Genomic DNA, 52,141 nt, shown 5'->3' on the forward strand with positions numbered 1-52,141 from the left:
TGGCTTCGATGAACTGAAGCAACCTGCTGCCGAAAACTTCATAACTCATTGTTTACCAAGGAGTTTTCCGTTTCGACTGCGCCGGAAGTGGGGCGAATTATAGACAGATATAAAACGCCGTCAACACTTAATTTAGCTTCTCTATCAATAAGCCAGATTTGATCAAAAAACAACCAAACCAATGCCTCTTGATCAATCTACCTATATAGACGAGCAGCCTCAGATAACACCCGCCGCCTTCAGCGCAGCCACATTCGCCGAATCCAACCCCAACACCCCTTGCAACACCTGCACCGTATGCTCCCCCAATAGAGGAGGCGCATTACGATATTCCACCGGCGTCTTGGACAGCCGTATTGGGCTTGCGACCTGAGGCACCATCCCCGCCAATGCATGCGGCAATGCCATCGCCAACCCACGCGCCTTGACCTGCGGGTCGGCAAACACCTGCGCCAGGTCATTGATCGGCCCACACGGCACGCCTACTTGCTCCAGCAGCGACACCCATTCAGCCGTGGTCTTGAATACTGTGGCCTGACGGATAAGCGGAATCAGATCCGCACGGTTAGCCACCCGCATCTTATTAGTCGCGAAGCGCGGATCATCCGCCCACTGCGGCTGCCCGGCAACTTCAGCAAACTTGCGAAACTGCCCGTCGTTACCCACCGTCAGGATGAAGTCGCCATCAGCCGTGGGAAAGTCCTGATAAGGCACAATATTGGGGTGAGCATTGCCCAGGCGCTTGGGCGCCATACCCGTCGTCAGGTAGTTCATCGCCTGATTGGCCAGGCATGCCACCTGCACGTCCAGCAACGCCATGTCGATATGCTGCCCACCGCCGTCATGATCCCGATGAGCCAGCGCAGCCAGGATCGCCACGGTCGAATACAGCCCCGTCAGGATATCCGTCAACGCCACACCGACCTTTACCGGCCCGGCACCTTCATCACCCTCAGGCCGACCGGTCAGGCTCATCAGCCCGCCCAGCCCCTGGATCATGAAGTCGTAGCCTGCACGCGTCGCATAAGGCCCCGTCTGGCCAAAGCCGGTGATCGAGCAATAGATTAATTCTGGATTGATCTCCTTGAGCGATTCATAGTCCAGCCCATACGCCGCCAGACCACCCACCTTGAAGTTCTCGATCAGGATGTCGGACTTGGCCGCCAAGTCGCGCACCAGCTTCTGCCCCTCCGGGCGCGTGAAGTCGATGGTCACGGACTCCTTGTTACGGTTGGCCGACAGGTAATACGCCGCCTCACTGGTGTTCTCGCCATAGGCGTCTTTAAGGAAAGGCGGCCCCCATGCCCGCGTATCATCGCCACTGCCCGGCCGCTCAACCTTGATCACCTCAGCCCCAAGGTCTGCAAGGATCTGCCCGGACCACGGACCGGCCAGCACTCGTGACAAATCCAATACCCGCAGATGTGAAAGCGCGCCCATGCCGTTCTCCTATTAATAGAACGCTTGAAGACCGGTCTGCGCGCGCCCAAGAATCAAGGCGTGCACGTCATGGGTGCCCTCGTAGGTATTGACCACCTCCAGGTTGACTAAGTGACGCGCCACTCCGAACTCATCCGAGATACCGTTGCCGCCCAACATGTCCCGCGCCATGCGCGCAATATCCAGGGACTTGCCACACGAGTTGCGCTTCATGATCGACGTGATCTCAACCGCCGCCGTCCCTTCATCCTTCATGCGCCCCAAACGCAGACAGCCTTGCAAGGCCAGGGTGATTTCGGTCTGCATGTCCGCCAGCTTCTTCTGGATCAGTTGGGTCGCCGCCAAAGGCCGCCCGAATTGCTGACGGTCCAGGGTGTATTGGCGAGCGGTGTGCCAGCAAAACTCGGCAGCACCCAGCGCCCCCCAGGAAATGCCATAGCGCGCCGAGTTAAGACAGGTGAAAGGCCCCTTCAGGCCGCGCACGTCCGGGAAGATGTTCTCCTCGGGCACAAACACGTTATCCATGACGATCTCACCGGTAATCGAAGCCCGCAGGCCGACCTTGCCATGAATCGCCGGAGCGCTCAGCCCCTTCCAACCCTTCTCCAGGACAAAACCACGGATATCACCCGCATCGTCCTTACCCCACACCACAAACACATCGGCGATCGGGCTGTTGGTGATCCACATTTTGGCGCCGGTCAGGCTGTAGCCGCCATCGACCTTACGTGCACGGGTAATCATCGCACCCGGGTCAGAACCGTGGTTAGGCTCGGTCAGGCCGAAACAGCCGATCCACTCGCCCGATGCCAGCTTTGGCAGGTACTTCTGCTTTTGCGCTTCGGTGCCAAATTCGTTGATCGGCACCATCACCAGTGACGACTGCACACTCATCATCGAGCGATAGCCGGAGTCGACACGCTCCACCTCACGGGCAATCAGCCCGTAGCTGACGTAGTTCAGGCCACTGCCGCCGTACTGCTCAGGGATCATCGCGCCCAGCAGGCCGGTTTCACCCATCTCGCGAAAAATCGCAGGGTCGGTCTTTTCATGGCGAAAGGCTTCGAGCACACGCGGCGCCAGCTTGTCCTGGGCGAATTGCTCAGCGCTGTCACGCACCATGCGCTCTTCTTCGGTGAGCTGTTGATCCAGCAACAGTGGATCGATCCAGTTGAAGCTTGCCTTGCCAGCCATGAATAAGTCCTCGGGGAAGAAAACAGAAGTCGTGGATGCAGCCTAGGCCGGGCAGCCGCAGAGGGCAAACGAGGTTTGCGCATAGGGTTGTGCTAATTTCTCACTTCGTCATGACCAAAAAGCGCGCAGATGCGCTTTATGAGTGAGTACAACGTACATGCGCAGAAAAATTCCCAGCACCACCGCCCTGGTCAGTTTTGAAGCGGCGGCCCGCCACGAGAGCTTTACCAAGGCGGCGCACGAGCTTTCACTCACCCAAGGCGCCATCTGTCGACAGATCGCCAGCCTGGAGGAGTTTTTAAGTGTCGAGCTATTTCGACGCTCACGGCGGGGCGTCAAGCTGACGGAGGCTGGGCTTTCTTATAGCCGTCGCGTTGCCATGCAGCTGGACGCCGTAGAGCGCGATACCTTGTCGGTCATGGGGCAGCAGGGCGCGAATGTCATCGAGCTGGCAGTGGTGCCGACGTTCGGCACCCAATGGCTGATCCCACGGCTCAAGGACTTCCAGCACCAACACCCGGAAGTCACGGTCAACCTCACCAACCGCACGCGCCCTTTTCTGTTTGCCGACACCGAGTTCGACGCTGCCATCTACTTTGGCGATGCCGATTGGTCTGGCACCGAATCCCACCGGCTGATGGGCGAAAACCCCGTTCCCGTGTGCAGCCCGCGTTTACTGGGAAGCCGTGCCCAGTTCAGCCCGCAAGAGGTTGCCCAACTGCCGCTGCTGCAACAAACCACCCGACCATACGCCTGGCGCCAGTGGTTTAACGCGCAACAACTGAACATACCTCGCGACATGACAGGCCCCCGTTACGAGCTATTCTCGATGTTGTCGCAGGCCGCCATGCATGACATGGGCATCGCGCTGATTCCGCCTTTCCTTATCCAGCGCGAGCTGGAGGAGAGGCATCTGGTGATCGCAAGCCCCGAAACATTGAGCAGCACAAAGGCTTACTACTTGATGATTCCCGAGAGAAAAGTCGAATCTGCGTCGTTGCACGCGTTCAGAGACTGGCTGATCGACCAGTCACAGCGCTATAACCCCAGTATTTAAAGGACAAAGCCACTTTATTGACCTTGTAGTCAGGCAAATTAGGATCCTACAGATATAACTATATGTCGTGTTTTGAAAGACTGTACCTCTCAGGGCCAAAATGAGCTTAACGCCATGACTGATAAGGCTTGTAGCGACAATCACCTGCCAATGCCCGACCATTCATGCCAAAGATAGGGAAACCGTCCATAAACGTCTATAACCCTTTAAACACCTGTATTTAAAGAGGTTATTTTGTGCTGTTGCGACAATCAGTCACAGGGTGACTTGTAGTTAATTTTTCGTCACCCGTCATAATCCCTTGAAGGCCGTAAAGTTCGCCTGCAAAATGCCGCGCCCCGCTGTCATTTCAGCGGGATCGTGCTGATCGGCCGCCCCAGCTGCGCCCCTCACGGTGCACTGGCCTTTTTACAAAAAGATCAAAAGCAAAAAGATCATGCAGGAGATTTGACGTGCACATTGGTGTTCCTCTCGAAACCCAGACCGGTGAAACGCGGGTGGCTGCCACCCCGGAAACCATCAAGAAGCTGATCGGCCAGGGCCATAAGGTCACTGTACAAAGCGGCGCAGGCATTACCGCCAGCATCGTCGACAGTGCCTATGAAACGGCAGGCGCAACCATTGGCAGCGCCAGCGAAGCGTTTGGCGCCGAGCTGATTCTCAAGGTGGTTGCCCCCAGCGACAGCGAACTGGCGCTGATCAAAAGCGGCACCGTGTTGGTGGGCATGCTCAACCCGTTCAGCAACGAAACTATCGCCAAGCTGGCAGAGCGAGGCATTACCGCCTTCGCGCTCGAAGCTGCGCCACGCACCTCGCGAGCCCAAAGCCTCGACGTGTTGTCGTCACAGGCCAACATCGCCGGCTATAAAGCAGTGTTGCTGGCAGCCCATCACTACCCACGCTTCATGCCGATGCTGATGACTGCCGCTGGCACCGTCAAAGCCGCGCGCGTGTTGATCCTCGGCGCCGGCGTTGCTGGCCTGCAGGCCATCGCCACGGCGAAACGCCTGGGCGCCGTGATCGAAGCGTCTGACGTGCGCCCTGCCGTAAAAGAGCAGATCGAGTCCCTCGGCGCCAAGTTCGTCGACGTGCCATACGAAACCGACGAAGAGCGTGAATGCGCGGTCGGTGTCGGCGGTTACGCACGGCCGATGCCATCGAGCTGGATGCAGCGTCAGGCCCTGGCCGTACATGAACGCGCCAAACAAGCGGATATCGTCATCACCACGGCGCTGATCCCGGGCCGCAAAGCCCCGACCTTGCTCAGTGCCGAAACCGTTGCACAAATGAAACCGGGCTCGGTGGTCATCGACCTCGCCGCAGCCCAAGGCGGCAACTGCCCGCTGACCGTCGCTGACCAGGTGGTCGTGGAAAACGGCGTGACCATTTGCGGCCCGACCAACCTGGCCGGTGCGGTCGCTGCCGATGCTTCTGCTTTATATGCGCGCAACCTGCTGGACTTCCTGAAGCTGGTCTTCACCAAGGAAGGGCAGTTTGAAATCAACCTCGAAGACGACATCGTCGCCGCGTGCCTGATGTGCCGCGACGGCCAAGTCATCCGCAAAAACGCCTAAGCAGGGATTCAGACGATGGAAGAGCTTATCTCCCCCGGTATCTACAACCTGATCATCTTTGTGCTGGCGATTTATGTCGGTTACCACGTGGTCTGGAACGTCACACCGGCGCTGCATACGCCGCTGATGGCGGTGACCAACGCGATCTCTGCGATCGTAATCGTCGGCGCCATGCTCGCCGCAGCCCTCACCGTGACACCCCTGGGTAAAACCATGGGCACCCTGGCCGTGGCCCTGGCGGCAGTCAACGTGTTCGGCGGCTTCCTGGTCACGCGCAGGATGCTGGAGATGTTCAAGAAGAAAGCCCCGAAAGTAAAAGAAGAGGCGCCAAAGTAATGAGCATGAATTTGGTTACGACGCTCTACTTGATCGCGTCGATCTGCTTTATCCAGGCCCTCAAAGGCCTGTCGCACCCCACTACGTCGCGCCGTGGCAACCTGTTCGGCATGCTCGGCATGGCGCTGGCGGTACTGACCACTGTGGGCCTCATCTATAAGCTCGGCGCTGAGCTTGCAACAGCCGGTATCGGTTACGTCATCGTCGGCCTGCTGATCGGCGGCACCGCCGGTTCGATCATGGCCAAGCGCGTAGAAATGACCAAGATGCCGGAGCTGGTTGCCTTCATGCACAGCATGATCGGCCTGGCGGCGGTATTTATCGCGATTGCCGCCGTGGTCGAACCGCAATCCTTGGGCATCGTCAAACACCTGGGCGACTCGATCCCTGCGGGCAACCGCCTGGAACTGTTCCTCGGCGCAGCCATTGGTGCAATTACCTTCTCCGGGTCGGTGATCGCATTCGGCAAGCTCTCGGGCAAATACAAGTTCCGCCTGTTCCAAGGCGCACCGGTACAGTTCAGCGGCCAACACAAACTGAACCTGGTGCTCGGCCTGGCCACCCTGGGCCTGGGCCTGGCGTTCATGTTCACCGGCAACCTCACTGCGTTTGCGTTGATGCTGGCTCTGGCATTCGTATTGGGCGTGCTGATCATCATCCCGATTGGCGGCGCCGACATGCCAGTGGTTGTCTCGATGCTCAACAGCTACTCCGGCTGGGCAGCGGCGGGCATCGGCTTCTCGCTGAACAACTCTATGTTGATCATCGCCGGCTCCCTGGTGGGCTCCAGCGGCGCGATTCTGTCTTACATCATGTGCAAGGCGATGAACCGCTCCTTCTTTAATGTGCTGCTCGGTGGTTTTGGCAACACAGCAGATGCCAGCGCAGCGGCTGGCTCCAAAGAAGCACGCCCAGTCAAATCCGGTTCGGCTGATGACGCAACCTTCCTGCTGACCAACGCCGACACCGTGATCATCGTTCCAGGCTACGGCCTGGCAGTCGCTCGGGCGCAACACGCGCTTAAAGAGCTCACCGAGAAGCTGACTCACCGTGGCGTGACCGTAAAGTACGCGATCCACCCGGTAGCGGGCCGCATGCCAGGGCACATGAACGTGCTGCTGGCCGAAGCGGAAGTGCCTTACGACCAAGTGTTCGAGATGGAAGACATCAACTCCGAGTTCGGCCAGGCCGACGTGGTACTGGTGTTGGGCGCCAACGACGTGGTCAACCCGGCCGCCAAGAACGACCCGAACTCGCCGATTGCCGGTATGCCGATCCTTGAGGCGTTCAAGGCCAAGACCATCATCGTCAACAAGCGCTCGATGGCCAGCGGCTACGCCGGTCTGGATAACGAGTTGTTCTACCTGGACAAGACCATGATGGTCTTCGGTGATGCCAAGAAGGTCATCGAAGACATGGTCAAAGCCGTCGAATAACACTGCTCCAGCGCAATACAAGAAACCCTGGCCTCCCGTAGGCTGGGGTTTTTTTATCGTTCCCAAGCTCTGCGTGGGAATGCTCTGCGTTCCGCTTTGTACTCACGTGAAACCCGACCAAAGGCTCTAAATCGCTGACTGGCATTCGACCATGGTAGCGGGCCGAAATTTTTTGAAATCACTACACTGCCCACCTTGCTTCCGTAGCCTGAGATAACAATTCATGTACCGTGATCGTATCCGCTTGCCTTCGTTGTTGAACAAGGTCATGAGCGCGGCAGACGCCGCCGCACTGATCGAGGACGGCATGACCGTCGGCATGAGCGGCTTCACCCGTGCCGGTGAAGCCAAGGCCGTCCCCCACGCCCTGGCCGAACGCGCCAAGACTTCGCCGCTGAAAATCACCCTGATGACCGGCGCCAGCCTGGGCAATGACCTGGACAAGCAACTGACCGAAGCCGGTGTGTTGTCGCGCCGCATGCCGTTTCAAGTCGACAGCACCCTGCGCAAGGCGATCAACGCCGGTCAAGTGATGTTTATCGACCAGCACCTGTCGGAAACCGTCGAGCAACTGCGCAACAACCAACTCAAGTTGCCGGACATCGCCGTGATCGAAGCCGTTGCGATTACCGAACAAGGGCATATCGTGCCCACCACCTCCGTGGGCAACTCGGCCAGCTTCGCAATTTTTGCCAAACAAGTGATTGTCGAGATCAACCTCGCGCACAACCCGAACCTGGAAGGGCTGCACGACATCTATATCCCGACCTACCGACCGACCCGCACACCGATCCCATTGGTCAAGGTCGACGACCGCATCGGCAGCACCGCGATTCCGATTCCGCCGGAGAAGATCGTCGCCATCGTGATCACCAATCAGGCCGACTCCGCCTCAACCGTGACACCGCCGGACGCCGACACCCAAGGCATCGCCAACCACCTGATCAACTTCCTCAAGCAGGAAGTCGACGCCGGGCGCATGACCAACAAGCTCGGACCACTGCAGGCCGGGATCGGCAACATCGCCAACGCGGTGATGTGCGGCTTGATCGAGTCGCCGTTCGAAGACCTGACCATGTATTCGGAAGTATTGCAGGACTCGACCTTCGACCTGATCGATGCGGGCAAGCTCAGCTTTGCTTCGGGCAGCTCGATCACCTTGTCAGAGCGGCGCAACGCCGACGTGTTCGGTAACCTGGAACACTACAAAGACAAGTTGGTGCTGCGCCCACAGGAAATCTCCAACCATCCTGAAGTGGTTCGGCGCCTGGGCATTATCGGGATCAACACGGCGCTTGAGTTCGACATCTACGGCAACGTCAACTCCACCCACGTCTGCGGTACGCGGATGATGAACGGGATTGGCGGCTCCGGAGACTTCGCACGCAACGCGCACCTGGCGATTTTCGTCACCAAGTCGATTGCCAAGGGCGGCGCAATTTCCAGCGTGGTGCCGATGGTCAGCCATGTGGACCATACCGAGCATGACGTGGATATCCTGGTGACCGAGGTTGGCCTCGCTGACTTGCGTGGCCTGGCGCCACGTGAGCGGGCGCGGGTGATCATCGACAATTGCGTGCACCCGGCTTACCGCGATGCGCTGAACAGTTACTTCGACGCTGCCTGTGCGATCGGTGGGCATACTCCACACATCCTGCGCGAAGCACTGAGTTGGCACATCAATCTGGAAGAAACCGGGCACATGCTCAAGGCTTGATTGATACAGATCCGAGCTGATGCAAACACAGTTTGCTCAGCTCGATGACCGCAGCCGCGCTTTTTGAAAGAACTGTACTGCTGTACCGGTCATTTCCTACCGAATTCTCCTACGCACCCTATCAGAAACGCCTATTTCGCACCGATTAAGTGCAGACAGGTACAGTTGCCCCATTTCCGTACAGTACAGCCGCTATAAACAGTTAACTGGCCCCTCACAATACAGGTGAACTGTATCTAGAGAGTCTTGCGCCGGAGGAGGATCATTGGCATCAGTTAAACCACTACCTAATCCCGCCACAAGCGGAAGGATGTCATCATGGAACGTACACTCAGTTCCGATCTGTTCTTCGAAGAAAAAGCTGTAAACACCCAGGCTTCCATGCCTTTGCGCGTTCTCGCCAACCTGATGTTGTGGCAGCGCCGCATCTCCAGCCGCCACCAACTGGCTCGTCTGGATTCGCGTCTGCTGGCTGACGCCGGTATCAGCGAAGCTCAACGCTACGAAGAGCTGAGCAAGCCGTTCTGGCGCTAATTGGCGCTCGCTGGCCCTGACCCGCCGGGTCCACCGCCAGCAACCTGATTTAACAAAGCAAAGCCCGCCCCGGGAAACCGGAGGCGGGCTTTGTTGTTTGCGGGATTCAACCTTTGCACGGCTAAAACAGACGCCCGATCTAAACACAAGTACAGTTTAAATAACACTACAGTTAAGCAGTACAATTTAACATTGGTGTATCTGTATTGGTAAAAGCTGGCCGCCCAAGATGGTGCTCCAAGACCTCATGGAAGGCCGTCGTCATGAACATACAAACTTCGCCGTACAAACAATTGATCGTCCGAATGGCTTGCGCGTTGGGCAGATGGGCGCGGCAGGCCCATGAGCGACGCCAACTTGCGCAACTTGACCCACGTGAATTAGCCGATGCGGGCATCAGCCAGGGCGACCGTACTGCCGAGCTGTCCAAGCCTTTCTGGCGTGATTAGGCAGATAGAGGCTTTCCGAACAGATAAACGGCAGCTTAAGATCCCGTTATCACGTGGCGAACCTTGTAGAACGGACGTCTGATGCTCAATCGCAACAATGTCCGTTTCACAGTGGCCGCTTTGCGCCGCTTTATTTGATCTTCTACAGGAGTTATTCCATGTCCCGTCTTCGCCTGCTGAGTGCTGCCACCCTGTTGGCCCTGGCCGCCAACGCCAACGCGAGCAGCCTTATCGTGACCACCGACTCGATCGTCGGCGCCCTCAAAGCCACTTCCGATGCCAGCTCCGATGCTACGTCGTCCCTGCGTGACAACAAAGTCGTGCAAGCCGCCCGTGACGACGCAGCCAGCTTTGTTGCCAGCGAAGGCGCCATTCGTGGTGTGAAACTGGAAAGCGCCCTGGCCCAGATCCGCCAACAAGCCCCACAACTGAACACCGCGACCGACGCACAACTGGCCCAAGCGATTCTGGCCATCTGATAATCCGGTAAACGCCAGGGCACGCCAGCCGCTACCAAATGTGTCAGCGCTGGCTCTCGCCCGGGCGTTGCGCTAGCCTTGACGCTCGCTTTCAGTTGTCGAGTCCCATGGCTTTTTCATACCGCCTGTTTATTGTTTCCGTGTTGTTTTCCGCCTGCTGGTCACCCTTGGCTTCGGCCTTTGATGTGTCCACCCAGAGCACCGTCATCAGTGCCTACGCCACCAGCAAGGTGACGTCAGCGCCCTTTGACAGAAAGTTGGTACTGGCCGCCCAGGATGACGCTGCCGCTTTTATCGCCACTGACGGCCAATGGCGGGGAGCTCGTCTGGAATCTGCGCTGGAGTACCTGCGCCGAACCCAGCCAAAACTTCATGTGAGCGACCTTGAACTGGCGCAGGCAATTCTCGTCCAATAATCATCGTATATTTCTACCTTTGTATTTCGGAGTTATTCCATGCGTAGCCCGCTGATCGCCGCCGCTTTGGGCCTATTGTTGTTGGCCGATGTTGCCCACGCGCAAACCCTGAAGGCCACCAGTAACATCATCGTGCGTGCCTCGGCGCGCACCATTGATTTCACTTCGGACACCACCACCTCCATCCGCGACTCCAAAATCGTGCGCGAAGCCCACGATGACGCTGCCAGCTTCGTCGCCTCCAATGGCGAAATCCGCGGCGCACAATTGGAAGCAGCCTTCGATACCCTGCGCACTCGCGTACCGGAAGCCCGCGACGCCAGTGACCAGACCCTCGCCGAAGCTATCCTCGCTCTGTGAGGCGCCTGTTCGCCTGGCTACTGGCCGGGACTGTGCTGCTCTGTGCAGGCGCAGCCCAGGCCAGCCTGCAACTGCGGCTCAAGACCGATGGCTTGAGCCCGGCTGAACAGCAGGCCAGCCAGGCGTTGCTCGACGAAGCGATGCGCGCTCTGCCGCCGCGCTTTATCGAGCAGCTGGACCGGCGCATTGATGTCGGCTGGACCGACAAGATGCCTGAAAACGCCTATGGCCAAGCTTCTCTGGTGTCCGAACTTGACCTCAACAGCAACCTGCTCGCCAGCCTTACCGACGGCAGCGCCGCTACCCAGAAGACCAATCGCCCCCATGGCACCGTGCGCCGCGAAATGCTCGCCACCGTGCTGCATGAACTCACCCACATCTATGACCGTGCGCGTCTGTGGTCCACAGACGAGCGCCGCCTGATCCAACGCTGCAGCCGCCAGAACAACATCACCGGCCTGATCGGCCTGCCCGATCAATGCCGTGGCCAGAACGACCGTCGTTTCACCCTGAGTGACGACCCGCGCCTGCTGGACATTGCCGGCTGGCCCCAATACGTGGGCCGTCGCGGCGAGCGCGAGCAGCACAACCACCAGGTCGCCCGCAGCCCGGACATCTACGAAACCACCAGCCCGCTGGAGTTCGTGGCGGTCAACATGGAGTATTTCCTCCTCGACCCGAGCTATGCCTGCCGTCGCCCCGCGCTGTTTCGTTATTACAAGGAACACTTCGGCTGGGCACCGCCCGAACAAGACACCTGCGCCAAGACCTACGCGTTCCTGAACGCAGGCAACGACTTCGCCAAAACGCCGCTGGGCCAGATCGACCCGGAGCGCGTGTATGAAATCGACTACCTGCTCGCCGAAGCCAACCAGAACCTGGTGAGCCGCTGGGGCCACAGCATGTTGCGCCTGGTGATCTGCGCACCTGGCCGACCACGCGGCCCGGATTGCCGATTGGACCTGGACCAGCACTTGGTATTGTCCTACCGCGCATTTGTTGGTGACGTACAGCTCTCGAGCTGGGATGGCCTGGTGGGCAAGTACCCGTCACGGCTATTTGTGCTGCCGCTGGCGCAGGTGATCGACGAATACACCAAGACCGAGTTGCGCGGCCTGGCGTCGGTGCCACTCAAGCTCACCCGCCAAGAGATCAACGACACCGTCGAACATGCCGCAGAAATGCACTGGAGCTACGACGGCAACTACTTCTTCATCTCCAACAACTGCGCGGTGGAGAGCCTCAAGCTGCTGCGCAGCGGCAGCGCCAACCCGCAATTGACCGGCCTGGACAACATCACCCCCAACGGCCTGCTCGAAGTGCTCAGTGCCCGCGGCCTGGCTGATACCAGTGTGCTCAATGACAAACGCGAAGCCTTGCGCCTGGGTTATCACTTCGACTCGTTCCGCGAGCGCTACCAGGCAATGTTCGACGTGCTGCGCAAACACCTGCCGATCAAGCAGACTCAAGTTGAAGACTGGTTGTCCCTGAGTGCCGCAGAGCGCCGCCAATGGTTCACCCAGGCCGACCTGCGCACCAGCGCCGCGCTGCTGCTGCTGGAACAAGCCAGCTATCGCAAACAATTGATGCTGGCCCAGGACGAAGTCAAGCAGCGCTACCTCAATGCCCGTGAGCTGAAAAACGGCGGCATGGAAAAAGCCAACAACACCCTGCAACAGATCCTCGCCAACAGCGGCTTCCTCAGCCGCCCGGCGGAATTGCTCGACAGCGGCGGCTACGGCTTGCCGCAACCTTCGGAAGCCAAACGCCTGGAATCGGAAAGTGCCGAGCGCCAGAAACAGCTGCAGTCCTTGACCGGCGATCTGGATAAAGAGGTGAGGGCGCTGCTCGACCCTGCGCGCGCCGACGAGATTGCCGCCTGCGAAGCCAACCTCAAGCAGATGGGCGAGCACCTGCGGGCCTTGCACAAAGCCTCGGGCGGTTTGGAACTGCCCTGAACCTCCTAAAAGAAAATTCCTACAAACCTTCCATCATCTGACTTACACAGCGAAAGCTGGCTGAAAGCTTCCCCGTCTAGGATCGCCACCACTGCCGGCAACAGACCGGCTGTAAACAACAACAATGGTGATTCCTGATGTCCGCTCCTACCCGCCTGTTCGCTCCAACTCCAACCGTACGCCACGTGCCTTTCGTACTGCGCTGACCCCAACCCGGTTCGCCATTCCCTAGCCGCGCTACGCCTGGAGTATTCCTATGCTGACTTTCCTTGGCTTTGCCATGGTCATCACGTTCATGTACCTGATCATGACCAAGCGCCTGTCTGCGCTGATTGCCCTGATCATTGTGCCGATCCTGTTCGCCCTGTTCGGTGGCTTTGCACCCGAGATTGGCCCGATGATGCTTGCGGGCATCACCAAGCTTGCGCCGACCGGCGTGATGCTGATGTTCGCCATTCTCTACTTTGCCCTGATGATCGACTCCGGCCTGTTCGACCCGGCCGTGCGCAAGATCCTCAAGATGGTCAAGGGCGACCCGCTGAAAGTTTCGGTAGGTACTGCCGTGCTGGCGCTGGTGGTGTCCCTGGACGGTGACGGTGCCACCACTTACATGATCTGCGTGGCCGCCATGCTGCCGCTGTACCAGCGCATCGGCATGAGCCCGCGGATCATGGCCGGCCTGATCATCCTCGCCGGTGGCGTGATGAACATGACGCCGTGGGGCGGCCCGACTGCCCGTGCCGCCAGCGCGCTGCATGTAGACCCTTCGGATATTTTTGTACCGATGATCCCGGCCATGGCTGTCGGCGTTGTTGCGATCCTGGTGATTGCCTACATGTACGGCAAACGCGAACGTGCCCGCCTGGGTGAGCTGCACCTGCAGGGCGACGAGATCGATCACAGCGAGATCAGCGTGTCGCAATTCCCGGACGCCCGTCGCCCCAAGCTGATCTGGTTCAACGGCGCACTGACTTTCGCGCTGATGTGCACCCTGATTGCCGGCCTGTTGCCACTGCCGGTGCTGTTCATGGTTGCGTTCAGTATCGCGATGATCGTCAACTATCCATGCCTGCAAATGCAGAAAGACCGCATCGCCGCCCACGCCGGCAGCGTGCTGGCAGTGACGGGTTTGATCTTCGCCGCCGGTATCTTCACCGGTATCCTGTCGGGCACCGGCATGGTCGACGCCATGTCCAAGAGCCTGCTGGCGGTTATCCCGGATGCCCTGGGCCCTTATCTGGCGGTGATCACCGCCTTGGTGAGCATGCCGTTTACGTTCTTCATGTCCAACGATGCGTTTTACTACGGCGTACTGCCGGTGCTCGCCGAAGCGGCCAGCCATTACGGTATCACCGCCGTGGAAATGGCCCGTGCATCCATCGTTGGCCAACCCGTGCATTTGCTCAGCCCGCTGGTACCTTCGACTTACCTGCTGGTGGCCCTGGCCGGTATCGAATTTGGCGATCACCAACGCTTTACCCTCAAGTGGGCAGTGCTGGTGTGCCTGTGCATAATGTTCGCCGCTTTGCTGATGGGGATTTTTCCGCTGTTCAGCACTCTATAATCGTAACGACCTGACCGCGCGGCGCTGCAGCTTGCGCGGTTTCACATTTGCTCAAAGGAATACACATGGAATGGCTGACCAATCCGGAAATCTGGATTGCCTTCTTCACCCTGACGGCGCTCGAGATCGTCCTGGGCATCGATAACATCATCATGATTTCGATCCTGGTCAGCCGCATGCCCAAGCATATGCAGGCGCGCACCCGGATCTTCGGCCTGGCCCTGGCCATGGTCACGCGAATCCTGTTGCTGTTGTCCATCACCTGGGTCATGCAACTCACCGCCGATCTGTTCGTGGTCTTCGGCCAGGGCATCTCCGGTCGCGACCTGATCCTGTTCTTCGGTGGCCTGTTCCTGCTGTGGAAAAGCTCCCAGGAGATGTACCACGCTCTGGAAGGTGAAGACGAAACCCACGACGAGCCGGGCGGCAAGGGTGGCAAGTTCATCTACACCATCATCCAGATCGCGATCATCGACATCGTGTTCTCCCTGGACTCGGTGATCACGGCTGTCGGCATGGTGTCCCATGTGCCGGTCATGGTCGCTGCGATCGTGGTAGCCGTACTGGTGATGATGCTGGCTGCGGGCACCATCAGCGAATTCATCGACAAGCACCCGTCGCTGAAGATGCTGGCGCTGTCGTTCCTGCTGGTGGTGGGTACGGTGCTGATCGCTGAATCCTTCGACGTGCATGTGCCAAAAGGCTACGTCTACTTCGCCATGGCGTTCTCGCTGGCAGTAGAAGCGGTGAACATCAAGATGCGCACCGCCATCGCGAAAAAGAAGAAACAGCAGGATCCTGTGAAACTGCGCAAGGACATTCCGGGTCAATAAACCTGACCCGCTGCTGTTGATCGTTGTTGATCGTTCCCACGCTCCGCGTGGGAATGCCGCCTCTGGACGCTCGGCGTCCGCCCTCAAAGCGACGCAGAGCGTCACGGGATGCATTCCCACGCAGCGCGTGGGAACGATCTTCATGACAGTTTTGTTTCAAAACCCACTTTAGCTATGCGATGCTGGCGCAGAGCCCATTCGCCAACTACAGCTTAAGTACAAGACGTAGAACGGCACGCGGCAATTCTCATTTGCTCTTTCTGGAGCACACCCACACGGGGGGCCGAGCATGCTGACCTTGCTCAATCTGCTTTCCGCCGTGACCCTGCTTATCTGGGGCACGCACATCGTCCGTACCGGCATTTTGCGGGTCTACGGTTCCAACTTGCGCCAAGTCATCGGGCAGAACATGTCCAAGCGCTGGCTGGCGTTTATCGCCGGTATCCTGGTGACGGCCATGGTGCAGAGCAGCAACGCCACGGCGATGCTGGTGACGTCGTTTGTCGGCCAGGGCTTGATGGGCCTTATGCCGGCGCTGGCGACCATGCTCGGCGCCGACGTCGGTACTGCATTGATGGCGCGGGTGCTGACCTTCGACCTGTCCTGGCTATCGCCGCTGCTGATTTTTCTTGGGGTGATTTTCTTCCTGTCGCGCAAACAGACGCGGGCAGGGCAGATGGGCCGCGTCGGTATCGGCCTGGGCCTGATCATTCTGGCGCTGCAACTGATCGTCGAAGCGGCCGGGCCAATTACCCATGCCCAAGGCGTCAAAGTCATCTTTGCCTCACTGACCGGCGATATTTTGCTGGATGCCTTGGTCGGCGCGCTGTTTGCAATGATTTCGTACTCCAGCCTGGCCGCCGTGCTGCTGACCGCCACCCTGGCCGGCGCCGGTGTGATCGGTTTGCACGTGGCCATCGGCCTGGTGATCGGCGCCAACATCGGCAGCGGCGTGCTGGCTTTCCTCAGCACCAACATGCAAAACGCCGCCGGCCGCCAAGTGGCGCTGGGTAGCTTGCTGTACAAGCTGATAGGCCTGTTGCTGATTATTCCGGTGCTCGACCCGCTCGTACGCTGGATGGATGGTTTGGACTACAGCGCCCAAGGCATGGTCATCACCTTCCATGTGCTCTACAACACCACGCGCTGCCTGATCCTGTTGCCCACCATCGGGCCAATGGCGCGCCTGTGTGCCTGGTTGCTACCGGAGCAACAGGAAACCAACGGCAAAGCCAGACCCCGGCACCTGGACCTGGCCTCGCTCGCCACCCCAAGCCTGGCGCTGGCCAACGCGGCCCGCGAAACCCTGCGCCTGGGCGACCTGATCGACAACATGCTCACCGCCATGCTCGAAGTGCTGCGCGGCAAGCAAACCGCGATCACCCAGGAAATGCGCAGCCTCAGCGATGACGTCGAGGCCCTCTACAGCGCGATCAAGCTGTACCTGGCGCAAATGCCCCGCGAAGACCTCAGTGAACAGGACAGCCGCCGCTGGGCCGAGATCATTGAGCTGTCGATCAACCTCAAGCTGGCCGGCGACCTGATCGAGCGCATGCTACGCAAAGTCCAGCAGCAGAAAACCTCACAGCGCCGACAGTTCTCCGAAGTCGGCCTGGAAGAACTCACCGGCCTGCACAGCCAATTGATTGCCAACTTGCGCTTGGGCCTGTCGGTGTTCCTCAGTGCCGACCCCGAAAGCGCCCGCCAACTGCTGCGTGAAAAGCGCCGCTTTCGCGCCCAGGAGCGGCGCCTGGCCCACGCTCACGTCAGCCGTCTGCAGCGTAAAATCGTACAGAGCATGGAGACCAGTTCCCTGCACCTGGAGCTGATTGCCGACATGAAACGCCTGAACTCGTTGTTTTGCAGCAGTGCTTATGTCGTGTTGGAAACCTCAGACACCGGCGCACTCGCCACCGAAGATATTGCCGACATCACTCATTCGCCCTGAACGTACGATGGCCCGTGAAGTCAGTTAACAATGGACCTCACCCGCCAGGAAGCTTGTTATGCGTCGCCTGTTATTTGCCTGCCTGCTCATGGGCTCGGCACACACCTTTGCCTTTGACCGCCTGCAAGTCGAAGGCTACACCTTGCCCAATGGCCTGCAATTGCTGCTTAAGCCGGGCATCGCGCGTGGGCACGTGGCGATCCGCCTGGTGGTGGGCGTAGGCCTGGATGACTTTCCCTGCGACGAAAAAGAACTGCCGCATCTGCTGGAGCATTTATTGTTCAGCGGCATCGACGGCGGTGGTGAAGGCGACCTTGAAGACCGCATGCAAGCCCTCGGCGGCGAATGGAACGCCTACACCAGCAATGCCGACACCACCTTTGTGATCGAGGCGCCCGCGCAAAACCAGCGCAAGGTGCTGGACCTGTTGCTGGCGATCCTCACCCGCACCGAACTGACCGACGCCAATATCAATGCTGCCAAACAAGTGGTCGAACGCGAAGACGGCGGCCATTACTCGCACCTGCAACGCTTGCTCGACCGCCAGGACCTGGGCCACACCGCCAGCAACCAATTAGCCGTCGAACTGGGGCTCAAATGCGCCGAACGTGCCGAAGTCAGTCAACTGACCCGCGATCAGTTGCAAACCCTGCGCACACATTGGTACGCGCCCAACAACATGACGCTGATCATCGTCGGCGACCTCGACAAACTGCTTCCGGCGTACCTGGAGCGCACTTACGGTCAACTTGACCCGGTCGAACCCACTGAGCACCGGCCACTGCCGGAGATCCAGCACACCGCCGCCAGCCATCGCGACCTTATCCACGGCTGGGTCGGTGACAGCGCCAAACTGCACTGGCTGTTCCCTGAACCGGTATTGGACGACCAGCACGATGAAACCTACGACTTGCTCAAGGACTACCTCGACTGGGCGCTGTACCGTCAGCTGCGTCTCAAGCACGGTTTGTCCTACGGCCCGTGGAGCGAACGCGAAGTACTCGGTAGCGTCGGTTTTCTCAGCCTGAATGCCGACCTTGAGCGCGACGACCTCCCTGAAGCCGAACAGGTGCTGCAGGACCTCACGGCGCAACTGCTCAAGGACGGCCTCGACCCGGCCGTCTTCAACCGCTTGCAGCAAGCCGCCATCGCGCGCCAAGCCTGGGCGGTGCAGGGCAACAGCGCGCTGGCCGACTATTACTGGAGCGCTGCCGGCGACTATGCCGACGGCCATCTCAGCGACCCGGCCAAACGTATAAAAGCCGTGAGCTTAAAACAGGCAAACCTGGCCATGCGCCAGGTTTTCGACCAGCCGGGCTACTGGCGCATCGAAAAACCCTTGCTGAGCTATGACGCCCTGAGCTGGATCGGTGCCGGTGTACTCGTGCTGATCGCCAGTGTGTTGATCGGCGTGCGTCTTTATCGCAAACGGATCACGTAATGAAGCACCGAACACAGGGCTAAGACGTTATTCTGTCTGGGATTTTTCCTACACCAAGTGTGAATCGCCAATGCCAAATCTACCGCCCCTTATCCAGCGCATTATCGAACTGATCAAGCGCTATCCCGGGGTGATTGCACTCGGCGGTTTCATATCGGGTGTGGGCAGCTTCATCCTGGTGGATCGCCAGCAGGGCATGGCCAGTTGGATTGCGGTGATCATGCTGGTGAGCTGGCTATGGCTGATGCTGGAAAACAGCTTTACCCAGCTGTTCGCCAAAGTCTTCAAGCGCGAAATTCCCGAGCCGCTGCTGCGCTATGCAACCCAGATGATCCACCAGGAAAGTCTGTTCTTCGTATTGCCGTTCTTTTTTGTCACCACTGCCTGGAACAGCGGCCAGTCGGTGTTCACCGGCCTGCTCGGCGCGGCGGCGCTGGTGTCGATCACCGACCCGCTGTACTACAAGTGGCTGGCCCCCAAACGCTCGCTGTTCCTGGCGCTGCACACCCTGACCTTGTTCGCGGCACTGCTCACCGCATTGCCGATCATCCTCCACCTGACCACCGCCGAAAGTTACAAGTTGGCACTCGGCGTGGCCATGGCGTTGTCGATCCCGAGCCTGGCAGTGAGCTTGCCGCTGCGCAGCATCAAGGGCTGGGTGATGTTGCTCGGGGTCACGGCCGCCATTGGTTGCGCCGGTTGGTTCCTGCGCAGCTGGGTACCGCCCGCCACGTTATGGATGACCGAAGTGGCGATCAGCACCCAGCTGCAAGACCGCACACCGGGCGATGACCTCAAAGAAGTCACCGCCGCGCAACTGCGCAGCGGCGGGCTGTACGCCTACACCGCGATCAACGCACCACGCGGGCTGGATGAGCGGATTTACCATGTGTGGAAATTCAACGGCCAGGAAGTCGACCGCATCGCCCTGGATATCCATGGCGGGCGCAAAGAAGGCTACCGCGCCTGGACCCACAAGCAGAACTTTCCGGCCGATGCTGTCGGACGCTGGCAGGTGCGGGTGTTGACGGAAGACGGGCAAGTCATCGGTGTGCTGCGCTTTAAAGTCACTGACCCAGCGCAAACGGACAACCCAAAGTAGGCCGTATCGTGCTATTACGTAGCAATTGTGGATAGCCAAACAAGCTCGGAGCTTATGACCACTCGTACCACGGCCGGCGCAGCCCACCTCGACACTTCCAGTGCTCCCCCGTTACTCAGGATTACGGGGGACTGGACGCTTGCCCACTACGCCAATCTTAAAAAGCTGAGCGACAAGCTCGACGGCCAATACGACGCCGGTGCGCGCATCGACCTCAATGGCCTCGGCGCCCTGGATACCGCCGGCGCCTCGCTGCTGGTCGAGTTGCTGGGCCCCGAGCGCATCGAACATTCCGCCGAGCAGACCGATTGCAGCTTGTCTACCGCCGACCGAGCACTGCTCAAAACCGTCTACCGCTCCCTGAACGATTTCTGCGTACCCGACAAGGAGCCGGAAGAAGCCGCCGGTATCCAAGTGCTGGCGCGTATCGGCCGAGCTGTGGACACGGTTTGGCAGGACGGCATGAAACTGCTGGGCTTTATCGGCCTGATCCTCGAAACCTTCGCCCGTGGCGTGTTCCGTCCCAAGCGCTGGCGCATCACACCGATGGTCGCGCATATCGAACAAACCGGCCTCGACGCTGCGCCGATCGTCGCGCTGCTGACGTTTCTGGTGGGCGCCGTGGTGGCGTTCCTCGGCGCCACCGTGCTCAAGAGCTTCGGCGCGACGATTTTTACCGTGGACCTGGTGGCGTTCTCTTTCCTGCGTGAATTCGGCGTGTTGCTTACGGCCATCCTGATCGCCGGCCGCACCGCAAGTGCCTTTACCGCACAAATCGGCTCGATGAAGGCCAACGAAGAAATCGACGCGATCCGCACCCTGGGCCTGGACCCGATGGAATTGCTGGTACTGCCACGGGTAATGGCATTGCTGGTGTCGCTGCCGATGCTGACATTTTTGGCGATGCTCTCGGGGATTGTCGGCGGCGGCGTGGTGTGTGCCGTGGCCCTGGATATTTCGCCGGCGATGTTTCTCTCGCTGCTGCAATCGGACATTGGTGTGCAGCACTTTCTGGTGGGCATGGTGAAAGCGCCGATTTTCGCCTTTCTGATCGCGGCGATTGGCTGCCTTGAAGGCTTCAAGGTCAGCGGCAGCGCCGAATCGGTCGGCGCCCACACCACCTCCAGCGTGGTGCAGTCTATTTTCGTGGTGATCGTGCTGGACGCGGTCGCGGCGATGTTCTTTATGGAGATGGGCTGGTGAGTCGTCTACACCGTGCGCCCACTGAGGCGGTTATCGAAGTGCGCGGCCTGTGCAATCGCTTTGGCAGCCAGAGCGTGCACGAGAACCTCGATCTGGATTTGTACAAAGGCGAGATCCTCGCGGTGGTCGGCGGCTCCGGCAGCGGCAAGTCGGTGCTGCTGCGCAGCATCGTCGGCCTGCGTCGACCCAGCGAAGGTGAGGTGCGGGTCTTCGGCAAGAACCTGCCCAACCTGCCCGAGCATGAACGCTCGCTGGTGGAACGGCGCTTTGGCGTGCTGTTCCAGAAGGGCGCGCTGTTTTCCTCGCTGACGGTTACCGAAAACGTCGCCCTGCCGTTGATCGAACACGCCGGCCTCAGCCGTCGCGACGCCGAGCACTTGGCGGCAGTCAAGCTAGCCCTGGCGGGGCTGCCCTTGTCGGCGGCGGATAAATACCCGGCGTCACTGTCCGGCGGCATGATCAAGCGCGCGGCCCTGGCACGCGCCCTGGCGCTGGACCCGGACATTCTGTTCCTGGACGAACCCACCGCCGGCCTCGACCCGATTGGTGCGGCGCAATTCGACCAACTGATCCTGACCCTGCGCGATGCGCTGGGCCTGAGCGTGTTCCTGGTCACCCATGACCTCGACACGCTGTACACCATCACCGACCGTGTGGCGGTGCTGGCGCAGAAGAAAGTGCTGGTGGCCGATGCCATCGATGTTGTCTCGAAAACGGACGACGCCTGGATTCACGAATATTTCCACGGCCCCCGTGGCCGCGCGGCATTGGATGCCGCTCAATCGCTTAACGAGGTATGACATGGAAACCCGAGCCCATCATGTGATGATCGGTCTGTTCAGCGTGATCGTGGTGGTCGGCGCAATGCTGTTCGGCCTGTGGCTGGCCAAGTCCAGCGTTGACAGCGCCTTTCAGGAATACGAGGTGGTGTTCAACGAGGCGGTCAGCGGCTTGTCCCAGGGCAGTTCGGTGCAATACAGCGGGATCAAGGTGGGCGATGTCACCAGCCTGCGCCTGGACCCGAAAGACCCGCGCCGCGTACTCGCACGCATCCGCTTGGCCGGGCAGACGCCGATCAAGGAAGACACCCAGGCCAAGCTGGCACTGACCGGCATCACCGGCACCTCGATCATCCAGCTTAGCGGCGGCACGCCACAAAGCCCGGAGCTCAAGGGCAAGGACGGCAACCTGCCGGAAATCATCGCCTCGCCGTCCCCCATCGCGCGCCTGCTCAATAACAGCAACGACCTGATGACCAGTATCAACCTGCTGCTGCACAACGCCAACCACATGTTCTCGCGGGAGAACGTCGAGCGCCTGAGCAACACCCTGGACAACCTGCAACAAACCACCGGTGCCATCGCCGACCAGCGCGGTGATATCAAGGTGGTGATGCAACAGTTGATGCAGGTGAGCAAACAGGCCAGCGCCGCGCTGGAACAAACCACCACGTTGATGCGCAATGCCAACGGCTTGCTCAACGACCAAGGCAAGCAAGCCTTCGGCAGCGCCGAGCAGGCCATGAAGTCGCTGGAGCAAAGCACCACGACCATCAACACCTTGCTCACCAACAACAAAGACTCGGTGAACAGCGGCATGCAGGGCCTCAATGAACTGGCGCCGGCCGTGCGCGAACTGCGCGAAACCCTCGGTTCGCTGCGCGCCATCTCCCGCCGCCTCGAAGCCAACCCCAGCGGTTACTTGCTGGGCAGCGACAAGAACAAGGAGTTCACGCCATGAAGCGTGCTTACCAAGTAATCGCCCCGCTGGCCTTGGTGCTGATCAGCGCCTGCTCGATCCTGCCCAAGCCCGATCCGTCTGACGTGTACCGCCTGGCGTCGGCGCAAACCAGCACCCAAGGCGCGCCGGTGAGCTGGTCGCTGCGGGTGTCCAAGCCGCAGAGCAGCGAATTCCTCGACAGCCCGCGCATTGCCGTGGTGCCTAACGGCGACCTGATCAGCAGCTACGCGAACTCACGCTGGAGCGACCCAACCCCGGTGTTGCTGCGCAATCGGTTTATGGACGGCTTCCAGCGCGATGGGCGGGTGACATTGCTGAGTACCGACGAGACCAACCTGCAGGCCGACTACGAGCTGGGCGGGCAATTGCAGGCGTTTCAGAGTGAGTACCACGGCAGTGCGTTGGCAGTGGTGATTCGCCTGGATGCGCGGCTGGTGCGAGGCAGTGATCAGCGGATTATTGCCAGTCGGCGGTTTGAGGTGAAGCAGCCGGTCGGCGATACAAAAGTGCCAGCGGTAGTGGCCGCGTTTGGGCAGGCGGGGGATCGGTTGAACAAGCAAGTGGTGGATTGGGTGGTGCAGCAGGGAAACACTGCACTTGTGGCGAGGGAGCTTGCTCCCGCTGGGCTGCGCAGCAGCCCCAAAACCCGCCAATGAGTTTTCACTGACACACCTGCCAAACCCTGTTGGGGCCGCTTCGCGACCCAGCGGGAGCGAGCTCCCTCGCCACAGGTAACTACGCCTTAACCAAAGAACCAGTAGCACACCGCAATAGCCGCCACTACGCCGGAAAACTCCGCCAGCAACGCGCACCCAACCGCATGCCGAGCCCGCTGGATGCCCACCGAACCAAAGTACACCGCCAGTACATAAAAGGTGGTCTCGGTACTGCCCTGGATCGTCGCCGCGACCAACGCCGGGAAGCTGTCCACGCCCTTGGCCTGCATGGTCTCGATCAACAGCGCCCGCGCCGCGCTGCCGGAGAACGGCTTGACCATCGCCGTCGGCAACGCGTCGACAAAGCGCGTGTCCATACCCGTCCAGGCCACCACATGGCGGATCCCTTCCAGGCCGAAGTCCAACGCCCCGGAAGCGCGCAATACGCCCACCGCGCAGAGCATCGCCACCAGATACGGCAGCAGGTTCTTGGCAACATCGAAACCTTCTTTGGCGCCTTCGACAAAGGCCTCATACACCTTGACCTTGCGTAGCGCCCCGATCACCAGGAACAACATGATCAAGCCAAACAGCGTCAGGTTGCCGAGTATCGATGACAAGCCCGCCAGCGCCGTAGCCGACAATGTCGCCAGCAACGCCATAAAGCCGCCCAACATCAACGCACCGGGAATCAGGTAGGCCAGCACCACCGGGTCCCACAAGCGCAAGCGCTGCATGACAGCCACCGACAACAGGCCCACCAGGGTAGAGGCGCTGGTGGCCAGCAGGATCGGCAGGAACACCAGCGTCGGGTCGGCGGCGCCTTGCTGGGCGCGGTACATGAAGATCGTCACCGGCAACAGCGTCAGCGAGGACGCGTTGAGCACCAGAAACAGAATCTGCGCGTTGCTCGCGGTATTGGGGATGGGGTTGAGTTCCTGCAACGCCTTCATGGCCTTGAGGCCGATAGGCGTGGCGGCGTTGTCCAGGCCCAGGCCGTTGGCGGCGAAGTTGAGGGTGATCAAGCCGATAGCGGGGTGGCCGGCCGGCACTTCCGGCATCAAACGGCGAAACAACGGGCCGAGCGCCTTGGCCAGCCAATCGACGATGCCGGCTTTTTCGGCGATGCGCAAAAAGCCCAGCCATAAGGTCAGGGTGCCGAACAGCAGCACCATCACGTCGACCGACAGTTTAGCCATGGCGAAAATGCTTTCGACCATCGCCGCAAAAATCCCGGCATTACCGCCAACCAGCCATTGCGCCAGTGCTGACACCATTGCCACGACAAAGAAGCCAAGCCACAGGCCATTGAGCATCAGTTGAATCCCCCGAAAGATGGGGCGAATGATAGCGGGGCTGGCAGAAACGACAAACCCCGGAATTTTCCGGGGTTTGTGTCAGAGCAGTCGTGCTATCAGCCGCGGGTAGCTTGCGCGGTCGGCGCGGCTTCTTTGCTGCGCCAGTGTGGCAGCGAGTTCCAGTAGCGCTCGCCCTTGGCATCGTCGTACATGCCTTCCCAACGGGAGATGACCAGAACCGCCAGGGCGTTGCCGATCACATTGAGCGCGGTACGCGCCATGTCCATCACACGGTCGACACCAGCGATGAAGGCCAGGCCTTCCAGCGGAATACCCACGCTGCCCAGGGTGGCCAGCAGCACCACGAAGGATACGCCCGGCACGCCGGCGATACCTTTGGAGGTGACCATCAGGGTCAGTACCAGCATCAGTTGCTGGCCAATCGACAGGTCGATGCCATACAGCTGGGCGATAAAGATGGCCGCGATGCTCTGGTACAGGGTCGAACCGTCGAGGTTGAACGAGTAACCGGTTGGCACCACAAAGCTGCAGATAGCCTTCGGCGCACCGTAGGCTTCCATCTTCTCGATCACACGCGGCAACACGGTTTCGGAGCTGGCGGTGGAGTAGGCCAGCACCAGTTCATCCTTGAAGATGCGCATCAGCTTGAGAATCGAGAAGCCGAACAGGCGGGCGATCAGGCCCAGTACCGCAAAGGCGAAGAACAGGATGGCGACGTAAACCAGGATCACCAGCTTGGCCAGCGGCAGCAAGGAAGCAAAGCCGAAGTTGGCGACCGTTACCGCGATCAGGGCAAATACACCGATTGGGGCGTACTTCATGATCATGTGGGTCACTTTGAACATGCTCTCGGACACGCCCTGGAACATGGTCACCAGCGGCTCGCGCAGCTCAGGCTTGAGGCTCGACAAGCCCAGGCCGAACAACACCGAGAAGAAGATGATCGGCAGCATGTCGCCACGGGCAACGGCGGCGAAAATGTTCGACGGGATCAGGTTGAGGATGGTTTCGATGAACGCATGCTCATGCTGCACTTCGGCGGCGGTGGCGGTGTACTTGGAAATGTCGACGGTACCCAGGGTACTCATGTCGATGCCGGCGCCCGGGTGGAACAGGTTGGCAAGCAACAGGCCGACCACAATGGCGATGGTGGTGACTACTTCGAAGTAAAGGATGGTTTTGACGCCGATTCGACCGAGTTTTTTCGCATCACCTACGCCGGCAATGCCGACAATCAGCGAGGAAATCACAATCGGGATCACGATCATCTTGATCAGGCGGATAAAGATATCGCCTGCCGGCTGCAATACATTGCTGATCCACCAGGCTTTTTCAGCACTGAAATGGTTGAGCATTGCACCGATTGCGATCCCCAGTACCAAACCGATGAGGATCTGCCAGGCGAGGCTTAGCTTTGCCTTCTTCATGTCATTACCCTTACTTCAAGTGGACTTAAGGCAAATGCGCCATCTGCAACGCTCGGAAGCGAAAAAGTGTGTGCATCTGCCTCCATGGAAGGTCACCGCAGCATGGCCGAAATGGCTTACTGGCAGGCGAAAAAAGGCGCAACTATTCCCATGCAAGGGTTCGACGTCTAATGCCGTAAACGCCTACCCTATGCCGAATCGGCATGACTTTTTTTGAAATTAACTGTCCGAACGGTCAGTTCAAATCCGCCATTAAAGCCCGTGAATATGCCGTTAACCGGCCAATACCGGCTCGCTCAGAGATGTTGGACGACTTATATAGGTTGGCGAAAATGCCTGGGAATTCACTGACCTGGCGTCAGAAATGTCCTATGGCAGAGCCAAAATTTTCTCGATAGATGGTCGCCACGAAACACCAAGTAATGGTTGGGAATGCGCAAAAGAGAGATTATCGGCTATGAGCGGTATAAGACGCGGAGCATCAGAGTGATAAGCCCGTCGCAAGTTCAGCAAGCGTGAGGGCTTGTGAACTTGCGTCGCAGCTTTTCACCTGACCCGGCCCTTGCGCAGGCACTCCCTGTACCCGTAGGTCACGCCGATCTCGATTGATCAGAGCAACCCGGCCCCCTGGTCATGCATCACCCTTGGCGGGCGATGCAGACAGAAAGAAGCGAAGGGCTTCTTTCTATGGACGCTGGCTCCGCAGACGACAGACGCGTCAGACGGAACCTAGTACCAATTCGGATCTTTCTTCAGCTGCTCCATCAGCAGCTTTTGCATGCCTTCGTTCGGCTTACCGATAAAACGGTAATCGGCGTGCCGCGTCGGGGACTTGTCCGCCGGCAAACCGGCCGGGACTTCCACCAACATGGCGTAGGCATCTTCCTTGTCGAGGCTGAAGGCCACGATCAGGCGCTTGTTCAGGCACGTATCTGCAGTTTCACAGAGCGGCCCCACCAAGTACTTGTCGCCATCTTCTTCCACGGCATTCATTTGATCGGCCGTACCGGACAGGTTCATCACCCATTCCGGCAGGCGCTGTTCTTTCTTCACCACGCTTTGCCAGGTTTCGCGGTACTGCTTGTCCGCACTGAGCAATTCGTTGGCTCGGGATTGGCCGTCATTGGCGGCCATCACCACGCCGCTGCCGCCCAAGAGCAGGGCGGCAGCCATGGCTTTAAAGGACAAAATGGTCATATTCAGCCTCGGCCGCGACGACCAAAGAAGAACGAAGCGATGAACATCACCAGGAAGACCACAAACAGAATTTTTGCGATACCCGTGGCGGTGCCCGCGATACCACCGAAGCCCAAGACTGCAGCCACAATGGCGATGATCAGAAATGTGATTGCCCAACTCAACATGGTGATTCTCCTTACGCTTCTATAGGGGTAACAGCGGTAGTGCCGTGCAGCCGCTCAACTCGAGCGACCTTTTCTTGCTTAGAACACCCAACGCTCTTGGGTTGGCAATTCACCCAGGGTTGAATCCTGGTCTGCCACTCTCAATTGCGGGGCGGTTACATCGGAGGTCACGCTAGCGCCGCTAACGGAACGGAAATGCGTCTGCATCATGGCAGGACGTTCGAATTGCGGGGTTTGCTGCTGACTTTGCTGCCAATGCTGCATCTGCTGGCCGGCAATCAACGTGACCATCAACGCCAGGCTGGCAAACAGACCTTGCTGCAAACGCAGTGGCGATACACGTAGTTGGCTGAGGCTTTGGCGAGTCATGCTGCATTTCTCCCGCATTCTGATTATTCGTTGGGAGAGCTATTGCAGAGTGCATGCCAGTTTTTTTACAAAATAAAACTCAATAAAATCAATATGTTATAGATACACCAAGACAGTATCGAACAGCATCCTGCACGATGCCCCTTTGCAGGCCGTGCGAAATGCACGATGGTCAGTGGTCGGGTCAACGGATCGAAACCGCTGCTGGCGCTGCCGAAGTGGCAAGGAGGCATGAAAACGCCATCAATCGGCGTCTTTGTAGGAGAACGTGAAGATACCTGCGCGAAGATGCCTTTTATGAATCAGAATAAACCATGCAACTTGCCCGATTAATCCGGGACTAAACACCATCATTTATAGTTAAGGAGCGCGGGACAGATGGAATCAGCCAAGGAACTTCAAGGCCGCATTCTTTTAGTGGATGACGAATCCGCAATCCTCCGCACCTTCCGTTACTGCCTGGAAGATGAAGGCTACACCGTAGCCACCGCCAACAGCGCCGCCCAAGCCGATGCGCTGATGCAGCGCCAGGTCTTCGACCTGTGCTTCCTGGACCTGCGCCTGGGCGAAGACAACGGCCTGGATGTGCTGGCCCAGATGCGCATCCAGGCGCCATGGATGCGCGTGGTGATTGTGACCGCGCATTCGGCCGTGGACACCGCCGTTGACGCTATCCAGGCAGGCGCCGCCGATTACCTGGTCAAGCCATGCAGCCCCGACCAACTGCGCCTGGCCACCGCCAAACAGTTGGAGGTGCGCCAGCTGTCCGCGCGCCTGGAAGCACTGGAAGGCGCAGTACGCCAGCCCAAGGACGGCCTCGACTCCCACAGCCCGGCGATGATGGTAGTGCTGGAAACCGCACGCCAAGTAGCAGGCACCGATGCCAACATCTTGATCCTGGGCGAGTCCGGCACCGGTAAAGGTGAGTTGGCCCGCGCCATTCATGGCTGGAGCAAGCGCTCGAAAAAATCCTGCGTGACCATCAACTGCCCGTCGCTGACGGCGGAACTGATGGAAAGCGAACTGTTCGGCCATAGCCGTGGCGCCTTCACCGGCGCCAGTGAGAGCACGTTGGGCCGGGTTAACCAAGCCGATGGCGGCACGCTGTTTCTCGACGAGATCGGCGACTTTCCCCTGACGTTGCAGCCCAAACTGCTGCGCTTCATTCAAGACAAAGAATACGAACGTGTAGGCGACCCGGTCACTCGACGCGCCGATGTGCGCATCCTGGCGGCCACCAACCTGAACCTGGAAGACATGGTGCGCGACGGCCGCTTCCGCGAAGACTTGCTCTACCGCCTCAATGTCATCACCCTGCACTTGCCGCCGCTGCGCGAGCGCAGTGAAGACATTTTGACCCTGGCCGACCGTTTCCTGGCGCGCTTCGTCAAGGAATACGCCCGGCCGGCGCGTGGCTTCAGCGATGCCGCCCGTGAAGCGCTGCTTAACTACCGCTGGCCGGGCAATATCCGCGAACTGCGTAACGTGGTGGAGCGGGCCAGCATCATTTGCCCGCAGGAAAAGGTTGAAATCAGCCACCTCGGGATGGCCGAACAGCCGACCAACAATGCCCCGCGTATCGGCGCAGCCCTGAGCCTGGACGAGCTGGAGAAAGCCCATATCGGCGCCGTTCTCGCTACCAGCGACACCTTGGATCAAGCGGCCCGCACGCTGGGTATCGACGCGTCGACCCTGTACCGCAAACGTAAACAGTACAACCTGTGAGCTGCACCTTATGAAGCTTGCGATGAAACTGCGCACTCGGTTGTTCCTGAGTATCTCAGCGCTGATCACCGTCGCCCTGTTGGGACTGGTCCTGGGACTGGTCAGCGTCATGCAAATGGCCAAGAGCCAGGAGTCGGCGATCCGCAGCAACTTCATCACCCTGGACCTGGGCCTCAAGCTGCGTCAGACCTTGGGCGACCAGTTGATCCTGATGCTGGAGGAGCAGCCCGACCCCGCTGCCCTGCAGACGTCCAAGCAAAACTATTTTGCCCTGCTGGACCAAGGCATCGCCCATGAACAGCAGGACGGCAGAACCAGTGGCTTCAGCCAGGCGCGCGTCGACTACCTGAACTTCCTCAAAGCGTTTGACGAGACTCAACGAAACTCACTGGCCAACAATAAAAGCGAAAAGCTCACCGAAACCTTCAATACATTGCGCAATGGTTTGATCGCCGAGCACAAACAAGCCCTGGAAAATATCAACGACAGCGAGCACAAGTCGCGCAATCGCGCCCTGTTGATCGCCGGTTTGCTGGGGCTGGTCGGCTTGGCGGTATTGATCATCGGCTTCGTCACCGCCCATGGCATCGCCCGGCGCTTTGGCGGACCGATTGAAGCCTTGGCCAAAGCTGCCGACAAGATCGGGCAAGGCGATTTCGAAGTGACGCTGCCGATCTCATCGGCGGCAGAAATGAATCAACTGACCCGTCGTTTCGGCATCATGGCCGAAGCATTGCGCCAGCATCAGGCGACCAATATCGATGAGTTGCTCGCCGGCCAGCAACGCCTGCAGGCGGTGCTCGACAGCATCGACGACGGCTTGCTGATGATCGACCGCCAAGGCCGCCTGGAACACCTCAACCCCGTGGCGCAGCGCCAACTGGGCTGGGACGAGGAACGTCTCGGCCAAGGCCTGGGGGAAGCCTTGGGCCGCCCTGAAATGGATGAGCAGCTGCAACTGGTGCTGCGCGGCGGCAACCTGGAGCGCGCGCCGGACGATCTGGAAGTGGAAGTCGAAGGCGAACTGCGCCTGTTGACCTACAGCCTGACGCCGGTCAGCCATACCCAAGGGCATATTCTAGGTGCGGTGATGGTGCTGCATGACGTCACCGAACAACGCGCGTTCGAACGTGTGCGCAGCGAGTTCGTATTGCGCGCCTCCCACGAATTACGCACGCCGGTAACGGGCATGCACATGGCCTTCGGGCTGTTTCGCGAACGGGCGAAGTTTCCTGCCGAGTCCCGTGAGGCTGACCTGCTGGATACGGTCAACGAAGAAATGCAGCGCCTGATGCAGCTGATCAACGATTTGCTCAACTTCTCACGCTACCAGAACGGCCTGCAAAAACTTACCCTCGGGCCGTGTGATGTCACCGACCTGCTGGAGCACGCACGAGCCCGGTTCACGGAGCTGGCGAACGCACAACACATTGAACTGCTGGTGGAAGCCCAATCCGATTTGCCCAGGCTGTACGCCGACCAGGTTCAGCTCGAGCGTGTACTCGATAACCTTCTAGGCAATGCATTGCGACATACCGCCGATGGCGGCCAGATTCGCCTGCAGGCGCGCCGCCACGGCGAGCGGGTGATTATCAGCGTCGAAGATAACGGCGAGGGTATTGCTTATGGCCAACAGGGGCGCATTTTCGAACCTTTCGTACAAGTAGGCCGCAAGAAGGGCGGCGCCGGCCTGGGGCTGGCGTTGTGCAAGGAAATCGTACAGCTGCACGGCGGCCGCATGGGCGTGTATTCACGGCCGGGGCAGGGTACGCAGTTCTATATGGCGTTGCCGTTGTAGCCCGACAGCTACGATGATGTCACTGATGTACGCCGAACAAATTGTGGGAGCGGGCTTGCTCGCGAATGCGGTCTTTCAGCCAACATATATGGCAGCTGATCCACCGCTTTCGCGAGCAAGCCCGCTCCCACATTTGAATGGGGTTACACCTTTAGCGGCGGTTCAACGCGCTCAGGATCGCAGCACTTTCAGCATCCGGCGTGCCGTCGAACCGTGATGGCCGGAAGTGCATCTGGAATGCAGCGATCACATGTCGCGTGGCCACATCCAGCTCACCCGTCTGCGGCGTCTGGTAGCCCAGGCGCGCCAGTTCTTCCTGGAACCACGTAATACTCGGCAGGCTAACGGCATACTGTTGCTGGAACCGAGCCACTGCCTGTGCATCCGGCCATACGCCCAAACCTTCAGCCGCCAGGCGCTTCCACGGGAACAACGGGCCTGGGTCAAGCTTCCGCAATGGCGCAATGTCGCTGTGGCCGATGATGTTCTTGGGATCGATGCCGTTGCGCTTGCTGATGTCCTTGAGCAACACCACCAACGACTGCACCTGGGCCTCGGAGTACGGGTACCAGAGGCGGCCGGTCGGCGCGTCGGTATAACCTGGGTTCACGATCTCGATGCCAATGGAGCTGGAGTTGAGCCAGGTGCGGCCCGCCCACTCGCTTTCACCGGCGTGCCAGGCACGCTGGCTCTCGTCCACCAGCTTGTAGATAGTGCCTGAGGCGTCGTCGCCGATAAGGTAATGGCTGCTGACCTGGCCATGCGTGAGCAGCGCCAGGGAGCGCTCAAGGCTGGCGGAGGTGTAATGGACAACGACGAACTGCACGCGGTTGTCGTGGTTCGACGAAGGGTGGCTGGTGTTCAGGCGCGGGCCGCTGGCGCAGCCGGCGAGCAGGAGAAACATAAAGGCAATGCAAAAGGATTTCATGGCAGAAGACAGTACGCAGAAGACGATAATGCAACAGTGTAACGGATGGTTCGGGGCTCGACGGTCAAATCACAAAATGGAACATCTTTTACGCCGCCTGCACCCGGTTGCGTCCAGCTGCCTTGGCCCGGTACAACGCCTCATCGGCACGCTTGAGTGCCAGGTCGCTGCGCTCTCCCGGCTGGAACTGCGCCACGCCCATGGACACCGTGATGGTCACCGGCTCGCCCTTGAAGTGGAACGGGCACGCTTCGATGGCCGCTCGCAGCACCTCGCCTACGTCCAGGGCATCTGCCAGGGCTGAATCCGGCATCAACAATACAAACTCTTCCCCCCCAAATCGCGCGATAAAATCGCTGGGGCGCAGGCGCTTGCGCAACACATTGGCGATGATCTTCAGCACCTTGTCGCCCGCCAAGTGGCCGTAGCCATCGTTGATGCGCTTGAAGTGGTCGAGATCGAGCATCGCCAGGGACAAGCTGTTACCGCGCTGATGCCAGCTATTCACTTCATGGTCCAGGCGCTCGCTCCAGGCCGCACGGTTGGGCAGGCCGGTGAGGGGATCGATCAGGGCCTTCTGACGCTGTACTTCAAGGTGCTCGCGATAACCTTGCGCTTCGTGCTCCATGTTCGCCACCCGCTCGGCCAGGCCTTTGAGCCGCGCCGCGACTTCCTGCTCGCGCTGGTCACGCTGTTGCTGGTGCTCGTCCATGGTGCCGAGCAGGCCTTCAAGGTGGCTTTCCAGCACGTGTTTGAGGCTGTCCAGGTCAGCCGCTTCCTGCACGCTGCTTTGCAGGCCGTCGACCTGCTCACGGATCTGCGTATCCAGCTCCCGCGCGGCCGAGCGATTGTCGGCATGGCCATCACTGGCCACCTGCAGATGGCCCTGGAAGGCTTCGAGGCGTTCATTGAGCTGCTTGAGGTAGGCCTCGAACTCATGCTGGCCGCTGTCGGTAATCGCCAGCATCAGCACCGCCAGGTCATCGAGGATTGGCAGCAATTCGTACCAGTTCAATCCATGGGCCAGGCGCTCGCGCATGGCTTCGGCCTGCGGCCGGTGGCGTTCCGGCAAGGACAAGTCTTCCAACAGGCCGAGCAAGGTGTCTTCAATATGCTTGGCGACAGAACTGTAGGACGGCTCGGGGGAGTCGGGCAGAGCATAGGTGCCGTCCGGTTGCAGCGCATCGGGGTCGGGCTCGCAGGTTTCCAGCACGGGCGGAAGCGACAGGCTGCCGATGACCGTTTGATCTGGCGTGTCGACCTCAACCTGCTGTTCTTCGATAAATGCAGCAAGGGCGCTTTCGGGCGCTGCTTCCTCTACCGGCGGCTCAGGTATCTCGAGTTCAGAGACTTCTGTAGGCCCGGCAGGGACTTGCTCCAGCGCCGGTGCCTCGAAGACAAAAGTCTCGCCAGCGACTTCAGCCACTTTGACCGGCTCAGCCGGTTCAGGCTGAACGGCAGCCGGCGTTACCGGCAAGGGCGCAAAAGCGCGCAAGGCTTGGGTCAGCTCTTCGGATTGCGCGGGCTCTAGCGGTTCGGGCACGGCTTTGGCAGCAGCCGGTTTCGGCGCCACCGGTTGCGGTGCAGAGAGCGGGGCGGATTCAACCACCGGCGCCTCATTCGATACATCCTTCGTACCAAACAGGCGTTGCAGCAGGCCTGGCCCAGGACGCGCGGCTTCGCCTTCCGGCTCCAGGTTATTCAGTGCTTGCCCTTGCAGGCTGCTCAATTCGCTGAGCAGCAGCGGGATCTCACGCGCTTGGCCGACTCGGCCATCAAGCTGCTTGGCGAAGGTTTTCAGCGGACGGGCGACTTCACGCGGCAGAGGCAGTTTCTGCAGCTGCGCAACCAAGGCCGTCAGCGCGGTGCTGATCTGGTCCACCCGCGTTTCGCGGCGCTGCTCCGAGTCGAGCACGGCCTTTTCCAGGCGTGGCAGCAAGGCGGCGAGGGCAGCGTCCATGTCGTCGGTGCGCACCACATCGCGCATTTCCTTCATGCATTGGTCAACCGCACGGTCGGTGCCTTCCGCCGCCAGCGTGCTGCGCACCAGCCCGCGGCGCAGCAGGTCGAGACGGGCAGCCCAGCGGCGTTCGAGCTTGTCTTGCTGCTCAACGCTTTTAAGGTATTTCTCTTTCCAGCGCTGGGCGTCGTCGCTCATGCAAGTGGGCCACTGGTGCCTGGGCTCAACGCGGGTAATGCATCAGCCGTGAGCGAACCCGGCAGACGAATCTCTACCGCGACCGGCAGGTGATCGGAGATGGGCTGCGCCAGCACCTGCACGCTTTCCAGCGTGAGGCTCGGGCTTAGCAGGATATGGTCGAGACAGCGTTGCGGGCGCCAGCTGGGGAACGTGGCTTCGACTTGCGGCGCCAGTAACCCGAGGTCACGCAACGGGGAATTCTGCAACAGGTCGGTGGCATGGGTGTTCATGTCACCCATCAGTACCTGGTGCTTGTAGTTGCTGATCAGATCACGCACGTAGGCCAACTGGAGGTTGCGTGTACGCCCTCCGAGCGCCAAGTGCATCATCACCACCACCAAGGCTTCCGGGCCTTCGCCGAAACGCACGAGGATAGCTCCACGACCTTTGGGGCCGGGCAACGGATGATCTTCGATGGCTGTTGGTTTCAAGCGGCTGAGCACGCCATTGCTGTGCTGCGCCAGGCGCCCGAGGTTGCGGTTGAGTTGCTGATACCAATAAGGGAAAGCACCGAGATGGGCGAGGTGCTCCACTTGGTTGATGTAACCGGAGCGCATGCTGCCGCCATCGGCTTCCTGCAAGGCGACCAGATCGAAGTCGTTGAGCAGGTCGCCGATTTTCTGCAGATTACCGGTACGCCCTTTGTGCGGCAGCAGATGCTGCCAGCCGCGGGTGAGGTAGTGCCGATACTTCTCGGTACTGTTGCCCACCTGAATATTGAAGCTGAGCAGCCGCAGACGGCTGTCTGCCGGCAAGCCCGTGGACTCCAGGTGGTGTTCGTTGACCCGCGGTTCATGCAGGCCAACGCTACGTTCAGTACCCCAGCCGCGCATGATGGCCCCCTTACTTGGCTGCGCGCTCTTTAGCGATCAGTTGGTCGGCAACATTGAGGGTTTGCTCAGGACCACCGGTGGAACCGAGGTCGAAACGGTATTTGCCGTTGACGATCATGGTCGGTACGCCTTGTACGCCGTACTTCTGGGCCAGCTCTTTGTACTGAGCCATTTTGCCTTTGACCGCGAAGGAGTTGAACGTTTCGAGGAACTTGGCTTTATCAACGCCTTGAGTGGCGACAAAGTCAGCCATGTCTTCCGGCTTGGTCAGGCGCTTGCCTTCTTTCTGGATGGCATTGAACACAGCGTTGTGAACTTTGTGCTCTACGCCCATGGTGTCCAGCGTAATGAAGAGCTGACCATGGGCATCCCATGGACCACCGAACAGCGCAGGAATGCGTTTGAAGTTCACATCAGACGGAAGTTTTTCAACCCAAGGGTTGATGGTCGGCTCAAAAGCATAGCAATGCGGGCAGCCATACCAGAACAGCTCCACCACTTCGATCTTGCCTGGCTCGGAAACCGGCACCGGGTTAGCCAATTCAACATAGGTCTTACCGGCTTCAAGCGGCACGTCGGCAGCTTGTGCGGTCATGCCGAAGAGGCTGGCAGTGACGAGAGCGGCGCTGAGGATCAGATTACGCATGCTTTACTCCTGGACAAATAAAGTCGCCTCACGCGACCTTTAGTTGTGACAGGTCTACGCGGGCATGAGTTCGTTAGTGTAACGGCACCGGCCACAAAAAAGGGCGGCCTAAGCCACCCTTTTTATGCTTGCATCGATGGATTAATCGAGCGTTAACGTCCCGCCTGAATCAGTGCAGGCCCTGGATATACTGGGAAACCGCTTCGATATCCTTGTTGCTCAACTTGCCGGCAATACTTTGCATGATTTTGGTATCGCCATCGTTGGTGCGATTACCCTCACGGAAGTCCGTCAATTGCTTGGTGATGTACTGGGCATGCTGGCCGCTCAGGTGCGGGAAACCGGCAGCAGCAAGGCCGGCGCCGTTAGGCGAATGGCAACCGAGGCAGGAAGGCATGCCTTTTTCCAGGTTACCACCCCGAAACAGTTCCTCGCCGTGAGCCACCAGCTTCGGATCAGCAGCTCCCACACTGCCTTTCTGGCTGGCAAAATACGCCGCGATGTCTGCCAGGTCCTGATCGCTGAGATTGGTCAGCAGGCCGGTCATTTCCAGCACCGTGCGCTTGCCGTCCTTGATGTCGTGCATCTGCTTGGTCAGGTAACGCTCACCTTGACCGGCCAGTTTGGGGAAGTTCGGCGCCGGGCTGTTGCCATCCGGTCCATGGCAAGCACCACATACGGCGGCTTTCGCCTGGCCCGCTGTAGCGTCGCCTGCAGCATGGGCAACACCGGTGATGCCCAAGGTCAACAGCAGACTCACGATCAGTTTGTTCATCAGCTAATCCAACTACGGCTAAGGGTTTAAGAGTTATCTACCGGGTTTACTCACCATCAACTCGTTGATGGCCTGGTAATCCTCAGTACTGCAGTCCATGCACAAACCACGCGGCGGCATTGCCTTGAAACCCTGAGTCACGTGTTGCATCAGCGTAGCCATGCAAACTCGGTTGTACAGCGCCTCCGGATCCTGTGTAGCCTGAGCGCCTAAAAAGCGCGATCAGGACACCAAAAGCGCGCAACCATCAGGTCATACATCGACCTTTTCAGGGTTAGAGAGCGTTTTGCGTTCTAATGCGCAATGAAGGTCTTTCGCTCCCGTGAACTTCATCCTTCGCTGGGACAAAGCACACACAAAATCTGCGGCATTATATACTGGCGCTACTGAAACGGAAACGACACCGCTTGCCGCACCCTTTCTCGGCACCGCCCACATCGGAAATCTCATGCAACTCAAGAATCCCATCCTCGGCCTGTGCCAACAGTCCACGTTCATGCTCAGCGCCGCCAAAGTGGACCAATGCCCCGATGACGAAGGCTTTGAAGTCGCCTTTGCCGGCCGTTCCAACGCCGGCAAGTCCAGCGCGCTGAACACCCTGACCCACGCCAGCCTGGCGCGCACCTCGAAAACCCCGGGCCGCACGCAGCTGCTCAATTTCTTCAAGCTAGACGATGATCGGCGTCTGGTCGACCTGCCGGGCTACGGTTACGCAAAAGTACCTATCCCGTTGAAGCTGCACTGGCAACGTCACCTTGAGGCTTACCTGGGTGGCCGCGAGAGTTTGAAGGGCTTGATCCTGATGATGGACATCCGTCATCCAATGACCGACTTCGACCTGCTGATGCTCGATTGGGCCGTCGCCAGCGGCATGCCGATGCATATCCTGCTGACCAAGGCCGACAAGCTGACCTACGGCGCAGCCAAGAACACCTTGCTCAAAGTGCAGTCCGAAATTCGTAAAGGCTGGGGCGACGCGATCACCATCCAGTTGTTCTCGGCGCCCAAGCGCATGGGCCTGGAAGACGCTTACACCGTGCTGGCCGGCTGGATGCAGTTGGCGGACAAGGGCGCAGAAATCGCCGAGTAACTTTTGCGCAGGCAAAAAAAACCCCGGACTTCGTATGGGGAGGGGAAGTTCGGGGTCCAAGTTCCGGACCGCTAGGGCGGGGTCCAGATATCTGCCAACACTTAACACAACATAGGAGCATTGAAGGGCTTCACCACCCATTCAGTAACTCTGAGTCACAGTTCACGGGTTAAGTTCCGGCAGGTTCAAAAAACTATTGGAAATAACCCGCGACGCTTTCTGATCTAAAGCGCTCTGCCATCACCCTCGGCAATGGCAGAGCCGCGCTGTCAGTGGGCCTGGTCCCAGTTATCGCCCACGCCCACGTCCACCACCAATGGCACGTCCAGCTGGGCCGCCGCACTCATATGCTCGCGGATTTTTTCGCCGACCTGCTCCACCAGATCCTCACGCACCTCAAGCACCAATTCATCGTGCACCTGCAGGATCACTTTGGCGTCCAGGCCAGACTCGGTCAGCCAGTTATCCACCAGCACCATGGCTTTCTTGATGATATCCGCTGCGGTGCCCTGCATCGGCGCGTTGATCGCCGTGCGTTCTGCGGCCGCGCGCTCCTGGGGCTTGTTGGAGTTGATGTCCGGAAGGTACAGCCGACGCCCAAAGAAGGTTTCGACATAACCCTGGTCGGCCGCCTGGGCGCGGGTGCGCTCCATGTATTCACGAACGCCCGGGTAGCGCGCAAAGTACACATCAATGTAGGCCTTGGCGGTCTTGGTATCCACGCCAATGTCCTTGCCGAGCTTCTGCGCGCCCATGCCGTAGATCAGGCCAAAGTTGATCGCCTTGGCACTGCGGCGCTGGTTGGACGTGACCTCTGTCAGCTCAACCTTGAACACTTCGGCGGCGGTGGCGGTGTGCACGTCCAGGTCATTACGGAACGCATTCATCAGCCCCTCGTCCTTGGACAAATGCGCCATGATCCGCAGCTCGATCTGCGAATAGTCCGCCGCCAGCAACTTGTAGCCCTTGGGCGCGACAAACGCCTGGCGAATGCGCCGCCCTTCGGCGGTGCGCACCGGGATATTCTGCAGGTTCGGATCACTGGACGACAAACGCCCGGTGGCCGCCACCGCCTGATGATAAGACGTGTGAATACGCCCGGTACGCGGGTTGATCTGCTCCGGCAGACGGTCGGTATAGGTGCTTTTAAGCTTGCTCATGCTGCGGTACTGCATCAGCACCTTGGGCAACAGGAAGTCATCCTCGGCCAGTTTGGCCAACACTTCTTCAGCCGTGGACGCCTGGCCTTTGCCGGTCTTTTTCAGTACCGGCAAACCGAGTTTTTCGTAGAGGATCGCCCCGAGTTGCTTGGGCGAGCCCAGGTTGAACGCTTCACCGGCGATGTCAAACGCCTGGCGCTCCAGCTCCACCATCTTGTTGCCCAGCTCGATACTCTGGATGCCCAGCAGCGCCTTATCCACCAGCGCGCCCTGACGTTCGATACGCGCCAGTACCGGCACCAAGGGAACTTCGATGTCGGTCAACACACTGGCAAGGCTTGGAATGGCTTCAAGCTGCGCGTGCAACGCCTGGTGCAGGCGCAGCGTCACGTCGGCATCTTCGGCAGCGTAAGGGCCGGCTTGCTCAAGCGGGATCTGATCAAACGTCAGTTGCTTGGCGCCTCTGCCGGCGATGTCCTGGAAACTGACGGTGTCGTAGTCCAGGTACTTCTTGGCCAGGCTATCCATATCGTGACGAGTCGCGGTGGAGTTCAGCACGTAGGATTCGAGCATGGTGTCGAAAGCGATGCCGCGCACGGTAATACCGTTGGCCTGGTCGCCGCCGATGGCACAGTTGGCCAGGATGTTCATGTCGAACTTGGCGTGCTGGCCAACCTTGAGCTTGGTCGCGTCTTCCAGCAACGGCTTCAAGGCCAGCAGTACCATGTCACGGTCCAGTTGCTGCGGCGCACCGATGTAGGAATGGGTCAGCGGAATATAGGCCGCTTCATGGGGCTGCACAGCAAAAGAAACCCCGACCAATTGCGCCTGTTGCGCATCGATCCCGGTGGTTTCGGTGTCGAACGCGAACAATTTTGCCGCGTTGAGCTTTTTCAGCCAGGCATCGAATGTCACCTGGTCGAGGATGGTGGTGTACGACGCTTCTGCGGGTGCCGCAACTTCGACGGCCTCCTCAACAACAGGGGCAGCCTTGAGCTCAACGCGCTTGGCATCACGCTGAATCTCATCAAACCAGCTCTTGAATTCCAGCAGTGTGTACAGCTCCAGCAGCTTTTCGCGGTCGGGCTCGATCAGGTGCAAATCATCCAGGCCCACATCCAGCGGCACATCGACTTTGATCGTCGCCAGCTGATAGGACAGGAATGCCATCTCCTTATGCTCTTCCAGCTTGGCCGGCAGCGTCTTGGCGCCACGGATAGGCAAGGTCGGCACGATATCCAATTGCTCATACAGCTCTTTGATGCCGCCATTCACGCCCACCAGCAAGCCGGAAGCCGTCTTCGGACCAATCCCCGGCACGCCCGGGATGTTATCGGACGAATCGCCCATCAACGCCAGATAGTCGATGATCTGCTCCGGAGCGACGCCAAATTTCTCTTTAACGCCCTCAATGTCCATCGAGCTACCGGTCATGGTGTTGACCAAGGTAATGTGCCCGTCGACCAGCTGCGCCATGTCCTTGTCGCCGGTAGAAATCACTACCGGGCGGTCAGCCGCCGCGCTGCTGCGGGCCAGGGTGCCGATCACGTCATCAGCCTCGACGCCTTCAACGCACAGCAACGGGAAGCCCAGGGCGATCACGCTCTGGTGCAGTGGCTCGATTTGCAGGCGCATGTCATCGGGCATGCTGGGGCGGTTGGCCTTGTATTCGGCGTACATCTCATCGCGAAAGGTCCCACCCTTGGCGTCGAACACCACCGCGAACGGGCTGTTCGGGTACTGCTTGCGCAGGCTTTTGAGCATGTTCAACACGCCCTTGACCGCGCCGGTCGGCAGGCCTTTTGACGTAGTCAGCGGTGGCAACGCGTGGAAGGCGCGGTACAGATAAGAAGAACCGTCCACCAGGACGAGGGGGGCTTGGCTCATGAGCAGGATCAACCTTTTCGGCGGGTCAGGCGCTAGAATAGCCGGACCAATGACGACAAAGGGACAAGGTTATCATGCGTACAGTAAATCGCCTGTTGTTGACCGGCTTGATTGCACTCACTCCGATAGTGGCCATGGCGGCGGATACTGCGCCGTCAGGCGACCCGGAAGTTACCATTCGCACGGAAGGCGACAGGACCATCCAGGAATATCGCCAAAACGGCTTCCTGTACGCAATCAAGATAACCAAGAAGGGATTCCCACCGTACTTCCTGGTGCGCTCGGACGGAACCGATGCGAACTTCATCCGCTCTGACCAGCCGGATATGCTGATCCCGTCATGGAAGATCTTCGAATGGAAATGATTTCTTAACTTAAATTGGCGCCGCGCACCGCGGCGCCCGTACTGGCAGTTTAAACATGTCTGTGTTCACTCCCCTGGCTCGGCCCGAGCTGGAAACCTTTCTCGCCCCTTACGGGCTCGGCCGCCTGCTTGATTTCCAGGGGATTGCCGCGGGTAGCGAAAACACCAACTTCTTTATCAGCCTGGAACAGGGCGAATTCGTCCTGACCCTGGTTGAGCGCGGCCCAGTGGCGGAAATGCCGTTCTTCATCGAACTGCTAGACGTACTCCACGACGCCGACCTGCCGGTGCCTTACGCCCTGCGTACCACCGACGGCGTAGCGCTTCGCGAACTCAAAGGCAAACCGGCGCTGTTGCAACCGCGCCTGGCCGGCAAGCACATCAAAGACGCCAACGCCCAGCATTGCGCCCAGGTCGGCGACCTGCTCGGCCACCTGCACCTGGCGACCCAAGGCGACAAAGTGCTGGAGCGCAAGACCGATCGCGGCCTGGCGTGGATGCTCACTGAAGGCGCGCAGCTTATTTCACACCTGAACGACGCCCAGCAGCGCCTGCTGCAAGCGGCCTTGAGCGAAATCCAAGCCCACAAGGCCGACATCCTCGCCCTGCCGCGCGCCAACGTGCACGCCGACTTGTTCCGCGACAACGCGATGTTCGAAGGCACGCACCTCACCGGCTTGATCGACTTCTACAACGCCTGCTCAGGCCCGATGCTCTACGACGTGGCCATCGCCTTGAATGACTGGTGCTCCGACGCCGATGGCGTGATTGATAGGCAACGCGCCCGTGCCTTGCTGGGCGCCTACGCGGGCCTGCGGCCGTTTACCGCCAAGGAAGCCGAGCTGTGGCCGACCCTGCTGCGCGTGGCGTGTGTGCGCTTCTGGCTGTCGCGCCTGATCGCCGCGGAATCGTTTGCCGGGCAGGATGTGTTGATCCATGACCCGGCGGAGTTCGAGCATCGACTGGCGCAGCGCCAGCAGGTCACTGTCCACCTGCCGTTCGCACTTTAAAATGTGGGAGCGGGCTTGCTCGCGAATGCGCAGTGTCAGTAAATACATCTATTACTGATCCACCGCATTCGCGAGCAAGCCCGCTCCCACATGGGTTATGTATTTGCAGTTAGAGCGAGTCCAGGCACCCGGCCAAGTCATTCCCCAGCTTCTCCAGCACCTGCTCGTAACCCTGCGCCGTCGCCGGGGTATAACCGCCCAACGCATCCAGCTCCGCCAACTTCACCGGCAAGCCCGCCACCAGCGTTTCGGCCAAACGCGGACGCAACGGCGGCTCGCTGAACACACAGGTTTTACCCACTTCCTGCAAACGCGTACGCATTGCCGCCACATGCTGGGCGCCCGGTTGCACTTCGGCGGCCACGCTGAACACGCCCGCGTGCTTAAGCCCGTAAGCGTCTTCGAAGTAGTCAAACGCCTCGTGGAACACGAAGTATGGCTTGTCGCCGACGGTGGACAGGCGCGCCTTCAAGCGTGCGTCCAACGCATCCAGACGCTCATCGAACGCCTTCACGTTGCTCTGATAACGCGCTGCATTGTCCGGGTCGGCAGTGCTGAGGTCGGACGCCATGCGCGCCGCAATCACCCGAGCATTGACCGTCGACAACCACAAATGCGCATCCAGGCTGCCAGGGCGGTGATCGTGGTCGTGTTCGTCGGCATCATCGGCGTGGGAGTGGCTATCTTCGGCGAACCGACGCAATTTCATCCCAGGCAAGTCCTGAACGGCCACGGTCGGCAGGCTACGCCCCTTGAGCACGCGTGGCAGGAAGCTTTCCATGTCCGGGCCGATCCAATACAGCAGGTCTACCGACTGCACGCGCCGTACGTCGGATGGGCGCAAGGCATAGTTATGCGGCGACGCGCCAGGCGGCAACAGCACCTCTGGAATCGCCACGCCGTCCTGCACAGCGGCGGCGATCAACTGCAACGGTTTGATGCTGGTCAGCACCTTGACCTCAGCCTGAGCGGCCCCGGCGATGAACAAACTGGTGACAAATACGACAAAAACGGGAAAAAGTCGGGACACGATGACCACTCAATGGCGTAGGAACAGGTAACATAATAACGTCTCTATCAAATGTCTGTCGCCGCTCATGCCTAAAACACCGCTTGCCAGCCGTCCCCACGACCACTCTCACTGCGTACACACTGCGCTGTCAGAGGCCGATACCCTGTGCGCGCAGAAAGGCTTGCGCCTGACCGCCCTGCGTCGTCGGGTGCTGGAGCTGGTGTGGCAAAGCCACAAGCCGCTGGGCGCCTACGACATTCTTGGCGTGCTCAGCGAGCAGGACGGCCGCCGCGCCGCGCCGCCAACGGTGTACCGTGCGCTGGACTTTTTGCTGGAAAACGGCCTGGTGCATCGCATCGCATCGCTCAACGCCTTTGTCGGCTGCAGCCACCCGGAACACGCGCACCAGGGCCAATTCCTGATCTGCCGCGAATGCCACGCCGCCATCGAGCTTGAACAAAAAAGCATCAGCGACGCTATCGTTAAAAGCTCCGCCGACGTGGGCTTCAAGGTCGAAGGGCAAACGGTCGAAGTGGTGGGGCTCTGCTCCGGTTGCCAGGGGGCTTGATGAGCAACGCGTTAATCCGCCTGGAGCAGGTTGGGGTCACGTTCGCCGGGCAAAACGTACTGGATAACATCGCGTTGAGCGTGGAGCCGGGGCAGATCGTGACGCTGATCGGCCCCAATGGCGCCGGCAAGACCACGCTGGTGCGCGCCGTGCTTGGCCTGCTCAAGCCCGACAGCGGCAGCGTGTGGCGCAAGCCCAAGCTGCGCGTCGGTTACATGCCGCAAAAATTACACGTCGATCCAACCCTGCCCCTGTCCGTACTGCGCTTCCTGCGCCTGGTGCCTGACGTCGACCGCGCGCGCGCGCAGGCGGCGCTCAAGGAAGTCGGCGCCGAACAGGTCATCGACAGCCCGGTACAGAGCATCTCCGGCGGCGAAATGCAGCGCGTATTGCTGGCCCGCGCCCTGTTGCGCGAACCCGAGCTGTTGGTACTTGATGAACCTGTACAAGGCGTCGATGTTGCCGGGCAGGCCGAGCTGTACAGCCTGATCACCCGCCTGCGCGACCGCCATGGCTGCGGCGTGCTGATGGTCTCCCACGACTTGCACCTGGTGATGAGCACCACCGATCAAGTGGTGTGCCTCAACCGCCACGTGTGCTGCTCCGGCCACCCGGAACAGGTGAGCGGCGATCCGGCTTTCGTCGAGCTGTTCGGCAAAAACGCGCAGAGCCTGGCGATTTACCACCACCATCACGACCACGCCCATGATTTGCATGGCGCCGTGGTCGACGATCCCGCTACGCCTCAACCCCACGTTCATGGAGATAGCTGCAAGCATGGCTGATTTTCTGCTCTACGCCCTGCTGGCAGGCTTGGCTTTGGCACTGGTGGCGGGCCCCTTGGGCTCGTTCGTGGTCTGGCGGCGCATGGCCTATTTTGGCGACACGTTGTCGCATGCTGCGCTGCTGGGCGTGGCCATGGGGTTCTTGCTGGATGTAAGCCCGACCATCGCCGTCACCGTGGGCTGCCTGCTGCTGGCAGTGCTGCTGGTAACCCTGCAACAACGCCAGCCGCTGGCCTCGGACACGCTGCTGGGCATTCTGGCGCCAAGCACGCTGTCGCTGGGCCTGGTGGTATTGAGCTTTATGCATGAAGTGCGCATCGACCTGATGGCTTACCTGTTCGGCGACCTGCTGGCGATCAGCCCCACCGACCTTGCCTGGATCCTCGGCGGCAGCGCCGCTGTGCTGGTGCTGCTGGTGACCCTGTGGCGTCCACTGCTGGCAATTACCGTGCACGAAGAGCTGGCCACCGTGGAAGGTTTGCCCGTGCCGGCGCTGCGCATGACCCTGATGCTGCTGATCGCGGTGGTGATTGCTGTCGCAATGAAGATTGTCGGCGTATTGTTGATCACGTCGCTGCTGATCATTCCCGCAGCCGCCGCCCAGCGCCATGCCCGCTCACCCGAGCAGATGGCCATCGGCGCCAGCCTGCTGGGCATGCTCGCCGTGTGCGGGGGCCTGGCGCTGTCCTGGTTCAAGGACACGCCGGCCGGGCCGTCGATTGTGGTCACGGCCGCCGCCCTGTTTCTGCTGAGTTTTGTCCTGCCCCGTCGAGGGGTGTAGACTTGCTCGCTTTTTGCGCAAATAGAGAGTCGCAGGAATGAAGCCGTTCAACTCCCGTTATCTGCTCCTTGCCGCATTTTCCCTGCTGCTGGGCGCCTGCCAAAGCACACCGCCCGCCGCCCCTGAGGCACCGGACCCGCGTGCTGCGGCCATCGCGCAGCTGGAGCAAAACCTGGCCAGCAGTGAACTGGCCACCGCCGAAGACGAGCTGGCCGCATTGCAGGCCCAGTCGCCCAACGACCCGGCGCTGGAAAACTACCAGCGCCAATTGGCTGAAGCCTACCTGCAGCGCAGCCAGATCGTGTTGCAAAAAGGTGATGTGAATGCTGCCGCTACGGCGTTAAGCCGCGCACGCGCCTTGATGCCCAAGGCTCCGGCGCTCACTGGCGGCGTCAACAGCGCCATCAGCCACGCCCGCAAAGCCGAGCTGGATAAAGCCGAAGCCGCCCTGAAAGCCGCTGAAGCCAAGCCACCCGCCAAGGTCATCGACCCGGCGGCTGAAAGCACCACCGTTGCGCTGAACCTCACCGATGTTGAAGAACTTCGCCATCAGTTGGATGCGATCGCCACCGATGTGGTGAATTACCAGTGCGATGTGACCATTCAGGCGCCGCGCACCCAGGATTACCCGTGGCTGGCCACACTGCTGACCAAACGGGTGAAGCGCATTGATTCGGCGTATGACCTGAAGATTCACCGGCAGATTGTGAAACACATCCCGGCGCAGGTTGTGTTGATTCCGCGCAAAACCGAGTAAAGCCGTTCGCGAGCAAGCCCGCTCCCACCTTTGACCGCATTCCAAACTTGGAACTGGGTCAAAGGTGGGAGCGGGCTTGCTCGCGAAGGCGGTCTAACAGCCAACCAAAAGCTTAAGCTGGAATCGCCTTGGCCTTAGGCTCCCGCGCCCACACCCGATGCTGCGCAATCGCCGCAAAGAATGCCTTGAACGCCTTGGCATCCGCGCCAACGATCAACCCCGCATCCGCCTCCAGCTTAAGCTGATCCAGCAACGGTTTGGCATCACTGGCAACTGCAATCGCCTTCAAGTGCTTGTACGCCTCCAACACGAAGTGCAACGCCACGCCATCACCGCTCAGCGCCTTGATCGACTCTTTACCGCCCGGTACGAACACCGCATCAAACGCAACCGACGGCATGCCTTCCATTGACGCATCCACCGGCAGGCTCTTGCCATCCGCCGTCTTCACCGGTGCCGACGTCGGCCCCAGCACCTTGGCATGCGCACCTTCGGCGGCCAGCGCCGTCTTCAGCGCCGCGATCGCCGCGCCATCCACACCGTTAGCCGCAAGAATCGCGACTTTGCGCGTTTTGATATCGCCCGACAGCAGGTTCACTTGGCTCAACGCCGGCGACTCTTTGAGCGACGTCTTGCGTGGCGGCACCGTGCCTTTGGTCGGTGCCGGCAAGCCGAGGTTCTGCGCAACGCGCTTGGCCAGCTCCAGGTCGATATTGGCCAGAATCTCGTTGACCTGACGTGCGCGGATAAACTCACGCTCCACCTTGCCCAACTCGAAGCTGTAGGCCGCGATGATGTGCTCTTTCTCGTGGTGGCTCATGCTGTGGAAAAACAGCGTGGCTTGCGAGAAGTGGTCGCCGAACGACTCACTGCGCTCACGCACCTTGTTGGCGTCGACGCGCTCGTAATAAGTCTCGAACCCGCCATCCTGAGCCGCCGGTGGCGTTTCTTTCGGCCAACCGCCATCAATCGAGTTCGGCTCATACGATGCACGGCCCTTGTCGATCACCGTGCGATGCTGGGCATCGCGCTGGCCGTTATGGAACGGCGTGACCGGCCGGTTGATCGGCAGCTCATGGAAGTTCGGGCCACCGAGTCGGCTGATCTGCGTATCGGTGTAGGAAAACAGACGGCCTTGCAGCAGCGGGTCGTTGGTGAAGTCGATACCCGGCACGATATGGCCTGGGCAAAAGGCGACCTGTTCGACCTCGGCAAAGAAGTTGTCCGGGTTGCGGTTGAGCACCATTTTGCCCAGCGGCGTAATCGGCACCAGCTCTTCGGGGATGATCTTGGTCGGATCGAGCAGGTCGAAGTCGAACTTGTGTTCGTCCTCTTCGGCAACGATTTGCACGCCCAATTCCCACTCAGGGTAATCACCGCCCTCGATCGCTTCCCACAGGTCGCGACGGTGGTGATCGGTGTCTTTACCTGCAAGCTTTTGCGCTTCGTCCCACACCAGCGAGCAGGTGCCGACTTTCGGGTGCCAGTGGAATTTAACGAAGCTGGACTTACCTTCGGTATTGATCAACCGGAAGGTGTGAATACCAAAACCCTGCATGGAGCGCAGGCTTTTCGGAATGGCGCGGTCGGACATGGCCCACAGCACCATATGCGCCGATTCCGGCTGCAACGAGACGAAATCCCAGAACGTATCGTGGGCCGAGCCGCCGGTAGGAATTTCGTTATGGGGCTCAGGCTTTACCGCATGCACAAAGTCCGGAAACTTGATCGCATCCTGGATGAAGAAGATCGGCATGTTGTTGCCCACCAGGTCGAAGTTGCCTTCGTCGGTGAAAAACTTCACCGCAAAGCCGCGCACGTCACGCACGGTATCGCCCGAACCACGCGGGCCCTGCACGGTAGAGAAACGCACGAACACCGGGGTTTTGTGCTCCGGGTTACGCAGGAAACCAGCCTTGCTCAGCGCCGAATGGTTCTGATACGTCTGGAAATAACCATGGGCACCGGTGCCACGGGCATGCACGATGCGCTCCGGGATACGCTCATGGTCAAAGTGCGTGATTTTTTCACGCATGATGAAGTCTTCCAGCAGCGAGGGGCCACGGGCGCCGACTTTAAGGGTGTTCTGGTTATCGGAAATCTTTACGCCCTGGTTGGTGCGCAGCGCCTGGCCGGTCGCATCGGAGCGAAACTCTTCCAGGGCCTGTAGCTTGGCGTTGGTGTTGCCACGGTCCAGGGTATCGGTGCCCGCAAGCTCACTCTTGGGCGGGGTGGCTGGCTTCTTGGTACTCATCAGGCAAAACTCCTTAATCAAAGTGGCCAGAGCGGACCCCCGGCTCGTTTGAGCAAAACCCCAGGCACGGCACCTGAGGAAATCGCGTTGCTTAAGTAGTGACTGATGGGGTTTTTAGCCGTTCCTTTTTTATGACCTTTGATCGCGTTATTGCCAAATCGCTGGTTGAATGCGAAATAAATGCTAAGAAACGCTATACGGACAGGCTAAAATGCGCGCCCGGCTAACCGCTGATCCCTTTTCCATGCGCCCCACAAGGTTCGCTACGTGATCGAGTTTCATAACGTCCATAAAACCTACCGCGTCGCCGGTAAGGAAATCCCCGCACTGCACCCCACCAGCCTGCGCGTCGAAAACGGCCAGGTGTTCGGCCTGATTGGCCACTCCGGTGCGGGCAAAAGTACCCTGCTGCGCCTGATCAATCGCCTGGAGCAGCCAAGCGGGGGTCAGATCAACGTCGACGGTGAAGAAGTCACTGCTCTGGACGCCAACGGCCTGCGCCGTTTTCGTCAGCAAGTCGGGATGATCTTCCAGCACTTCAACCTGCTGGCGTCCAAGACCGTCGCCGACAACGTGGCCTTGCCGCTGGCCCTGGCCGGCGAGTTGTCGCGTAAAGACATCGACCTGCGCGTGGCTGAACTGCTCGCCCGCGTGGGCCTGTCGGATCATGCCAAGAAGTACCCGGCGCAGTTGTCCGGCGGCCAGAAGCAGCGCGTCGGCATCGCCCGCGCCCTGGCGACCAAGCCAAAAATTTTGCTGTGCGACGAAGCCACCAGCGCCCTCGACCCGCAAACCACCGCCTCGGTGCTCAAGTTGTTGGCCGAGATCAACCGCGAGTTGAAGCTGACCATCGTATTGATCACCCATGAAATGGACGTGATCCGCCGCGTGTGCGACCAGGTGGCCGTGATGGACGCCGGCGTGATCGTCGAGCAAGGCTCGGTGGCCGAGGTTTTCCTGCACCCCAAGCACCCGACCACCAAGCGCTTTGTGCAGGAAGCCGAGCAAGTCGATGAAGGCGAGCAGCGTGATGCGTTTGCCCATGTGCCGGGCCGCATCGTGCGCCTGACGTTCCAGGGCGAAGCGACCTACGCGCCATTGCTGGGGACCGTCGCCCGCGAAACGGGAGTGGACTACAGCATCCTTGCCGGTCGTATCGACCACATCAAAGACACCCCCTACGGGCAACTGACCCTCGCCGTGACCGGTGGGGACATGGACGCCGCCTTCGCCCGCTTTACTGCGGCAGACGTCCACATGGAGGTTCTGCGCTAATGGAAGTCCTGTTGAGTTTCTTCGCCAATATCGACTGGTCCGAAATCTGGCTGGCAACCGGCGACACCATGACCATGCTGTTCGGTTCGCTGTTCTTCACCGTGGTGCTGGGCCTGCCGTTGGGCGTGCTGTTGTTCCTGACCAGCCCGCGCCAGCTGTTTGAACAAAAAGGCCTGTACGCGCTGCTGTCGCTGATCGTGAACATCCTGCGTTCGCTGCCGTTCATCATCCTGCTGATTGTGATGATCCCGTTCACCGTACTCATCACCGGCACTTCGCTGGGGGTGGCCGGCGCGATCCCGCCGCTGGTGGTCGGTGCGACGCCGTTCTTCGCGCGCCTGGTGGAAACCGCCTTGCGCGAAGTAGACCGCGGCATCATCGAGGCCACGCAGTCCATGGGCGCCAGCACGCGTCAGATCATTACCAACGCGCTGCTGCCCGAAGCTCGCCCTGGCATTTTCGCGGCGATTACGGTGACGGCTATTACACTGGTTTCCTACACGGCCATGGCCGGTGTGGTGGGTGCCGGTGGCTTGGGTGACCTGGCGATCCGCTTCGGTTATCAGCGTTTCCAGACCGATGTGATGGTGGTCACCGTGGTGATGCTGTTGATCCTGGTGCAAATTCTGCAAACCGTCGGCGACAAGCTGGTGGTGCATTTTTCTCGAAAATAACGGCCATTGCCGGCCCCCGCCGGCACATGCCCGAACAAGGAGCTTGTTGGATGAAAAAACTACTGGTTGCTTTCGCCGCCGTTGCCGCGTTTTCTGCCCATGCTGCCGAGACTATTACAGTCGCTGCATCGCCGGTGCCCCACGCGGAAATCCTCGAATTCGTGAAGCCTGCACTCGCCAAAGCAGGCGTGGACCTGCAGGTCAAAGTCTTCACCGACTACGTGCAGCCAAACGTACAGGTGGCTGAAAAGCGTCTGGACGCCAACTTCTTCCAGCACCAGCCGTACCTGGATGAGTTCAACAAAGCCAAGGGCACTCACCTGGTGAGCGTTGGCGCGGTACACCTGGAACCCCTGGGCGCTTACTCCAGCAAGTACAAAAAGCTGGAAGACCTGCCAAGCGGCGCCAATGTCGTGATCCCGAACGACGCCACCAACGGCGGCCGCGCGCTATTGCTGCTGGCCAAGCACAACCTGATCACCCTGAAGGACCCGACCAACATCCTGTCGACCATCAAGGACATCACCGCCAACCCGAAAAACCTGAAATTCCGCGAACTGGAAGCCGCCACCCTGCCGCGCGTGCTGACCCAGGTCGACCTGGCGCTGATCAACACCAACTACGCCCTGGAAGCCAAGCTGGACCCATCCGAGGATGCGCTGGTGATCGAAGGCAACGACTCGCCTTACGTGAACATCCTGGTGACCCGCGAAGACAACAAAGATTCGGACGCCGTGAAGAAGCTGGTTGCAGCCCTGCACACGCCGGAAGTGAAAGCGTTCATTCTTGAGAAGTACAAAGGCGCGATTCTGCCGGCGTTCTGATCAAACCCGATCTTCACAACACCGAAGATCAAAAAATGTGGGAGCGGGCTTGCTCGCGAAGGCGGTGGTTCAGTCACTTATTAGTCGACTGACACTGCGCATTCGCGAGCAAGCCCGCTCCCACATTTGTTTCGTGTGGCTTTTGCTATCAGCGCAGGGCTGGCACCACCTCATGGGTCAGCCATTGGCGCAGGCACCGATTCTCCGGGTAGTAGTGGTAGATAAGCAGCGCGTAGACGCCAGACTCACTGACCATCAACGTCGGCGCACAGTGGCCATGAGTGATCAGCGGCAGGGTGTGTTGTTGGTCGGGATCGAGCTTGCGCAGTAACGCAGGGTTTAGGTGCAGGCCCATCAGGTGGCCGATGTCGGAGGCGCTGAACCAGGCTTGGCTGTCGACCAGCACGGCGTGCAGCTGGTGATGGTGGCGGGTGAAGACTTTGGGTGTGATCGGTGGATCAGGGGTAAGTGATTGCATGGTCTAGCTCCTAACGTATCAAGGGACCGCCAAGCACTACTTCCACGTAATGGGTGGCGGCTGTACGCAGGTGTGGAAGACCGGGACGTTAGGCACCCGGCGCACTCGAAAGCGCCCCGCGCACAGCCACCATAAAACACAGACAAGAAAAAGCGCCTGACACTTGGTGGCGCTTTGTGCGCCTAACGATATAAGGGCTTCCACACCCTGTCACTGAATTTGCAGCGACAGGCCAAAGACTAGCCACCCCAACACCGTCCAACAAGTTCACGCACAGCGCGACAACACGTGGGAAATCTCCGACGACACCCTGTTCAAACCTTGCACAAAACCCAATGTGGGAGCGGGCTTGCTCGCGAAGGCGGTGGTTCAGTCGATAAATTGGGTGACTGACACTCCGC

48 protein-coding genes and 1 pseudogene are annotated in these 52,141 nt (G+C 59.7%); 32 read left to right on the forward strand and 17 right to left on the reverse strand.

What is annotated here, in order from left to right:
• Positions 1-219: 219 nt before the first annotated feature.
• Positions 220-1,440, reverse strand: a complete 1,221-nt coding sequence (locus tag ACTD9P_RS14185; protein ID WP_438868150.1) for a CaiB/BaiF CoA transferase family protein — start codon at positions 1,438-1,440, stop codon at positions 220-222.
• A gap of 12 nt (positions 1,441-1,452) precedes the next feature.
• Complete coding sequence (locus tag ACTD9P_RS14190; protein ID WP_003187423.1) at positions 1,453-2,634, reverse strand: acyl-CoA dehydrogenase; 1,182 nt, start codon at positions 2,632-2,634, stop codon at positions 1,453-1,455.
• 157 nt (positions 2,635-2,791) lie between these two features.
• On the opposite strand from ACTD9P_RS14190, the gene ACTD9P_RS14195 reads away from it, so the two are divergent.
• The 20 genes from ACTD9P_RS14195 (at position 2,792) to ACTD9P_RS14290 (ending at position 23,437) form a co-directional block, all read left to right on the forward strand.
• Positions 2,792-3,691 (forward strand): LysR family transcriptional regulator, encoded by a 900-nt coding sequence (locus ACTD9P_RS14195; protein ID WP_438868151.1) that lies wholly within the window; start codon positions 2,792-2,794, stop codon positions 3,689-3,691.
• 452 nt (positions 3,692-4,143) lie between these two features.
• Complete coding sequence (locus ACTD9P_RS14200; protein ID WP_138813121.1) at positions 4,144-5,265, forward strand: Re/Si-specific NAD(P)(+) transhydrogenase subunit alpha; 1,122 nt, start codon at positions 4,144-4,146, stop codon at positions 5,263-5,265.
• Positions 5,266-5,280: 15 nt separating this feature from the next.
• Positions 5,281-5,601, forward strand: a complete 321-nt coding sequence (locus tag ACTD9P_RS14205; protein WP_003187417.1) for an NAD(P) transhydrogenase subunit alpha part 2 — start codon at positions 5,281-5,283, stop codon at positions 5,599-5,601.
• Positions 5,601-7,037 (forward strand): NAD(P)(+) transhydrogenase (Re/Si-specific) subunit beta, encoded by a 1,437-nt coding sequence (locus ACTD9P_RS14210; protein ID WP_438868152.1) that lies wholly within the window; start codon positions 5,601-5,603, stop codon positions 7,035-7,037. Before ACTD9P_RS14205 ends, ACTD9P_RS14210 begins: the two co-directional genes overlap by 1 nt.
• A 223-nt stretch (positions 7,038-7,260) precedes the next feature.
• A complete protein-coding gene (gene scpC, locus ACTD9P_RS14215; RefSeq protein ID WP_065931942.1) occupies positions 7,261-8,754 on the forward strand; it encodes a succinyl-CoA:acetate CoA-transferase ScpC in 1,494 nt (497 codons plus the stop codon).
• 318 nt (positions 8,755-9,072) lie between these two features.
• Positions 9,073-9,288 (forward strand): DUF1127 domain-containing protein, encoded by a 216-nt coding sequence (locus ACTD9P_RS14220; RefSeq protein ID WP_048721398.1) that lies wholly within the window; start codon positions 9,073-9,075, stop codon positions 9,286-9,288.
• Positions 9,289-9,551: 263 nt separating this feature from the next.
• On the forward strand, positions 9,552-9,737 hold the full coding sequence (locus tag ACTD9P_RS14225; protein ID WP_200430939.1) for a DUF1127 domain-containing protein: 186 nt from the start codon (positions 9,552-9,554) through the stop codon (positions 9,735-9,737).
• Positions 9,738-9,895: 158 nt separating this feature from the next.
• Positions 9,896-10,216: a DUF2388 domain-containing protein gene (locus tag ACTD9P_RS14230; RefSeq protein WP_017139066.1), complete on the forward strand. Its 321-nt coding sequence runs from the start codon at positions 9,896-9,898 to the stop codon at positions 10,214-10,216.
• A 107-nt stretch (positions 10,217-10,323) separates the two neighbouring features.
• Positions 10,324-10,632: a DUF2388 domain-containing protein gene (locus ACTD9P_RS14235; protein ID WP_438868154.1), complete on the forward strand. Its 309-nt coding sequence runs from the start codon at positions 10,324-10,326 to the stop codon at positions 10,630-10,632.
• 39 nt (positions 10,633-10,671) lie between these two features.
• Positions 10,672-10,992, forward strand: coding sequence for a DUF2388 domain-containing protein (locus tag ACTD9P_RS14240; RefSeq protein WP_060756468.1), 321 nt, complete (start codon positions 10,672-10,674; stop codon positions 10,990-10,992).
• The gene (locus ACTD9P_RS14245) at positions 10,989-12,950 is read left to right on the forward strand and encodes a DUF7844 domain-containing protein (RefSeq protein ID WP_200430942.1); all 1,962 of its coding nucleotides are present in this window, start codon (positions 10,989-10,991) and stop codon (positions 12,948-12,950) included. The genes ACTD9P_RS14240 and ACTD9P_RS14245 overlap by 4 nt, the downstream gene beginning before the upstream one ends.
• Positions 12,951-13,206: 256 nt before the next feature.
• Positions 13,207-14,514, forward strand: a complete 1,308-nt coding sequence (locus ACTD9P_RS14250) for a CitMHS family transporter (RefSeq protein ID WP_138813127.1) — start codon at positions 13,207-13,209, stop codon at positions 14,512-14,514.
• Between the two features lie 65 nt (positions 14,515-14,579).
• Entirely contained in the window at positions 14,580-15,347 is a 768-nt protein-coding gene (locus ACTD9P_RS14255) for a TerC family protein (protein WP_017139071.1), read from the forward strand.
• Between the two features lie 289 nt (positions 15,348-15,636).
• Positions 15,637-17,295 (forward strand): Na/Pi cotransporter family protein, encoded by a 1,659-nt coding sequence (locus ACTD9P_RS14260; RefSeq protein ID WP_438868155.1) that lies wholly within the window; start codon positions 15,637-15,639, stop codon positions 17,293-17,295.
• Between the two features lie 58 nt (positions 17,296-17,353).
• On the forward strand, positions 17,354-18,736 hold the full coding sequence (locus ACTD9P_RS14265; RefSeq protein WP_438868156.1) for a M16 family metallopeptidase: 1,383 nt from the start codon (positions 17,354-17,356) through the stop codon (positions 18,734-18,736).
• 70 nt (positions 18,737-18,806) lie between these two features.
• Positions 18,807-19,838 (forward strand): DUF5924 family protein, encoded by a 1,032-nt coding sequence (locus ACTD9P_RS14270; protein ID WP_200430946.1) that lies wholly within the window; start codon positions 18,807-18,809, stop codon positions 19,836-19,838.
• Positions 19,839-19,892: 54 nt separating this feature from the next.
• A complete protein-coding gene (locus ACTD9P_RS14275) occupies positions 19,893-21,041 on the forward strand; it encodes an ABC transporter permease (protein ID WP_200430947.1) in 1,149 nt (382 codons plus the stop codon).
• On the forward strand, positions 21,038-21,841 hold the full coding sequence (locus tag ACTD9P_RS14280; RefSeq protein WP_438868157.1) for an ABC transporter ATP-binding protein: 804 nt from the start codon (positions 21,038-21,040) through the stop codon (positions 21,839-21,841). Before ACTD9P_RS14275 ends, ACTD9P_RS14280 begins: the two co-directional genes overlap by 4 nt.
• 1 nt (position 21,842) lies before the next feature.
• On the forward strand, positions 21,843-22,781 hold the full coding sequence (locus ACTD9P_RS14285; protein ID WP_017139077.1) for an MlaD family protein: 939 nt from the start codon (positions 21,843-21,845) through the stop codon (positions 22,779-22,781).
• A complete protein-coding gene (locus ACTD9P_RS14290) occupies positions 22,778-23,437 on the forward strand; it encodes an ABC-type transport auxiliary lipoprotein family protein (RefSeq protein ID WP_438868158.1) in 660 nt (219 codons plus the stop codon). The genes ACTD9P_RS14285 and ACTD9P_RS14290 overlap by 4 nt, the downstream gene beginning before the upstream one ends.
• 86 nt (positions 23,438-23,523) lie before the next feature.
• Here the strand turns inward: ACTD9P_RS14290 and ACTD9P_RS14295 are convergent, their stop codons facing one another.
• The 5 genes from ACTD9P_RS14295 to ACTD9P_RS14315 form a co-directional block, all read right to left on the reverse strand.
• Positions 23,524-24,753 (reverse strand): nucleoside recognition domain-containing protein, encoded by a 1,230-nt coding sequence (locus ACTD9P_RS14295; RefSeq protein ID WP_438868160.1) that lies wholly within the window; start codon positions 24,751-24,753, stop codon positions 23,524-23,526.
• A 98-nt stretch (positions 24,754-24,851) separates the two neighbouring features.
• Entirely contained in the window at positions 24,852-26,183 is a 1,332-nt protein-coding gene (gltP, locus tag ACTD9P_RS14300) for a glutamate/aspartate:proton symporter GltP (protein WP_438868162.1), read from the reverse strand.
• Between the two features lie 729 nt (positions 26,184-26,912).
• Positions 26,913-27,380 carry an inhibitor of vertebrate lysozyme family protein gene (locus ACTD9P_RS14305; protein ID WP_438868163.1) on the reverse strand — a complete coding sequence of 156 codons (468 nt, stop codon included), beginning with the start codon at positions 27,378-27,380 and terminating at the stop codon, positions 26,913-26,915.
• Positions 27,381-27,382: 2 nt separating this feature from the next.
• Positions 27,383-27,547: a DUF1328 domain-containing protein gene (locus tag ACTD9P_RS14310; RefSeq protein WP_003170804.1), complete on the reverse strand. Its 165-nt coding sequence runs from the start codon at positions 27,545-27,547 to the stop codon at positions 27,383-27,385.
• A gap of 78 nt (positions 27,548-27,625) precedes the next feature.
• Entirely contained in the window at positions 27,626-27,916 is a 291-nt protein-coding gene (locus ACTD9P_RS14315; RefSeq protein WP_438868164.1) for a hypothetical protein, read from the reverse strand.
• A gap of 378 nt (positions 27,917-28,294) precedes the next feature.
• Between ACTD9P_RS14315 and algB the strand changes: the two genes are divergently transcribed.
• Complete coding sequence (algB, locus tag ACTD9P_RS14320) at positions 28,295-29,641, forward strand: sigma-54-dependent response regulator transcription factor AlgB (RefSeq protein ID WP_056861018.1); 1,347 nt, start codon at positions 28,295-28,297, stop codon at positions 29,639-29,641.
• A 10-nt stretch (positions 29,642-29,651) separates the two neighbouring features.
• Positions 29,652-31,439, forward strand: coding sequence for an ATP-binding protein (locus ACTD9P_RS14325; RefSeq protein ID WP_438868165.1), 1,788 nt, complete (start codon positions 29,652-29,654; stop codon positions 31,437-31,439).
• Positions 31,440-31,590: 151 nt separating this feature from the next.
• Here ACTD9P_RS14325 and ACTD9P_RS14330 read toward each other — a convergent pair whose 3' ends face one another.
• The 6 genes and pseudogenes from ACTD9P_RS14330 to ACTD9P_RS14355 all read right to left on the reverse strand — a co-directional run bounded on the left by ACTD9P_RS14330 (position 31,591) and on the right by ACTD9P_RS14355 (position 37,065).
• On the reverse strand, positions 31,591-32,367 hold the full coding sequence (locus ACTD9P_RS14330) for an N-acetylmuramoyl-L-alanine amidase (protein WP_438868166.1): 777 nt from the start codon (positions 32,365-32,367) through the stop codon (positions 31,591-31,593).
• 88 nt (positions 32,368-32,455) lie between these two features.
• The gene (locus ACTD9P_RS14335; protein ID WP_438868167.1) at positions 32,456-34,525 is read right to left on the reverse strand and encodes a GGDEF domain-containing protein; all 2,070 of its coding nucleotides are present in this window, start codon (positions 34,523-34,525) and stop codon (positions 32,456-32,458) included.
• Positions 34,522-35,400 carry an endonuclease/exonuclease/phosphatase family protein gene (locus ACTD9P_RS14340; protein ID WP_438868168.1) on the reverse strand — a complete coding sequence of 293 codons (879 nt, stop codon included), beginning with the start codon at positions 35,398-35,400 and terminating at the stop codon, positions 34,522-34,524. Before ACTD9P_RS14340 ends, ACTD9P_RS14335 begins: the two co-directional genes overlap by 4 nt.
• 10 nt (positions 35,401-35,410) lie before the next feature.
• The gene (locus ACTD9P_RS14345) at positions 35,411-36,046 is read right to left on the reverse strand and encodes a thiol:disulfide interchange protein DsbA/DsbL (protein ID WP_438868169.1); all 636 of its coding nucleotides are present in this window, start codon (positions 36,044-36,046) and stop codon (positions 35,411-35,413) included.
• 169 nt (positions 36,047-36,215) lie between these two features.
• A complete protein-coding gene (locus ACTD9P_RS14350; RefSeq protein WP_073638253.1) occupies positions 36,216-36,821 on the reverse strand; it encodes a c-type cytochrome in 606 nt (201 codons plus the stop codon).
• 33 nt (positions 36,822-36,854) lie between these two features.
• Positions 36,855-37,065: pseudogene (locus ACTD9P_RS14355) on the reverse strand (cytochrome).
• Between the two features lie 204 nt (positions 37,066-37,269).
• Between ACTD9P_RS14355 and yihA the strand changes: the two are divergent.
• Positions 37,270-37,911 (forward strand): ribosome biogenesis GTP-binding protein YihA/YsxC, encoded by a 642-nt coding sequence (gene yihA / locus ACTD9P_RS14360; RefSeq protein ID WP_065931961.1) that lies wholly within the window; start codon positions 37,270-37,272, stop codon positions 37,909-37,911.
• Positions 37,912-38,180: 269 nt separating this feature from the next.
• Here the strand turns inward: yihA and polA are convergent, their stop codons facing one another.
• Complete coding sequence (gene polA, locus ACTD9P_RS14365) at positions 38,181-40,958, reverse strand: DNA polymerase I (RefSeq protein WP_438868170.1); 2,778 nt, start codon at positions 40,956-40,958, stop codon at positions 38,181-38,183.
• A 74-nt stretch (positions 40,959-41,032) separates the two neighbouring features.
• On the opposite strand from polA, the gene ACTD9P_RS14370 reads away from it, so the two are divergent.
• Together ACTD9P_RS14370 and ACTD9P_RS14375 are read left to right on the forward strand one after the other, a co-directional pair.
• Positions 41,033-41,323: a DUF2782 domain-containing protein gene (locus tag ACTD9P_RS14370; RefSeq protein ID WP_438868171.1), complete on the forward strand. Its 291-nt coding sequence runs from the start codon at positions 41,033-41,035 to the stop codon at positions 41,321-41,323.
• Between the two features lie 55 nt (positions 41,324-41,378).
• Complete coding sequence (locus ACTD9P_RS14375; protein ID WP_438868172.1) at positions 41,379-42,332, forward strand: homoserine kinase; 954 nt, start codon at positions 41,379-41,381, stop codon at positions 42,330-42,332.
• A 109-nt stretch (positions 42,333-42,441) separates the two neighbouring features.
• Here the strand turns inward: ACTD9P_RS14375 and ACTD9P_RS14380 are convergent, their stop codons facing one another.
• Complete coding sequence (locus ACTD9P_RS14380) at positions 42,442-43,371, reverse strand: zinc ABC transporter substrate-binding protein (RefSeq protein WP_438868173.1); 930 nt, start codon at positions 43,369-43,371, stop codon at positions 42,442-42,444.
• 58 nt (positions 43,372-43,429) lie between these two features.
• Between ACTD9P_RS14380 and zur the strand changes: the two genes are divergently transcribed.
• The 4 genes from zur to ACTD9P_RS14400 are packed head-to-tail and all read left to right on the forward strand — an operon-like array spanning position 43,430 to position 46,235.
• Positions 43,430-43,912 (forward strand): zinc uptake transcriptional repressor Zur, encoded by a 483-nt coding sequence (gene zur, locus ACTD9P_RS14385; protein ID WP_056861009.1) that lies wholly within the window; start codon positions 43,430-43,432, stop codon positions 43,910-43,912.
• Positions 43,912-44,697, forward strand: a complete 786-nt coding sequence (gene znuC / locus ACTD9P_RS14390) for a zinc ABC transporter ATP-binding protein ZnuC (protein ID WP_438868174.1) — start codon at positions 43,912-43,914, stop codon at positions 44,695-44,697. The genes zur and znuC overlap by 1 nt, the downstream gene beginning before the upstream one ends.
• On the forward strand, positions 44,690-45,478 hold the full coding sequence (gene znuB, locus ACTD9P_RS14395) for a zinc ABC transporter permease subunit ZnuB (protein WP_058421933.1): 789 nt from the start codon (positions 44,690-44,692) through the stop codon (positions 45,476-45,478). Before znuC ends, znuB begins: the two co-directional genes overlap by 8 nt.
• A 37-nt stretch (positions 45,479-45,515) precedes the next feature.
• Positions 45,516-46,235: a PA5502 family lipoprotein gene (locus ACTD9P_RS14400; RefSeq protein WP_438868175.1), complete on the forward strand. Its 720-nt coding sequence runs from the start codon at positions 45,516-45,518 to the stop codon at positions 46,233-46,235.
• Between the two features lie 112 nt (positions 46,236-46,347).
• Here ACTD9P_RS14400 and katE read toward each other — a convergent pair whose 3' ends face one another.
• Complete coding sequence (gene katE / locus ACTD9P_RS14405; protein ID WP_438868176.1) at positions 46,348-48,489, reverse strand: catalase HPII; 2,142 nt, start codon at positions 48,487-48,489, stop codon at positions 46,348-46,350.
• 267 nt (positions 48,490-48,756) lie between these two features.
• Here katE and ACTD9P_RS14410 point away from each other — a divergent pair, with 267 nt between their 5' ends.
• The 3 genes from ACTD9P_RS14410 to ACTD9P_RS14420 are packed head-to-tail and all read left to right on the forward strand — an operon-like array spanning position 48,757 to position 51,262.
• Positions 48,757-49,764, forward strand: a complete 1,008-nt coding sequence (locus tag ACTD9P_RS14410; RefSeq protein ID WP_438868177.1) for a methionine ABC transporter ATP-binding protein — start codon at positions 48,757-48,759, stop codon at positions 49,762-49,764.
• Positions 49,764-50,438: a methionine ABC transporter permease gene (locus ACTD9P_RS14415; protein ID WP_099488106.1), complete on the forward strand. Its 675-nt coding sequence runs from the start codon at positions 49,764-49,766 to the stop codon at positions 50,436-50,438. The genes ACTD9P_RS14410 and ACTD9P_RS14415 overlap by 1 nt, the downstream gene beginning before the upstream one ends.
• Before the next feature lie 50 nt (positions 50,439-50,488).
• The gene (locus tag ACTD9P_RS14420) at positions 50,489-51,262 is read left to right on the forward strand and encodes a MetQ/NlpA family ABC transporter substrate-binding protein (protein WP_438868178.1); all 774 of its coding nucleotides are present in this window, start codon (positions 50,489-50,491) and stop codon (positions 51,260-51,262) included.
• A 148-nt stretch (positions 51,263-51,410) separates the two neighbouring features.
• Here the strand turns inward: ACTD9P_RS14420 and ACTD9P_RS14425 are convergent, their stop codons facing one another.
• The gene (locus tag ACTD9P_RS14425; RefSeq protein WP_438868179.1) at positions 51,411-51,740 is read right to left on the reverse strand and encodes a BRO-N domain-containing protein; all 330 of its coding nucleotides are present in this window, start codon (positions 51,738-51,740) and stop codon (positions 51,411-51,413) included.
• Positions 51,741-52,141: the final 401 nt, after the last annotated feature.

Origin of the sequence: Pseudomonas onubensis (assembly GCF_965653655.1) — a bacterium.
Classification (GTDB): domain Bacteria; phylum Pseudomonadota; class Gammaproteobacteria; order Pseudomonadales; family Pseudomonadaceae; genus Aquipseudomonas.

What these genes read in the sequence shown, in the direction of transcription:
- ACTD9P_RS14185 (WP_438868150.1), bottom strand. Translation starts at nt 1,440, where the DNA reads ATGGGCGCGCTTTCACATCTGCGGGTATTGGATTTGTCACGAGTGCTG.
- ACTD9P_RS14190 (WP_003187423.1), bottom strand. Translation starts at nt 2,634, where the DNA reads ATGGCTGGCAAGGCAAGCTTCAACTGGATCGATCCACTGTTGCTGGAT.
- ACTD9P_RS14195 (WP_438868151.1), top strand. Translation starts at nt 2,792, where the DNA reads ATGCGCAGAAAAATTCCCAGCACCACCGCCCTGGTCAGTTTTGAAGCG.
- ACTD9P_RS14205 (WP_003187417.1), top strand. Translation starts at nt 5,281, where the DNA reads ATGGAAGAGCTTATCTCCCCCGGTATCTACAACCTGATCATCTTTGTG.
- ACTD9P_RS14210 (WP_438868152.1), top strand. Translation starts at nt 5,601, where the DNA reads ATGAGCATGAATTTGGTTACGACGCTCTACTTGATCGCGTCGATCTGC.
- scpC (WP_065931942.1), top strand. Translation starts at nt 7,261, where the DNA reads ATGTACCGTGATCGTATCCGCTTGCCTTCGTTGTTGAACAAGGTCATG.
- ACTD9P_RS14220 (WP_048721398.1), top strand. Translation starts at nt 9,073, where the DNA reads ATGGAACGTACACTCAGTTCCGATCTGTTCTTCGAAGAAAAAGCTGTA.
- ACTD9P_RS14225 (WP_200430939.1), top strand. Translation starts at nt 9,552, where the DNA reads ATGAACATACAAACTTCGCCGTACAAACAATTGATCGTCCGAATGGCT.
- ACTD9P_RS14230 (WP_017139066.1), top strand. Translation starts at nt 9,896, where the DNA reads ATGTCCCGTCTTCGCCTGCTGAGTGCTGCCACCCTGTTGGCCCTGGCC.
- ACTD9P_RS14235 (WP_438868154.1), top strand. Translation starts at nt 10,324, where the DNA reads ATGGCTTTTTCATACCGCCTGTTTATTGTTTCCGTGTTGTTTTCCGCC.
- ACTD9P_RS14240 (WP_060756468.1), top strand. Translation starts at nt 10,672, where the DNA reads ATGCGTAGCCCGCTGATCGCCGCCGCTTTGGGCCTATTGTTGTTGGCC.
- ACTD9P_RS14250 (WP_138813127.1), top strand. Translation starts at nt 13,207, where the DNA reads ATGCTGACTTTCCTTGGCTTTGCCATGGTCATCACGTTCATGTACCTG.
- ACTD9P_RS14255 (WP_017139071.1), top strand. Translation starts at nt 14,580, where the DNA reads ATGGAATGGCTGACCAATCCGGAAATCTGGATTGCCTTCTTCACCCTG.
- ACTD9P_RS14260 (WP_438868155.1), top strand. Translation starts at nt 15,637, where the DNA reads ATGCTGACCTTGCTCAATCTGCTTTCCGCCGTGACCCTGCTTATCTGG.
- ACTD9P_RS14265 (WP_438868156.1), top strand. Translation starts at nt 17,354, where the DNA reads ATGCGTCGCCTGTTATTTGCCTGCCTGCTCATGGGCTCGGCACACACC.
- ACTD9P_RS14270 (WP_200430946.1), top strand. Translation starts at nt 18,807, where the DNA reads ATGCCAAATCTACCGCCCCTTATCCAGCGCATTATCGAACTGATCAAG.
- ACTD9P_RS14275 (WP_200430947.1), top strand. Translation starts at nt 19,893, where the DNA reads ATGACCACTCGTACCACGGCCGGCGCAGCCCACCTCGACACTTCCAGT.
- ACTD9P_RS14285 (WP_017139077.1), top strand. Translation starts at nt 21,843, where the DNA reads ATGGAAACCCGAGCCCATCATGTGATGATCGGTCTGTTCAGCGTGATC.
- ACTD9P_RS14290 (WP_438868158.1), top strand. Translation starts at nt 22,778, where the DNA reads ATGAAGCGTGCTTACCAAGTAATCGCCCCGCTGGCCTTGGTGCTGATC.
- ACTD9P_RS14295 (WP_438868160.1), bottom strand. Translation starts at nt 24,753, where the DNA reads ATGCTCAATGGCCTGTGGCTTGGCTTCTTTGTCGTGGCAATGGTGTCA.
- gltP (WP_438868162.1), bottom strand. Translation starts at nt 26,183, where the DNA reads ATGAAGAAGGCAAAGCTAAGCCTCGCCTGGCAGATCCTCATCGGTTTG.
- ACTD9P_RS14305 (WP_438868163.1), bottom strand. Translation starts at nt 27,380, where the DNA reads ATGACCATTTTGTCCTTTAAAGCCATGGCTGCCGCCCTGCTCTTGGGC.
- ACTD9P_RS14310 (WP_003170804.1), bottom strand. Translation starts at nt 27,547, where the DNA reads ATGTTGAGTTGGGCAATCACATTTCTGATCATCGCCATTGTGGCTGCA.
- ACTD9P_RS14315 (WP_438868164.1), bottom strand. Translation starts at nt 27,916, where the DNA reads ATGACTCGCCAAAGCCTCAGCCAACTACGTGTATCGCCACTGCGTTTG.
- algB (WP_056861018.1), top strand. Translation starts at nt 28,295, where the DNA reads ATGGAATCAGCCAAGGAACTTCAAGGCCGCATTCTTTTAGTGGATGAC.
- ACTD9P_RS14325 (WP_438868165.1), top strand. Translation starts at nt 29,652, where the DNA reads ATGAAGCTTGCGATGAAACTGCGCACTCGGTTGTTCCTGAGTATCTCA.
- ACTD9P_RS14330 (WP_438868166.1), bottom strand. Translation starts at nt 32,367, where the DNA reads ATGAAATCCTTTTGCATTGCCTTTATGTTTCTCCTGCTCGCCGGCTGC.
- ACTD9P_RS14335 (WP_438868167.1), bottom strand. Translation starts at nt 34,525, where the DNA reads ATGAGCGACGACGCCCAGCGCTGGAAAGAGAAATACCTTAAAAGCGTT.
- ACTD9P_RS14340 (WP_438868168.1), bottom strand. Translation starts at nt 35,400, where the DNA reads ATGCGCGGCTGGGGTACTGAACGTAGCGTTGGCCTGCATGAACCGCGG.
- ACTD9P_RS14345 (WP_438868169.1), bottom strand. Translation starts at nt 36,046, where the DNA reads ATGCGTAATCTGATCCTCAGCGCCGCTCTCGTCACTGCCAGCCTCTTC.
- ACTD9P_RS14350 (WP_073638253.1), bottom strand. Translation starts at nt 36,821, where the DNA reads ATGAACAAACTGATCGTGAGTCTGCTGTTGACCTTGGGCATCACCGGT.
- yihA (WP_065931961.1), top strand. Translation starts at nt 37,270, where the DNA reads ATGCAACTCAAGAATCCCATCCTCGGCCTGTGCCAACAGTCCACGTTC.
- polA (WP_438868170.1), bottom strand. Translation starts at nt 40,958, where the DNA reads ATGAGCCAAGCCCCCCTCGTCCTGGTGGACGGTTCTTCTTATCTGTAC.
- ACTD9P_RS14370 (WP_438868171.1), top strand. Translation starts at nt 41,033, where the DNA reads ATGCGTACAGTAAATCGCCTGTTGTTGACCGGCTTGATTGCACTCACT.
- ACTD9P_RS14375 (WP_438868172.1), top strand. Translation starts at nt 41,379, where the DNA reads ATGTCTGTGTTCACTCCCCTGGCTCGGCCCGAGCTGGAAACCTTTCTC.
- zur (WP_056861009.1), top strand. Translation starts at nt 43,430, where the DNA reads ATGCCTAAAACACCGCTTGCCAGCCGTCCCCACGACCACTCTCACTGC.
- znuC (WP_438868174.1), top strand. Translation starts at nt 43,912, where the DNA reads ATGAGCAACGCGTTAATCCGCCTGGAGCAGGTTGGGGTCACGTTCGCC.
- znuB (WP_058421933.1), top strand. Translation starts at nt 44,690, where the DNA reads ATGGCTGATTTTCTGCTCTACGCCCTGCTGGCAGGCTTGGCTTTGGCA.
- ACTD9P_RS14400 (WP_438868175.1), top strand. Translation starts at nt 45,516, where the DNA reads ATGAAGCCGTTCAACTCCCGTTATCTGCTCCTTGCCGCATTTTCCCTG.
- katE (WP_438868176.1), bottom strand. Translation starts at nt 48,489, where the DNA reads ATGAGTACCAAGAAGCCAGCCACCCCGCCCAAGAGTGAGCTTGCGGGC.
- ACTD9P_RS14415 (WP_099488106.1), top strand. Translation starts at nt 49,764, where the DNA reads ATGGAAGTCCTGTTGAGTTTCTTCGCCAATATCGACTGGTCCGAAATC.
- ACTD9P_RS14420 (WP_438868178.1), top strand. Translation starts at nt 50,489, where the DNA reads ATGAAAAAACTACTGGTTGCTTTCGCCGCCGTTGCCGCGTTTTCTGCC.
- ACTD9P_RS14425 (WP_438868179.1), bottom strand. Translation starts at nt 51,740, where the DNA reads ATGCAATCACTTACCCCTGATCCACCGATCACACCCAAAGTCTTCACC.